At 40.7% G+C, this 55,926-nt stretch carries 60 protein-coding genes; 38 read left to right on the top strand and 22 right to left on the bottom strand.

The genetic code is table 11. From position 1 onward, the window contains the following. Positions 1–54: 54 nt before the first annotated feature. The 4 genes from AAEY57_RS07845 to AAEY57_RS07830 all read right to left on the bottom strand — a co-directional run bounded on the left by AAEY57_RS07845 (position 55) and on the right by AAEY57_RS07830 (position 3,626). Positions 55–966: a hypothetical protein gene (locus tag AAEY57_RS07845; protein ID WP_036957063.1), complete on the bottom strand. Its 912-nt coding sequence runs from the start codon at positions 964–966 to the stop codon at positions 55–57. A gap of 174 nt (positions 967–1,140) precedes the next feature. Next, on the bottom strand, positions 1,141–2,331 hold the full coding sequence (locus tag AAEY57_RS07840; protein WP_036957064.1) for a dipeptidase: 1,191 nt from the start codon (positions 2,329–2,331) through the stop codon (positions 1,141–1,143). A 60-nt stretch (positions 2,332–2,391) separates the two neighbouring features. Beyond that, positions 2,392–2,637 (bottom strand): YheU family protein, encoded by a 246-nt coding sequence (locus tag AAEY57_RS07835; protein WP_008114225.1) that lies wholly within the window; start codon positions 2,635–2,637, stop codon positions 2,392–2,394. Next, complete coding sequence (locus AAEY57_RS07830; RefSeq protein WP_036957066.1) at positions 2,634–3,626, bottom strand: hydrolase; 993 nt, start codon at positions 3,624–3,626, stop codon at positions 2,634–2,636. Before AAEY57_RS07830 ends, AAEY57_RS07835 begins: the two co-directional genes overlap by 4 nt. 588 nt (positions 3,627–4,214) lie before the next feature. Between AAEY57_RS07830 and AAEY57_RS07825 the strand changes: the two genes are divergently transcribed. After that, positions 4,215–4,715 (top strand): hypothetical protein, encoded by a 501-nt coding sequence (locus tag AAEY57_RS07825; RefSeq protein WP_013466172.1) that lies wholly within the window; start codon positions 4,215–4,217, stop codon positions 4,713–4,715. Beyond that, positions 4,708–4,941: a helix-turn-helix transcriptional regulator gene (locus tag AAEY57_RS07820; RefSeq protein ID WP_013466171.1), complete on the top strand. Its 234-nt coding sequence runs from the start codon at positions 4,708–4,710 to the stop codon at positions 4,939–4,941. The genes AAEY57_RS07825 and AAEY57_RS07820 overlap by 8 nt, the downstream gene beginning before the upstream one ends. A 77-nt stretch (positions 4,942–5,018) precedes the next feature. Here the strand turns inward: AAEY57_RS07820 and AAEY57_RS07815 are convergent, their stop codons facing one another. Further along, entirely contained in the window at positions 5,019–5,435 is a 417-nt protein-coding gene (locus tag AAEY57_RS07815) for a TIGR02444 family protein (RefSeq protein ID WP_013466170.1), read from the bottom strand. Then, positions 5,422–7,341, bottom strand: coding sequence for an ATP-binding cassette domain-containing protein (locus AAEY57_RS07810; RefSeq protein ID WP_013466169.1), 1,920 nt, complete (start codon positions 7,339–7,341; stop codon positions 5,422–5,424). Before AAEY57_RS07810 ends, AAEY57_RS07815 begins: the two co-directional genes overlap by 14 nt. Positions 7,342–7,473: 132 nt before the next feature. On the opposite strand from AAEY57_RS07810, the gene AAEY57_RS07805 reads away from it, so the two are divergent. Further along, a complete protein-coding gene (locus tag AAEY57_RS07805; protein WP_008114218.1) occupies positions 7,474–7,677 on the top strand; it encodes a YheV family putative zinc ribbon protein in 204 nt (67 codons plus the stop codon). Between the two features lie 11 nt (positions 7,678–7,688). On the opposite strand, the gene AAEY57_RS07800 is transcribed toward AAEY57_RS07805, so the two are convergent. After that, positions 7,689–7,904 (bottom strand): SlyX family protein, encoded by a 216-nt coding sequence (locus tag AAEY57_RS07800; protein WP_013466167.1) that lies wholly within the window; start codon positions 7,902–7,904, stop codon positions 7,689–7,691. Beyond that, complete coding sequence (locus AAEY57_RS07795) at positions 7,891–8,889, bottom strand: WD40 repeat domain-containing protein (RefSeq protein ID WP_013466166.1); 999 nt, start codon at positions 8,887–8,889, stop codon at positions 7,891–7,893. The genes AAEY57_RS07800 and AAEY57_RS07795 overlap by 14 nt, the downstream gene beginning before the upstream one ends. A gap of 195 nt (positions 8,890–9,084) precedes the next feature. On the opposite strand from AAEY57_RS07795, the gene fkpA reads away from it, so the two are divergent. Beyond that, positions 9,085–9,837, top strand: coding sequence for an FKBP-type peptidyl-prolyl cis-trans isomerase (fkpA, locus tag AAEY57_RS07790; protein ID WP_013466165.1), 753 nt, complete (start codon positions 9,085–9,087; stop codon positions 9,835–9,837). 59 nt (positions 9,838–9,896) lie between these two features. Here the strand turns inward: fkpA and AAEY57_RS07785 are convergent, their stop codons facing one another. Further along, positions 9,897–10,367 carry an Rsd/AlgQ family anti-sigma factor gene (locus tag AAEY57_RS07785; RefSeq protein ID WP_013466164.1) on the bottom strand — a complete coding sequence of 157 codons (471 nt, stop codon included), beginning with the start codon at positions 10,365–10,367 and terminating at the stop codon, positions 9,897–9,899. Positions 10,368–10,874: 507 nt separating this feature from the next. Between AAEY57_RS07785 and hemE the strand changes: the two genes are divergently transcribed. Beyond that, a complete protein-coding gene (gene hemE, locus AAEY57_RS07780) occupies positions 10,875–11,939 on the top strand; it encodes a uroporphyrinogen decarboxylase (RefSeq protein ID WP_013466162.1) in 1,065 nt (354 codons plus the stop codon). Between the two features lie 73 nt (positions 11,940–12,012). Here hemE and sthA read toward each other — a convergent pair whose 3' ends face one another. Then, positions 12,013–13,443 (bottom strand): Si-specific NAD(P)(+) transhydrogenase, encoded by a 1,431-nt coding sequence (gene sthA, locus AAEY57_RS07775; RefSeq protein ID WP_016900074.1) that lies wholly within the window; start codon positions 13,441–13,443, stop codon positions 12,013–12,015. Between the two features lie 13 nt (positions 13,444–13,456). Continuing rightward, entirely contained in the window at positions 13,457–14,590 is a 1,134-nt protein-coding gene (locus AAEY57_RS07770) for an acyl-CoA desaturase (RefSeq protein WP_013466160.1), read from the bottom strand. 130 nt (positions 14,591–14,720) lie between these two features. Here AAEY57_RS07770 and fabR point away from each other — a divergent pair, with 130 nt between their 5' ends. The 5 genes from fabR (at position 14,721) to leuD (ending at position 20,416) form a co-directional block, all read left to right on the top strand. After that, positions 14,721–15,338, top strand: a complete 618-nt coding sequence (fabR, locus tag AAEY57_RS07765) for an HTH-type transcriptional repressor FabR (protein WP_013466159.1) — start codon at positions 14,721–14,723, stop codon at positions 15,336–15,338. A 395-nt stretch (positions 15,339–15,733) separates the two neighbouring features. Next, positions 15,734–17,287 (top strand): 2-isopropylmalate synthase, encoded by a 1,554-nt coding sequence (gene leuA / locus AAEY57_RS07760; RefSeq protein WP_036957067.1) that lies wholly within the window; start codon positions 15,734–15,736, stop codon positions 17,285–17,287. After that, a complete protein-coding gene (gene leuB, locus AAEY57_RS07755) occupies positions 17,284–18,360 on the top strand; it encodes a 3-isopropylmalate dehydrogenase (RefSeq protein WP_013466156.1) in 1,077 nt (358 codons plus the stop codon). Before leuA ends, leuB begins: the two co-directional genes overlap by 4 nt. 56 nt (positions 18,361–18,416) lie before the next feature. Then, positions 18,417–19,817 carry a 3-isopropylmalate dehydratase large subunit gene (leuC, locus tag AAEY57_RS07750; protein ID WP_008465616.1) on the top strand — a complete coding sequence of 467 codons (1,401 nt, stop codon included), beginning with the start codon at positions 18,417–18,419 and terminating at the stop codon, positions 19,815–19,817. Beyond that, the gene (leuD, locus tag AAEY57_RS07745; protein ID WP_028834822.1) at positions 19,817–20,416 is read left to right on the top strand and encodes a 3-isopropylmalate dehydratase small subunit; all 600 of its coding nucleotides are present in this window, start codon (positions 19,817–19,819) and stop codon (positions 20,414–20,416) included. Before leuC ends, leuD begins: the two co-directional genes overlap by 1 nt. Positions 20,417–20,467: 51 nt before the next feature. Here leuD and AAEY57_RS07740 read toward each other — a convergent pair whose 3' ends face one another. Then, a complete protein-coding gene (locus AAEY57_RS07740) occupies positions 20,468–20,761 on the bottom strand; it encodes a hypothetical protein (protein ID WP_036957068.1) in 294 nt (97 codons plus the stop codon). 385 nt (positions 20,762–21,146) lie between these two features. Here AAEY57_RS07740 and AAEY57_RS07735 point away from each other — a divergent pair, with 385 nt between their 5' ends. After that, on the top strand, positions 21,147–21,743 hold the full coding sequence (locus AAEY57_RS07735; RefSeq protein ID WP_028834823.1) for a hypothetical protein: 597 nt from the start codon (positions 21,147–21,149) through the stop codon (positions 21,741–21,743). A 74-nt stretch (positions 21,744–21,817) separates the two neighbouring features. Here the strand turns inward: AAEY57_RS07735 and AAEY57_RS07730 are convergent, their stop codons facing one another. Continuing rightward, on the bottom strand, positions 21,818–22,198 hold the full coding sequence (locus AAEY57_RS07730; protein ID WP_013466152.1) for a hypothetical protein: 381 nt from the start codon (positions 22,196–22,198) through the stop codon (positions 21,818–21,820). Positions 22,199–22,293: 95 nt separating this feature from the next. Here AAEY57_RS07730 and AAEY57_RS07725 point away from each other — a divergent pair, with 95 nt between their 5' ends. Continuing rightward, positions 22,294–22,737, top strand: coding sequence for a tellurite resistance TerB family protein (locus AAEY57_RS07725; protein WP_013466151.1), 444 nt, complete (start codon positions 22,294–22,296; stop codon positions 22,735–22,737). Between the two features lie 7 nt (positions 22,738–22,744). Here AAEY57_RS07725 and AAEY57_RS07720 read toward each other — a convergent pair whose 3' ends face one another. Next, a complete protein-coding gene (locus AAEY57_RS07720; protein WP_013466150.1) occupies positions 22,745–23,311 on the bottom strand; it encodes an NADPH-dependent FMN reductase in 567 nt (188 codons plus the stop codon). 116 nt (positions 23,312–23,427) lie between these two features. Between AAEY57_RS07720 and AAEY57_RS07715 the strand changes: the two genes are divergently transcribed. After that, positions 23,428–24,324: a LysR family transcriptional regulator gene (locus AAEY57_RS07715; protein WP_028834824.1), complete on the top strand. Its 897-nt coding sequence runs from the start codon at positions 23,428–23,430 to the stop codon at positions 24,322–24,324. A gap of 5 nt (positions 24,325–24,329) precedes the next feature. On the opposite strand, the gene norR is transcribed toward AAEY57_RS07715, so the two are convergent. Further along, on the bottom strand, positions 24,330–25,895 hold the full coding sequence (gene norR, locus AAEY57_RS07710; protein ID WP_028834825.1) for a nitric oxide reductase transcriptional regulator NorR: 1,566 nt from the start codon (positions 25,893–25,895) through the stop codon (positions 24,330–24,332). Between the two features lie 165 nt (positions 25,896–26,060). Here norR and hmpA point away from each other — a divergent pair, with 165 nt between their 5' ends. Beyond that, a complete protein-coding gene (hmpA, locus tag AAEY57_RS07705) occupies positions 26,061–27,242 on the top strand; it encodes an NO-inducible flavohemoprotein (RefSeq protein ID WP_028834826.1) in 1,182 nt (393 codons plus the stop codon). Between the two features lie 39 nt (positions 27,243–27,281). On the opposite strand, the gene AAEY57_RS07700 is transcribed toward hmpA, so the two are convergent. Next, positions 27,282–27,935, bottom strand: coding sequence for an endonuclease (locus AAEY57_RS07700; RefSeq protein ID WP_028834827.1), 654 nt, complete (start codon positions 27,933–27,935; stop codon positions 27,282–27,284). 252 nt (positions 27,936–28,187) lie between these two features. On the opposite strand from AAEY57_RS07700, the gene AAEY57_RS07695 reads away from it, so the two are divergent. Continuing rightward, a complete protein-coding gene (locus AAEY57_RS07695; protein ID WP_013466145.1) occupies positions 28,188–28,568 on the top strand; it encodes a hypothetical protein in 381 nt (126 codons plus the stop codon). Positions 28,569–28,597: 29 nt separating this feature from the next. Here the strand turns inward: AAEY57_RS07695 and AAEY57_RS07690 are convergent, their stop codons facing one another. Next, positions 28,598–29,041: a PaaI family thioesterase gene (locus AAEY57_RS07690; RefSeq protein ID WP_013466144.1), complete on the bottom strand. Its 444-nt coding sequence runs from the start codon at positions 29,039–29,041 to the stop codon at positions 28,598–28,600. 198 nt (positions 29,042–29,239) lie between these two features. Here AAEY57_RS07690 and lexA point away from each other — a divergent pair, with 198 nt between their 5' ends. The 5 genes from lexA (at position 29,240) to AAEY57_RS07665 (ending at position 34,526) form a co-directional block, all read left to right on the top strand. Further along, a complete protein-coding gene (gene lexA, locus AAEY57_RS07685) occupies positions 29,240–29,857 on the top strand; it encodes a transcriptional repressor LexA (RefSeq protein WP_008114166.1) in 618 nt (205 codons plus the stop codon). Between the two features lie 493 nt (positions 29,858–30,350). After that, complete coding sequence (gene coxB, locus AAEY57_RS07680; protein ID WP_013466140.1) at positions 30,351–31,493, top strand: cytochrome c oxidase subunit II; 1,143 nt, start codon at positions 30,351–30,353, stop codon at positions 31,491–31,493. Continuing rightward, the gene (gene ctaD / locus AAEY57_RS07675) at positions 31,493–33,085 is read left to right on the top strand and encodes a cytochrome c oxidase subunit I (protein ID WP_028834828.1); all 1,593 of its coding nucleotides are present in this window, start codon (positions 31,493–31,495) and stop codon (positions 33,083–33,085) included. Before coxB ends, ctaD begins: the two co-directional genes overlap by 1 nt. Further along, positions 33,085–33,615, top strand: a complete 531-nt coding sequence (locus AAEY57_RS07670; RefSeq protein WP_013466139.1) for a cytochrome c oxidase assembly protein — start codon at positions 33,085–33,087, stop codon at positions 33,613–33,615. Before ctaD ends, AAEY57_RS07670 begins: the two co-directional genes overlap by 1 nt. Positions 33,616–33,650: 35 nt before the next feature. Continuing rightward, entirely contained in the window at positions 33,651–34,526 is an 876-nt protein-coding gene (locus AAEY57_RS07665) for a cytochrome c oxidase subunit 3 (protein ID WP_028834829.1), read from the top strand. On the opposite strand, the gene AAEY57_RS07660 is transcribed toward AAEY57_RS07665, so the two are convergent. Next, on the bottom strand, positions 34,429–34,737 hold the full coding sequence (locus AAEY57_RS07660) for a DUF2909 family protein (protein WP_081745118.1): 309 nt from the start codon (positions 34,735–34,737) through the stop codon (positions 34,429–34,431). The two genes, AAEY57_RS07665 and AAEY57_RS07660, sit on opposite strands and share 98 nt — an antisense overlap. A gap of 14 nt (positions 34,738–34,751) precedes the next feature. Between AAEY57_RS07660 and AAEY57_RS07655 the strand changes: the two genes are divergently transcribed. The 13 genes from AAEY57_RS07655 (at position 34,752) to AAEY57_RS07595 (ending at position 47,187) form a co-directional block, all read left to right on the top strand. After that, positions 34,752–35,492, top strand: a complete 741-nt coding sequence (locus tag AAEY57_RS07655) for an SURF1 family protein (protein WP_013466137.1) — start codon at positions 34,752–34,754, stop codon at positions 35,490–35,492. Beyond that, positions 35,482–35,976 (top strand): hypothetical protein, encoded by a 495-nt coding sequence (locus AAEY57_RS07650; RefSeq protein ID WP_013466136.1) that lies wholly within the window; start codon positions 35,482–35,484, stop codon positions 35,974–35,976. The genes AAEY57_RS07655 and AAEY57_RS07650 overlap by 11 nt, the downstream gene beginning before the upstream one ends. A 12-nt stretch (positions 35,977–35,988) precedes the next feature. Then, positions 35,989–36,978 (top strand): COX15/CtaA family protein, encoded by a 990-nt coding sequence (locus AAEY57_RS07645; RefSeq protein WP_024602181.1) that lies wholly within the window; start codon positions 35,989–35,991, stop codon positions 36,976–36,978. A gap of 12 nt (positions 36,979–36,990) precedes the next feature. Continuing rightward, complete coding sequence (cyoE, locus tag AAEY57_RS07640) at positions 36,991–37,920, top strand: heme o synthase (RefSeq protein WP_013466134.1); 930 nt, start codon at positions 36,991–36,993, stop codon at positions 37,918–37,920. Further along, entirely contained in the window at positions 37,917–38,534 is a 618-nt protein-coding gene (locus AAEY57_RS07635; RefSeq protein WP_028834830.1) for an SCO family protein, read from the top strand. The genes cyoE and AAEY57_RS07635 overlap by 4 nt, the downstream gene beginning before the upstream one ends. 163 nt (positions 38,535–38,697) lie before the next feature. Further along, positions 38,698–38,970: an STAS domain-containing protein gene (locus AAEY57_RS07630; protein WP_024602184.1), complete on the top strand. Its 273-nt coding sequence runs from the start codon at positions 38,698–38,700 to the stop codon at positions 38,968–38,970. An 8-nt stretch (positions 38,971–38,978) separates the two neighbouring features. After that, on the top strand, positions 38,979–39,341 hold the full coding sequence (locus AAEY57_RS07625; protein ID WP_013466131.1) for a response regulator: 363 nt from the start codon (positions 38,979–38,981) through the stop codon (positions 39,339–39,341). Between the two features lie 14 nt (positions 39,342–39,355). Continuing rightward, positions 39,356–41,431 (top strand): chemotaxis protein CheA, encoded by a 2,076-nt coding sequence (locus AAEY57_RS07620; RefSeq protein ID WP_013466130.1) that lies wholly within the window; start codon positions 39,356–39,358, stop codon positions 41,429–41,431. Beyond that, on the top strand, positions 41,413–41,898 hold the full coding sequence (locus AAEY57_RS07615; protein WP_013466129.1) for a chemotaxis protein CheW: 486 nt from the start codon (positions 41,413–41,415) through the stop codon (positions 41,896–41,898). Before AAEY57_RS07620 ends, AAEY57_RS07615 begins: the two co-directional genes overlap by 19 nt. Positions 41,899–41,946: 48 nt before the next feature. After that, entirely contained in the window at positions 41,947–44,646 is a 2,700-nt protein-coding gene (locus tag AAEY57_RS07610; protein ID WP_350607278.1) for a methyl-accepting chemotaxis protein, read from the top strand. A 69-nt stretch (positions 44,647–44,715) separates the two neighbouring features. Beyond that, entirely contained in the window at positions 44,716–45,546 is an 831-nt protein-coding gene (locus AAEY57_RS07605) for a CheR family methyltransferase (protein ID WP_138764173.1), read from the top strand. Beyond that, positions 45,530–46,147 carry a chemoreceptor glutamine deamidase CheD gene (gene cheD / locus AAEY57_RS07600; RefSeq protein ID WP_138764172.1) on the top strand — a complete coding sequence of 206 codons (618 nt, stop codon included), beginning with the start codon at positions 45,530–45,532 and terminating at the stop codon, positions 46,145–46,147. Before AAEY57_RS07605 ends, cheD begins: the two co-directional genes overlap by 17 nt. An 8-nt stretch (positions 46,148–46,155) precedes the next feature. Continuing rightward, on the top strand, positions 46,156–47,187 hold the full coding sequence (locus AAEY57_RS07595) for a protein-glutamate methylesterase/protein-glutamine glutaminase (protein WP_350607274.1): 1,032 nt from the start codon (positions 46,156–46,158) through the stop codon (positions 47,185–47,187). A gap of 3 nt (positions 47,188–47,190) precedes the next feature. Here the strand turns inward: AAEY57_RS07595 and AAEY57_RS07590 are convergent, their stop codons facing one another. Then, complete coding sequence (locus AAEY57_RS07590; RefSeq protein WP_350607272.1) at positions 47,191–48,216, bottom strand: polysaccharide deacetylase family protein; 1,026 nt, start codon at positions 48,214–48,216, stop codon at positions 47,191–47,193. Between AAEY57_RS07590 and dinF the strand changes: the two genes are divergently transcribed. Next, positions 48,196–49,530 carry an MATE family efflux transporter DinF gene (gene dinF, locus AAEY57_RS07585; RefSeq protein ID WP_076916068.1) on the top strand — a complete coding sequence of 445 codons (1,335 nt, stop codon included), beginning with the start codon at positions 48,196–48,198 and terminating at the stop codon, positions 49,528–49,530. The two genes, AAEY57_RS07590 and dinF, sit on opposite strands and share 21 nt — an antisense overlap. Before the next feature lie 4 nt (positions 49,531–49,534). On the opposite strand, the gene AAEY57_RS07580 is transcribed toward dinF, so the two are convergent. After that, positions 49,535–49,804 carry a hypothetical protein gene (locus AAEY57_RS07580; RefSeq protein ID WP_350607270.1) on the bottom strand — a complete coding sequence of 90 codons (270 nt, stop codon included), beginning with the start codon at positions 49,802–49,804 and terminating at the stop codon, positions 49,535–49,537. Positions 49,805–49,817: 13 nt separating this feature from the next. Next, positions 49,818–50,393 (bottom strand): Fe-S biogenesis protein NfuA, encoded by a 576-nt coding sequence (nfuA, locus tag AAEY57_RS07575; RefSeq protein WP_013466120.1) that lies wholly within the window; start codon positions 50,391–50,393, stop codon positions 49,818–49,820. A 146-nt stretch (positions 50,394–50,539) separates the two neighbouring features. On the opposite strand from nfuA, the gene AAEY57_RS07570 reads away from it, so the two are divergent. After that, positions 50,540–53,089: a M14 metallopeptidase family protein gene (locus AAEY57_RS07570; protein WP_350607268.1), complete on the top strand. Its 2,550-nt coding sequence runs from the start codon at positions 50,540–50,542 to the stop codon at positions 53,087–53,089. Positions 53,090–53,091: 2 nt separating this feature from the next. Here the strand turns inward: AAEY57_RS07570 and AAEY57_RS07565 are convergent, their stop codons facing one another. After that, positions 53,092–53,769, bottom strand: a complete 678-nt coding sequence (locus AAEY57_RS07565) for a ComF family protein (protein ID WP_350607266.1) — start codon at positions 53,767–53,769, stop codon at positions 53,092–53,094. Positions 53,770–53,843: 74 nt separating this feature from the next. Between AAEY57_RS07565 and bioH the strand changes: the two genes are divergently transcribed. From bioH to AAEY57_RS07550, 3 genes are all read left to right on the top strand, one after another. After that, on the top strand, positions 53,844–54,581 hold the full coding sequence (gene bioH / locus AAEY57_RS07560; protein WP_350607264.1) for a pimeloyl-ACP methyl ester esterase BioH: 738 nt from the start codon (positions 53,844–53,846) through the stop codon (positions 54,579–54,581). Between the two features lie 92 nt (positions 54,582–54,673). Then, the gene (locus AAEY57_RS07555; RefSeq protein ID WP_350607262.1) at positions 54,674–54,982 is read left to right on the top strand and encodes a hypothetical protein; all 309 of its coding nucleotides are present in this window, start codon (positions 54,674–54,676) and stop codon (positions 54,980–54,982) included. Between the two features lie 6 nt (positions 54,983–54,988). Further along, a complete protein-coding gene (locus tag AAEY57_RS07550; protein ID WP_350607260.1) occupies positions 54,989–55,846 on the top strand; it encodes a putative metalloprotease CJM1_0395 family protein in 858 nt (285 codons plus the stop codon). Positions 55,847–55,926 lie beyond the last annotated feature (80 nt).

Genomic DNA, 55,926 nt, shown 5'->3' with positions numbered 1-55,926 from the left:
AATGTAATTATTAATGTTATCGCTGTAACAAAGTAGGAGTATGGACTTAATTAGTTAGTAACCAGCATTCTTACGTAATTCATCAAGCATATCTTGGTTACCCATCATTTCGTCAAGCGTTGCCCTGACTGCATTGTCAGAGGTATTGTCATAAACTGAAAGTAGATGTTGCGCCATTTGCTTCGTATAACCACCTTGTTTATTTTGAGCTTGGTAGTATTGCGCCATCAACCCTTGTGCAGCTAAGCGACGGATATAATCATTCGAGTCTTGCTCTAACAAGTTTGTAAACTGCTCTGCAAGGCGGTAATCAAGTACCGGTGTTTGAGTTGATAACTCAACAGCTTGAATTTTAAACTTTTCGTCACTACTGTTGTTCGCTAAATTTAAAATGTTACCCACTACTTCATAGTCATACTCAGGCATAGTAGATTTATTTAGAATATACATATTCATTTGCAGTTGGCTCAGTGCAGCTAACCTATTTAAATCAGAGATGCTTGGATCTAAAGTTTGCTCTCTTAATTGAGAGTTTATTTGTTTAGCATAATCAGGTTCTGATTTGATCCTTAAATCATAGTCTTCTGGTAAATCTGCATAAAAGCTATAAAGAGGATTTTGCTCACGTCGTTTTTCATCTTCTTGCTGCTGTTTTTCCTCTAGTACGTCAAGAACAAGCTCCTTAAATTCGTCGGTATCTTGTTCTTGATAAGAGTCATTAGCGTGCAGTTTTAAGTTTGCTATTTTGCGTTGTAGCGAACTTACTTTCTTGCTTAGTTCGTCAATTAGGGCTTCATTTGATTGCTGGTATTCTGCAGGAGTACTAATAGAAACTGTGGAGCTTAGCTGTTGCTGGTTGGGTTTATTAAGCGAACTGGCCTGATCTTTAAAAAATGTTCCGTAGCATGAAATTACCAAGGCAAGTGTTGCTATAGCAATCGCAATAGTTCCTTTGTTTATAGTCATAAAATAATCAGCCTCTAAAATGGGTAATTTATCTGTTTTCGAAATATAAGTCTGTTAAAAAGTGTGTTAAATGAGGGTTAAATATACGGGTTAATTAAGAATGCGGGGCGTGAGTGGCGAAATACGGTGTTTAAAGTGGCTATAAGCGCTAGACCTAAGCCTAGCGCGTAAAGCTTAATGAGATTTTGCGTATTGCTCAGCTTGCTTCCACACTCTTAGCGTATTGCCGCTTAAAATCTTTTTAATATCGCTATCGCTGTAGTCTCTGTCCATTAAACCTTGAACTAGATTGGGGTAGCTAGACACATCTTTTAAACCGATAGGCAGTGAGTCACCTACGCCGTCGTAATCAGAGCCAATACCAACATGCTCTATACCAATTAACTTCACAACGTGATCAATATGATCAAGCACTTGCTCTAAGCTTGCAAATGGGTAAGGGTTTTTAGCGCGGTACATCGCATCAAAATCTTTACTTAACTTAGTACCATCTTTTTTTACCGCTTCTTTTTTACTTTTTAACTGTTTGCCCCACGTACCTGCTTTAGCAGTAACAAAGCTTGAACCAAAGTTAATTTGAATCACACCACCGTTCTTTTTAAGAGCTAATAACATGTCGTCATTCATATTACGCTCAAAACCTGGTGTGTATTTACGTAGTGATGAGTGTGATGCAATCACAGGGGTGTTAGACAGTTCCATCACTTGATAAAACGCATCGTCCGAGATATGAGACACATCAATCAGCATGCCGATGTTATTCATCTCTTTTACTAGTTCTTTACCAAATGGGCTTAGGCCTTTCCACTTGCGACGAATATCGTATGATGAGTCAGAAATATGGTTGCTTTGCGAGTGTGCAAGGGTGATATAGCGCACACCACGGTCAAAAAAATGCTGTAGGTTGTTTAAATCGCCTTCAATGGGTGAGCCGTTTTCCATGCCCATAGCAATCGACATTTTACCTTGCTTAAATTGTGCTTCGATATCGCTTGTTGAGCTGGCAATGGCAAACTTGTCAGGTGCACGTTGTGCTATTGCTTCCATACCATCAATAAGTTGATTCGCTAATTGAAAGCTTTTGCCTTTGCCTTCAAACTCTAAATGAGCAGGAATATAAATCGACATAAATGGCGCGTTTAAACCGCCTTTTACTGCACGAGGGTAATCAAAATCGCCGCCATCAGTAGCTTTAGTTACATCAGCCCATTTTGCGTGAATACGGTAAGGTACATCAATGTGGGTATCGATTAAAATGGTATCGTGTGCAAGCTTAATTGCTTTATCCGAGGGAGTAATTTCTGCGTGTACTGCACCTGTTAATGCAATCGACATTGCAATAACTATTGAGCTTAGTTTTATCATTTATAATGGCTCTTTAAGTTAAAAAAGCCATTGTCTATTTTTACGCCGTGTCTGACAAGTTTACTCGTCGAATTGCGCTTCACTCTGTAGTGCTTTGAATTCACTTTTAGAAATTATGGTGACCGACTCATGTAGCTCAGAGAAAAATACCATAGCTTCGCCGCTTTTTAATTGCTGATTTACTTGCGCTACTTTACTTTCAATACTGAACTCTTGTTCGCCATAGTCAGTGCCTTCGCGCAAAACGTAGCTTTCAATTAGGTTGTACAGTGTGTCTTTATCAAGTTGTTCAAAAGGAATAATCATAGCCACTCTTTATCGGTGTTATTAAATACACATTGCTTAAAATAATCAGGCACCACTTGCTCTAACCAAAACACGGGTTTAAATGGGTTGTTACCGCTAATAAAACCTACGTGGCCGCCCCTCTCTGAGATGCGCAGCGTAACATGCTTACTTACATCCTGACTACTTGGAACTGCTTTAATCGACAGCATAGGGTCGTCTTTGGCATGAATAATTAGTGTGGGTGTCGCAATATCTTTTAAATACGGCATAGCACTGGCTTTTTTGTAGTAGTCGTGCGCATTTTCAAAGCCATGTAGCGGTGCTGTAAGCTGGTTATCGAACTCTAATAAATCGTCAATTTCCATTAACTGATCGGTGGTGATCGGTATCTGCTGTTTAATTTGTGGGAGTTTGCGTTGCATCGACTTTTTCATCCGATCGAGCAAATATTTTTGATAAACTTTACCTAAGCTTTTACGAATAACATCACTGGATGATGACAAATCATAGGGCGCAGATATCACAGCGGCTGCACTAAGCGGGCAGTGAATGTGTTCTTCCCCTAAATATTTAGCCAGCACATTACCACCCAATGAAAAGCCGACAGCCACAATCGGGCGCTTTGGAAATTGCTGTTTTAAATGGTTTATAAAAAAGGCTAAATCGGCAGTGTCGCCACTATGGTAGGCTCTTGGCAAGCGATTGACTTCGGTTGAGCAGTTTCTAAAGTGCATTAGCACCACTGCAAACCCTTGCTTTTTTAATGCTTTCATCATGCCTTTGGCATAAAAACTATTTATGTTGCCTTCAAGTCCATGAAGTACCACTGCGAGCGGCGCCGTTTCGTTATGCGGGAGTGACCAAGCAAGCTCAATAAAGTCACCATCGGGTGTATCAAGTTGCGCAAGTTCGTAGCGAGTATGGTGAAAAGGGCGAAAAAAACGCGGCATTATGGTTTGAACGTGTCGGTTGGTCATCCACCATGCGGGTTTGAACTTAGGGATCATGTCTGTACTACGCACTTTGCAATAAACGAAGCGCTAGTGTAGCAAATTTTTTATATTTAAAAATAAAAAGCGCCTAATCAGTAAACTAATAAGGCGCTTTGTGCGTCGTGCTTAATGCTGTTCTTTAATATCTGCATCGTGTACTTTTTTCATGAAAAAATACACAAAGAAGAGGCATAAACTAATAACGACGCCTAAAAATCCAAATGATAAAAATAGTACTGGGTCGCTAAAAAAATCTCTAAAGAATACGTCCATAATGGCCTCCTGATGTCTATGGGTTAATCATAGGCTGGCTTGGCAGGGCTTGATATGATCCAGATCAAGCTATTTAAAAGATTATAAAATGGGCAATGCAGATGTTGATTTTGATCAATAAAGTTAAGTCGATTTTGCACTTTTTAGTAAATTATCTGCGATTTTTTAATCACTTTTATAATAAAGATGGTCAGCAAAGTTCAGCTTTGAATAACCGTTGCTTTGTTTTAGGTTAAATAAAATAAACCTAGTGTTAAATATATTTGACATGGCTAAGGAGTGAACTTATAGTTTTAAAGTCAAAAATATTTTACTTGGGGTTAGCTTTATATGACTCGTTCAGAGCACTTTAAAGAATTTTTACAAAGCATAAGTTTTAGAGAACTGACGCTGAGTATCGATTTACTAGTAAGCGTGTACATATCTTACTTTTATGTAAACAGCCTAATGAATGCGAGTACGCAGCAGCTTAGTTCTGTTTCTTGGTTATCTGGTTTATTGCTACAGGTGTTAATTTATTCTGTGATACTTATAGTATTGAGCTATTTATTACTTTCATTTATCAGTGATAATGAATTAAATCAGCCACCTGATGTGAGAGAAAAGCAAATAAATTTAGTGGGTTATAAATATAAGGCCATAATATTACAGACGGGAATTTGTGTTGCTATTGTTCAGTATCAAATTGAAGCTAATAACTGGGGCCCAGCCATTGAATATAATATTCCATACTTACCAATGCACGTCATGGTAGGTGCTTTTTTGATTGCCGAAATAGTCAACTATATAGCGCAGCTTTATAAAGGTAGAACGGGTAATATTTATGAGTGAGTATGTAATAACTAACTCTATTCGAACATTACGCTTTTTACGCGATGAAATGACGCAAAAGCAATTAGCAGATGCTATTGGTGTAACTCGGCAAACGGTAATGGCAATTGAGGCAAATAAATATTCACCCTCTCTAGAAGTGGCTTTTAAAATTTCTATAGTTTTTAACTTGCCATTAGAAGAGGTGTTTCAATACAAAGCCAAAGATATGCAGCTTGGTTTATAAAACAAACCAAAGTAACCACGTATATTACGAGCTAATATTCATAATATAAGTGATATGATGAAAATAATGGTGAAAAATCATGCCAAATATTTATCGCTGTTATTGGGCGTTGAACAGGCTGTTAAATCCATACTATTAACTACATCAATCAATATTATTTGTTGCTGCTTTTCTAACTTCAACTCGGCGCCGAGAAGTGCTTTTCGAATTGCGGCGTAATCGGTAATCTCGGTTTGAATTGTTTTTAAATAGGCGCGGGTAGTACGTAGAGGCTTTAATACCTGCTGCTCAAATTCACTAATAGATTGTTCAAGCTTGCTCAGCTGTGTTTGGTTAATAGCTAGATTGAGAGAATCTAAGTAATACAGCAACAAGCATAGGTTGACGTTTTTACCTTGCAGGTTTTGGTAATCTAACAGGCGCGCTTGCATGCCATCTTCGCTATAAAGCTGACATGCAAACTGCCAAAAATCGTTGCTGTTAAGCAAGTTCATCGGCGAATGCCTGTTCTTTTTGTTCCATCTCTTCAAGGGCCATTAATAACTCTTCTTCAACATTATTAAGCTTAGGCGTAAGTGTGGCTTGCTTGGTAATTAGCTCTTTGAGCTTAGCTTTATTTTCATCGTTATAAAGTGTGTTATCGCCGAGCGCCTCTTCAACGTCAGCTAATTCTGCAGCAAATTTATCCAATTGTTTTTCAAGCTTTTCAATTTGCTTTTTAAGCGGTTGAATCGCTTTTCTAAACTCGGCCTCTAAGCGCTTTTGCTCTTTTCGGTTTACTTGTGAGTGGGCTTTTGGCTCGTCATCGGTGTCGCTTTTAGCGGCTTCTTTATTAGCATTAAGCAGCCACTGATAATACGCGTCTAGGTCGTAACCAAACTGAGTAACTTCGCCGTTATCAACTAAGTAAAATTCATCAGCGGTGTTTTTAAGCATGTGGCGATCATGCGATACCGTGACCATAGCGCCTTCAAAGCCTTGTAATGCCATAACCAATGCGTGGCGCATTTCTAAATCAAGGTGGTTGGTTGGCTCATCGAGTAACAGTAAGTTTGGCTTTTGATAGACTAACATAGCTAGCACTAAGCGCGCTTTTTCGCCGCCTGAAAAAGGGGCAACAGGGTCGAGTGCTTTATCGCCTACAAAGGCAAAGCCGCCTAAAAAGTCACGCAGTGATTGTTCGCTGGCTTTAGGGTTTAAACGTTGCAGATGAGTGACGGCACTGGCTTTTAAATCAAGTGATTCCAATTGATGCTGCGCAAAGTAGCCAATGTTTAACCCCTGATGCTGAAACACTTCACCTGCTTGAGGTTGTAAGTCACCAGAGAGCAGCTTAATAAGTGTTGATTTACCTGCGCCATTTCTACCAAGCAGCGCGATACGGCTACCTGGCACTAAGTTCAGCTTAATACTGTTTAAAATGGTCACATCACCATAACCGGCTTTAGCTTTGTCGAGTGTCATTAGCGGGTTAGGCAGAGCGGTTGGCTCGGCAAATTCAAAATCAAATGGCGAGTCAGCATGTGCAGGGGCAAGTTTTTCCATGCGTTCTAGCGCTTTAACGCGGCTTTGTGCCTGTTTGGCTTTACTGGCTTTAGCTTTAAAACGAGTAATAAATTGCTCTAAGTGGGCAATTTGATCTTGTTGTTTTTCAAACATGGCTTGTTGCTGTAATAAACGCTCAGCTTTTTGGCGTTCAAACTGCGAGTAATTGCCTTTATATACATTGATAAGTTGTTTATCTATATGCCAAATTTGATCAACCACCGCATCTAAAAACTCTCGGTCATGAGATATCAGTACCAATGTACCAGTGTAGGCACGTAAAAAACGCTCAAGCCAATACACAGCATCTAAATCAAGGTGGTTTGTAGGCTCATCCAGTAACAGCAAGTCGGCATCGCGAATAAGCGCTTGGGCTAAGTTTAAACGCATACGCCAACCACCCGAAAATGCACTTACTGGGTTTTCTATTTGGTTATTAGCAAACCCTAAGCCATGTAATAGCTCTCCTGCCTTGGCTTCTATGCTATAGCCTTTAATATTTTCAAGCTGAATATGCACTTTAGCTTGAGTGTCGCCATCATTGGTTTGCTCAGCTTCACGCAAAGCAATTCGTAGCGCATAATATTCAGGGTGGCCTTGCAGTACGTAATCTATAGCGCTTATTTCAAGGGCGGGGGTTTCTTGTTTTACTGAGGCCAGTGACCAATCTTTAGGAATACTGCAATTACCGCCATCCAACGAAAGCTCAGACTTTAATAAACTAAATAGCGTTGACTTACCACAGCCATTAGCACCAACAAGGCCTACTTTGTGCTCTGGAAATAATGTAGCCGATGCATTTTTTAATAAAGCTTTGCCACCGCGAAGCAGTTCTATTTCTGAGATTTGGATCATAAATACGTTACTTTACTGTGCCTTGATTGAATTGCGGCCATTATAACACGGATCTTATTAGCTATATCAATCGTATCAAGTAGGCAAATATTGCGATAAAATAACGTCAGTCAAAATGGTAGGAAAAACGAAGTGAAACATAAAAAACGATTTATTGCTGGAGCAACGTGTCCTGAGTGTAAAACCATGGATATGTTAATGCTCTACAAAGAGCATGACGTAGAAAAAGTTGAATGTATGCAGTGTGGTCACAAAATGGCTCAACCAGAGCAGGCTGTGCAGGCATCAACACGCCAATTTGAACAGATCATTGGCGTGTTTAATCCAGGCGACTAAACCTAAACAGTTTAGTAATGCGGTGGCGGAGGCTCCGGCATATTCGACATCATAGGTTGCGATGCTTGCGACTCTTTAAGTTTTTCAGCCAGCAATTCGGTTTGGCGCTTTATTTTTGCCAACTGTTGCTGGTGAACTTTTATTTCATCATTCAAAATTTCAATTGTTTCGTCTTGAAAAGCCACTTTAGCCTCAAGTTCCATTAGCCGATGTTCAATTGTGTTCATTTGGTTCTCGTATAATAAAGCGCTCAGCGATTCCGCTCGAGCTTTCAGTTAACAATGATTTACCGTTATCTGTAAATGCCACATCAAGTACCACTGCCGATTTGGGCTTACTGCCTTCTCGCGGAGTGACTTGCCATGTTTGAATTTTTTCACCGCTGGTTAGCTGCCATAAATCAACCCGTTTATTGGGTGAACCGGTTGCTAATAAAGTGCCTTGATCGTTAAAGCGCACTGCGGTAAAAATTTTCTGACGCGCAATATACTTTAGTTTACTAACAAGGTCACCTGTAGTCAGCTTCCATACATTTGCTTGTGCCATACTGTCGGCGGTAAAAGCATAGCGCCCTTGAGGATCTAAAGCGACCTGCGTTACTCGGGTTGGGTGATTAAAGCGATGAACTACTTGCCCACTTTGAGTATCCCATAAGTAGGCAACATAATCGTTAGAGCCGCTTAGTGCATAGCGCCCGTTGGGTGATAGGTCAACGGTATTTACTTTTTCTTGATGGCCTAAAAATTCAATGCGCCTACCTGTGTTAAGGTTTATAAATACCACAACGCCATCGCTGCGCCCGTAAACAACACTTTGGCCTTGGTTGCTAATGGCAATATCGCGAATGCTGGCTTTTTGTATTTTATAAAAGCCTTTATTTTTGCCGGTGGCAATATCCCAGACCGCAAAGGTGGTTTTTTCGGCGGTAACAGCCACGCTATTATCAAAAGCAATGGCTACGGCATAAACTAAGCTATCTTCAGCCTGCTGTTGAAACCATTGGTATTTAAGCGCTTGCTGTTGATTATCCCAAAGGGCGACCCCATGATGGATAGAAGACACTAAGCTGTATTGACCATCGTGCGATAACGCAGATGAAAAGGCGCCCTGTGCAGTGTGCTCAAAACTGGCCACTGCTTGTTGTTTTTCATCACTACATGCAATTGTTAATAAACAGCAAGTGGCGACTAAAAAAGTACGAAATAACGACATATTACAGGTATTTCCTCTTAACTCTTAGTGACTGAGAGGTTAGACTAGGTCTCGTTAAACGCCTAGGTTGTTTGTCTAATCACTGGATATGTTTTTAGTTTAGCTATTAAACAAGCAGCCTACCATGTAGGCCGTTAATCTTTAACTAGTAATATTACAATAAATGGCAACTGCAAAGTGTGTCGGAGATTTAAAATGAGAAAGACGATTAAATTGTCATTGATTGCAGCGTCAGTTTTAGCGCTTACAGCTTGTAATCAAGAAGCAAAAAAAGAGCAAGCAGACGTTAAGCTAGATACTGTAGCACAGCAACAAGCGTACGGTATTGGTGCATCTGTGGGTAACTTTTTAAATAAAGACCTAGCGGATAAAAAAGAAATTGGTATTGAATTAGACCAAGCTTTATTAATGCGAGGCTTTGAAGATGCACTTGCGGGTAATGCAAAAATTGACGAAGAGAAAATTCGTGAAGTACTAACAGCATTAGACGAATCAGTGCGTACTAAACAAGAAGAAAAAGCAAAAGTAGAGTCTGAAAAAAGCAAAGCTGAAGGTGAAAAATACCTAGCTGATAACGCTAAAAAAGAAGGCGTGATGGTTACTGAGTCTGGTTTACAGTACGAAGTAATGAGCGAAGGCGAAGGCGCAAAACCAGTAGCAACTGATGTGGTTAAAGTACATTATAAAGGCACATTGTTAGACGGTACTGAGTTCGATAGCTCTTACTCACGTAACGAGCCGACAACGTTCCCACTAAACCGTGTAATTCCTGGTTGGACTGAAGGTTTACAACTTATGCCTGTAGGGTCTAAGTACAAATTTACTATTCCTTCAGACCTTGCTTACGGCGATCGTGACTTAGGTAAAATTCCTGCTAATTCAACACTCATTTTTGAAGTTGAATTATTAGAAATTCAAAATGATGCAGCAGCTGCCGCTGCAGAATAAGCGTTATAGATAATAAAAAAGGGACCTTAGGTCCCTTTTTTATTACGTTGAATAACTAATTAGTCAGTGTGATTAGAAAATAAGTTATCAATCAGCTCATCTTCAAGTGCAAAGCGCGCTTCGAGTGCTTCACCCATTACTGAAAGATCGTTATCAAAGCCTTCTAGTAAATCTTCAGCGTCTACCTCAGCGTACTTATCGTTGAAATCCAGAGCGATGTCAGTGGTATCTGAAATACGTGGGTATATCGTATTAGCGAGTTGCTGGCTTTCTAGGCCTTTCTTTTCGCAGGCTTTAGCAATATCGTCGTACACTTCAAAGTGGCCGGCAGATAAATAATCCATTAAAATTTGGCAAAATGCCTGAATTTGTGATGGTTCAGGCAAAGACTGATCTTTTTTCTCATAAGGTGAAAAGCCTGCAATTTTACAGTAAAGCACAATCAACTCTTGGCGTTCGTTTAACCAATTATCGATGACCGTATGGCTACCCCCCCACTTTTGTTGAGCTTTTTCTACACGCTTCAGCATAATTCTTCTCCTAAGCTGGGTTGGATTTTTTAAATTAAAAATAAAACTTATGTTATCCAAGATATATTTAATTGGCGTGTATATCAACAAGTAAAATAGATGTAATACCAGAGGGAATTTTGTTTAAGGGTATAAGTTGTAAGTAATTTATTCCAGGCAAGAAAAAACCACCTATTACGGTGGTTTAATTTCTTTATTAGACTTGTTTAAACAAGCATTCTTATTTTTATTAGAGATTTTTATTATTTTTATATTAACAATTTTTGTTATTGTTTTGTTAACGCGGGAGATACAATATCAAGCTTTTTTAGATGTTGCAAATAGTTTAATGAAAAGTTTTTATTATTAACGTTTGTTTGGTTGTTTTATGTACAAAGTAACATGAAAATTAAAAATTACTTGATCTAGCGCTACTCTGTAGCGATTTAATCGCTTAGCGATAGAGGGGGCGTGAATATGGTGGTACAATCTTGCACAATTTCTAAAAGCCCTAGGACTCTATACGCTATGAGCGAATTAAAAAACGACCGTTATTTACGTGCCCTTGCCAAGCAACCTGTTGATGTCACGCCGGTATGGATGATGCGTCAAGCAGGACGTTATTTACCTGAATACCGTGCTACACGTGCACAAGCGGGCGATTTTATGAGCCTGTGTAGAAATGCTGAGTTAGCCTGTGAAGTAACATTACAGCCTTTGCGCCGTTACCCATTAGATGCAGCTATTTTGTTTAGTGATATTTTAACTATTCCCGATGCAATGGGATTAGGCTTGTACTTCGAAACAGGCGAAGGCCCTAAGTTTGAACGCCCAATTTCGTCACTAGCTGATGTTAAAAAAATTCCTAAACTTGATCCTACCGATGAGCTTGGCTATGTAATGAACGCAGTGAGCACTATTCGTCGTGAACTTAAAGGCGAAGTGCCATTAATTGGTTTTTCTGGTTCGCCTTGGACACTTGCAACTTACATGGTTGAAGGTGGTAGCAGTAAAGTATTTGGTAAAATCAAAAAAATGGCGTTTGCTGAGCCGCAAACACTGCATTTATTACTCGATAAACTAGCTGATTCGGTGATAGATTACTTAAACGCGCAAGTTAAAGCGGGTGCGCAATCGCTAATGGTATTTGACTCATGGGGCGGTGTACTAAGCCCGCGTGATTACAATGAGTTTTCATTGCAATACATGCATAAAATTGTTGATGGCTTAATTCGTGAATACGATGGCCGTAAAGTACCGGTTACTTTATTTACCAAAAATGGTGGTCAGTGGATTGAAGCGATTGCCGCAACGGGCTGTGACGCAGTAGGTTTAGATTGGACTATTAACATTGGTGATGCTAAACGTCGTGTTGGCGATAAAGTTGCACTGCAAGGTAATATGGACCCATCAATGCTTCATGGTACGCCTGATCGTATTCGCCAAGAGGTTGGTACTATTTTAGAAGACTTTGGTACTGGCAATGGCCATGTATTTAATTTAGGCCACGGTATTACACCAGATGTTGACCCAGAAAATGCCGGTGTATTCATTAACGCCGTGCATGAATTAAGTGCGCAATATCATAAATAGTTTCTAAATAACGATGAGTTATTAAAAAAGCCCGCTTGATTCAAGCGGGCTTTTTGTTACCTAGTGCTTAATATTACTTAAACAAGCGATTTAAACCATTTAACGCCGCAACTCGGTAGGCTTCTGCCATCGTTGGGTAGTTAAACGTGGTATTTACAAAGTAGTCGATGGTGTTGCCACCATTTTTTTGTTCCATAATAGCTTGGCCAATATGCACAATTTCAGAGGCACGCTCACCAAAGCAGTGCACGCCGAGTACTTCTTTGGTTTCTGTATGAAATAATATTTTTAAACTGCCCACATCGGTGCCTGCAATTTGCGCGCGGGCTAAATGTTTAAATTGCGCACGTCCCACTTCATACGGTACTTTTGCAGCAGTTAATTGCTGCTCTGTTTTACCGACAGAACTCATTTCAGGAATAGTATAAATACCGGCTGGAATATCAATAATCAGCTTTTCATCACAATTACCACACGCGATGGCATCTGCGGCAATTCGACCTTGATCAAAGGCAGCACTCGCAAGGCTTGGATAGCCAATAACATCACCTACCGCGTATACATTGTCTACTTCTGTTTGGTAGGTTTCGTTTACTTTTATCTGTCCGCGGCTATCTGCTTTTAAGCCAATGGCTTCTAAATTAAGGGTATCAGTGTTACCTGTTCGGCCATTGGCAAATAAAATACAGTCAGCTTTAACACGTTTGCCCGATTTTAAATGCATAACAACGCAGTCATCACGGGTTTCAATGCGATCAAACTCTTCGTTATGACGAATTACAATACCGCTATTCCAAAAGTGATAGCTTAATGCATCAGATATTTCAGCATCCATGAACGCCAATAAGCGATCGCGAGTATTCACTAAGTCGACTTTGGCACCTAGCCCTTTAAAGATAGACGCATATTCACAACCAATTACACCCGCGCCGTATATAAGTACGCGATGCGGGTCGTGTTCAAGGCCTAAAATAGTGTCACTTTCGTAAATTCGTGAGTGGGTGAAATCCACCCCTGGTGGGCGATAAGGTCGTGAGCCGGTAGCAATAACAATCGTTTGTGCAGTAAGGCGCTCAGTAGAACCGTCATTACGTCTAATTTCAATAGTGTGCTTATCAACAAAGCTAGCGTCGCCTTGAAACATATGAATGCGGTTACGATCGTAAAAACTGCTGCGTAAGTTTGACTGCTTTGAAATTACCGAACTGGCATGGCGTAAAATATCAGGAAAGGTAAGTCTTACCGGACGCTCGCCTACGTTAAATAAAGGATTTGCTTTGTATTCAATGTAGCGACTAACAGAATGACGAAGTGCCTTTGAAGGAATGGTACCCCAATGTACACAGCCACCACCCACGGCTGTTTGGCGTTCAATAACCGCTACTTTTTTGTTACTTTTAGAGAGGTTCATAGCGGTCCCTTCACCGCCAGGACCCGTGCCAATAATGATTGCATCATATTGGTATGTCACGGGTACTTTTTTCTTTTCTGGTTGTTTGGCCACAGCCACTCCTATTTTAACTAAAAGAGGCTTTTAATAACCTCGCATTAAGTGCTAGCCATGCCTGTTTTTGTGTTTCCCAGGCGGCCTCAAGCTCGTGATATTGTGCCATTAATGCCGACTTTTCACACTGCTTTGCCATATTATTTTTTTTAGCTTCCAACACTTGTTTTTGTAATGAGCAATAATTTTGCAGTTTTTTAAGCAACAAATCGTACTCTTGTTGTAATAATGTAAGCTTATCTTGCGCTAAAGGCAATTTTGCGAGGCGACCTTGTGTTTTGCTCATCAAGGTTTCTGCTTTAGCTTTTTCTATGCGCTCAACCGGTGTGCGCTTTAATTTACTCGCTAAACCAAGTGCAGCTAACGAGCGGATCATCCATTTAGTTGGGTCGTAATGAAACCACTTAATGCCGTTGCGGTAATCGCTAGCAAAAATATGATGAAAGTTATGATAACCCTCGCCATAAGTAAATAAGGCTAAAAAGCCGTTATCGCGTGCGGTATTTTTTTCTGTGTAAGGGCGAGAACCCCAAATGTGCGCAACAGAGTTAATAAAAAAGGTAAAATGCTGGCTCAGTACTAAACGAAGTAGTCCCGTTAGTAATAACATGCCCCACACATCACCTAACATTAAACCTAATACCAGTGGTAAACCAACATTCATGGCAACTACCAGCTTTAAGTAATGTTTATGTTGCCACATCACTATTTTATTGCGTTGTAGGTCGCGGCAATTGCTGTAATCACCGTAGCTATCGCCTTGGTAGTCGCGCAGCATCCAGCCTATGTGACTATACCAAAAGCCGTTGGTAGCGGCATAAGGGTCTTTTACAGGGTCATCAACTTGACCGTGGTGAATACGATGATCGCTGCTCCAATGCAGCGCACTGTTTTGCAAAGCAAACGCGCCGCCTAAGGCAAAAATAAATTCAACGACCGGGTGTGCGTTGTAGGTTTTGTGCGCCCATAAACGATGGTAACCCGCAGTGATCGATAATCCCGCGAAAAACATGCAAGCTACAAAAGCAGCCCATTGTGTGCCTGTAAAGCCATAGTTAAACCCATACCAAGGTACAAGTGTAACAGCAGCCAAAAACGTCAGGCTAAAGAAAAGGACGTTGGTCCATATAAGTGGTGGTTTTTTCATCTTTCTCATTTCTCAGCGTACAACTGTACGCTAAAATAATATTTCAATCTGCTGCCGTCAAGTATTAGACTGTACTATTAGCTATTTTTTTAATTAAAAATTTATTACAAATTCATTCAGGGAGCTGTTGATGTCGGGCGTTAGAGCACAACAGAAACAAAAAACACGACAAGCATTAATTGAAGCTGCTTTTAATCAGCTTAGTGCTGATCATAGCTTTTCAAATTTGAGCTTGCGTGAAGTAGCGCGCGAAGCCGGTATTGCGCCCACCTCTTTTTACCGTCACTTTAAAGATATGAACGAGCTAGGTTTAACCATGGTTGATGAAGCGGGTTTAACGCTGCGTCAGCTGATGCGTCAAGCTCGTAGGCGAATAGCCAGTGGCGGCAGTGTAATAAATACGTCTGTGGTTACTTTTATGGAGTTTATTGATAACTCTAGTAATCAATTTAGATTATTGCTGCGTGAACGCTCAGGTACCTCAAAAGCATTTAGAGCGGCAGTAGCACGTGAAGTGAAACACTTTATTTTAGAGCTTGCTCATTATTTAGAAAGTGAAACGCCCTGTGATGCGATTCATGCGTATATTCAGGCAGAGGCTATGGTTACGTTGGTATTTAATGCTGGCGCCGAAGCGCTAGATATTGAAGGTCAGCAACGCGATGAATTAATTGAGCGAGTTATTTGGCAGTTACGCTATATTACTCGTGGTGCGTCAAATTACGTACGCGCAGAAAAGAAAGAGTAAATATTAAAAAAAGTTAAAATAAGCACTGTACTTTACGGTGCTTGTTAATTTAAACGCCACGCCCTCCAAGGTTGAATTCTTTATCTCTTTTTTATCTATTTATTGAATTTAAAATCCCTTAAAAGTCTTGTGTAATTATTTTTATGGCATTTTTATGCTTGCACCTACTGCGCTGCAATGATAAAAATAAGCCTCATTGGACACACACACAAGAAAACAAATGCAAACTAATCGTTTAATTACACTAAAACTAAACCTCTTACTGCTGTGGCAAGTGAGCGGGGATTAGTGTGTTTGCATTGAGCTAAACAACAAAACCCCGCAATTGCGGGGTTTTTTTTATCTCGCTGCAGGGATAAATCGAAATTTGGGTAACACAGGAATGAGGGGCAGTTATGCAAGAGCAAGATAAAGTATGGATTTTTGATACCACCTTACGTGATGGCGAACAGGCACTTAAAGCAAGCCTGACTGAAGATGATAAAATTCAACTAGCGCATACCATTAGCCGCTTAAATGTGGATGTCATGGAAGTGGGCTTTCCGGTTTCGAGCCCCGCTGACTTTCGCTCAGTGCAGCGAATTGCCATTGAAGTAAAAGGCCCTATTATTTGTGGCTTAGCACGCTCGGTTGCCAAAGATATTGAAGCCTGTGGCGAGGCGCTTCGCAGTGCACAGCAAAGCCGTATTCATACTTTTATTGCAACCAGCCCTTTACACCTTGAGCATAAACTACGTATGAGCTTAGATGATGCAACCGCGATGGCGGTTAAATCAATCAAGCTTGCCCGTAATTACACTGATGATGTGGAATTTTCATGTGAAGACGCAGGACGTACACCACATTGGGATTTATGCAAAATAGTTGAGCAAGCTATTAATGCCGGTGCATCCACGATTAACTTGCCAGATACCGTCGGTTTTGTAACGCCAGATGAATACGCAGCAATGATCCGTCATTTAATGAACAACGTGCCAAATATTGATAAAGCCCGTTTAAGTGTGCATTGCCATAACGACTTAGGCTTAGCCGTTGCTAACTCTGTTGCTGCCGTTCAAGCCGGTGCGCGCCAAATCGAATGCACCATTAATGGTATAGGGGAGCGCGCGGGTAATTGTTCACTTGAAGAAGTGGCGATGATCATGAAAATGCGCAAAGACCATTTAAACGTATATACCGATATAAAAAGCGAAGAAATTTACCGCGCCTCTCGCCAAGTAGCCAAAATTTGTAATATGCCGGTACAGCCAAATAAAGCGATTGTTGGCGAAAATGCGTTTGCCCACAGTTCAGGTATTCACCAAGATGGTGTATTAAAAGCGCAAAATACCTATGAAATTATGTCACCTGAAAGTGTGGGTGTGCCAAGTAATCAATTAAATATGACCTCGCGTTCAGGGCGTCATGTTATAGAGCATCGCTTAGAAGAGTTAGGTTATCAAAAATCTGATTACGACATGGATAGCTTATACCAAAGTTTCGTTGCGTTAGCTGACCAAAAAGGCACAGTATATGACTACGACCTAGAAGCAATGATTTACTTTAATCAAATCAGTGACAAAGATGAAAAATATCAATTAGAGTTTGTTCACTCTACGTCGAACTCTCAATCGGTAGCCAGCTCAACGATAGGTTTGTTGATTGATGGCGAAGCAAAACAAGAAGCGGCCACAGGTAACGGCCCGGTAGAAGCCTCATTTGCAGCCATTGAGCGCTTAACTGGTATGAGCGTTGAAATGATTGAATACAATTTAGAGGCCACCGGCCAAGGTGCAAGCTCATTAGGACAAGTGAATATTATTGCTAAATATGATGGCCGTCCTTATCACGGTGCCGGTATTGCGGCCGATGTGGTCGAAGCCTCAGTACGCGCTATGGTTCGGGTTTATAACTTAATTTATCGAGCACAAAAAGTGTCTGATTTAAAACAACAAAGGAAAGCAGGATGAGTAAAACACATTACAGCGTTGCCGTATTAGCGGGCGACGGTATTGGCCCAGAAGTTATGGCAGCTGCAGAGCAAGTGCTTGATGCAGTAAGTGATAAGTTTGGCTTTACTCTGAACCGTGAACACCATGCTATTGGTGGCGCTGCCATTGATGAATTTGGCAAAGCACTTCCTGATACGACCTTAAAAGCGTGTGAAAACGCCGATGCTATTTTATTTGGCTCCGTGGGTGGCCCTAAGTGGGAACATTTACCACCGAATGACCAACCGGAGCGCGCGTCATTGTTACCACTGCGCAAGCACTTTGGTTTGTTTTGTAACTTACGCCCTGCTCAGTTGTTACCCGCATTAAGCGCTGCATCACCACTACGTGCTGATATTAGCGAAAAAGGGTTTGATATTTTATGTGTGCGCGAGCTAACGGGTGGTATTTATTTTGGTGAGAAAGGCCGCAGTGGCGAAGGGGCAGAAGAAACTGCATTTGATACGCAAACTTATTCACGTAAAGAGATAGAGCGCATTGCACGTTTTGCTTTTGAGGCCGCTAAGTTGCGCAGCAATCATGTGACCTCGGTTGATAAAGCCAATGTTTTAGCATCAAGCGTTTTATGGCGCGAAGTGGTAACCGAAGTGAGTAAAGACTTTCCAGAAGTGAGCTTAGATTACATTTATGTAGATAACGCAGCGATGCAACTGGTTAAGCAACCTAGCCAGTTTGATGTATTACTTTGCGATAATTTATTTGGTGATATTTTATCGGACGAGTGCGCCATGATCACCGGTTCGATGGGGTTATTACCGTCGGCAAGTTTGAATCAATCAGGCTTTGGCTTGTATGAACCCGCGGGTGGTTCAGCGCCTGATATCGCCGGGAAAGGGGTGGCAAACCCAATCGCACAAATTTTAAGTGCCGCATTAATGCTACGTTACTCATTAGGCCAAGACGAAGCGGCTCGTACGATTGAAAAAGCAGTCGCAGAGGCGGTTGAAGCCGGTGTGGGAACGCCAGATATTTATCCGCAGGGCGGCTATACCACCACCGATGTAGCAGCGGCCATCGTTTCACGCATTTAATTATTAAAGCCACAGCACCGTCAGGCTGTGGCTCAATCAGATCAGGGAGTTAGCAAGTGGCCCAAACCTTATACAATAAAATTTGGCAAGCACATACCGTTGCCAGTATTAATGAGCAAACCGATTTACTTTATATTGACCGTCATTTAGTACACGAAGTGACGTCACCACAAGCATTTGCAGGCTTACGTGAAAAAAATCGTAAAGTGCGTTGTCCAGAAAAAACCATTGCCACCATGGATCATAATGTTTCAACTAAAAGTCGTTCACTGGATGCAGCCAGCGAAGTCTCTAAAAATCAATTAATGGCACTGGATGCAAACTGTAAAGAATTTGGCATTTTGCTGTACGACTTAAATTCAGTAAACCAAGGCATAGTGCATGTTATTGGCCCTGAGCAGGGGATTACTTTACCAGGTACCACTATAGTCTGCGGCGATAGTCATACTTCAACGCATGGTGCGTTTGGTGCCTTGGCACATGGTATTGGTACCTCAGAGGTTGAGCATGTATTAGCTACGCAAACGCTACAGCAAAAAAAGGCGAAGTCGTTAAAAATTCAAATTAACGGTGTATTACGCCCTACAGTAACAGCTAAAGATTTAATTATGGCGGTTATTGGTAAGCTAGGCACTGCTGGTGGCACTGGCTATGTGGCGGAATTTTGTGGTGAAGGCATAGAAGCTCTATCAATGGAAGCCCGTATGACATTGTGTAACATGAGCATTGAAATGGGTGCCAAGGCAGGTTTAATTGCCCCAGATAAAATCACTTACGAGTACTTAAAAGGGCGCCCGTTTGCACCTAAAGGTGCTGATTTTGATGCCGCTGTTGCCTACTGGGAAACTTTAAAAACGGATGATGGTGCTCATTTTGATTTAGAAGTAGAGTTAGATGCAGGCAGTATTCAACCGCAAGTTACTTGGGGGACTAATCCAGAGCAAGTGATTGGCGTTGATGAATGTATTCCAGATCCAGATAAAGAAACCGATTTAATTAAAGCCGATGCAATTCGCAGTGCGCTTAAATACATGGGCTTAAAAGCGGGCGATAAACTATCAAGCGCCAAAGTAGACACGGTATTTATTGGCTCATGCACCAACAGCCGCATTGAAGATTTACGCGCTGCAGCAAAAATTGTTGAAGGTAAACAGGTTTTAGCTGGTATTGAAGCGCTGATTGTTCCAGGCTCAGGCTTAGTTAAGCAGCAAGCTGAAGATGAAGGCTTAGCCGATATTTTTAAAGCTGCAGGGTTTGAGTGGCGCGAGCCGGGTTGTTCGATGTGTTTAGCTATGAACGATGACCGTTTAGGAGCTGGTAAACGCTGTGCTTCCACCTCGAATCGTAATTTTGAAGGTCGCCAAGGGCGCGGCGGGCGTACACACTTAGTGAGCCCTGCAATGGCGGCAGCAGCTGCAATACATGGTCACTTTGTTGATATTAGAGGAGAAGCTTAATGAGCATCTATTTTAGCGGCTTAATGGCCCCACTTGATAAAAACAACGTCGATACCGACCAAATTATTCCTAAGCAGTTTTTAACTTCAACCAGCCGTGATGGTTTTGATGCAGCACTGTTTTACGATTGGCGTTATTTAGATAATGGCGAGCCAAACCCTGAATTTATTTTAAATCGTCCTTGTTACCAAGGTGCGCAAATATTATTAACCCGCGATAATTTTGGCTGTGGCTCATCACGCGAGCACGCACCATGGGCATTAAAGCAATATGGGTTTGAAGTGATTTTAGCTGAAAGCTTTGCTGATATTTTCTTTAATAACTGTGGTAACAATCAAATGCTTGCTATTACATTGCCAGCGCAAACGCTGGAAGAGTTATTTGTGTTAAGTGAGCAGCACGACGATATTCACATTGATGTGGATCTTGAAAACCAGTTACTTACCAGCAATAAGTTTGCGCCAATTCGCTTTGATATTCGCAAAGACGTGAAAGAGCGTTTATTAAGTGGCTTAGACTTTATTGGTGTAACCGAAACCCTCAATCCGCAAATTGATGCGTTTGAAAAGCAGTTAGCCGCAGAGAGACCGTGGCAGTAACCTTTTACATATGAAACTGGAGCGCAACTTAGGTTGCGCTTTTTTAATCGCTTATATTAAAAAACCACGCAATAAGCTTGCTAATGTAATCATTGCAATTAGTAATAAATTGAGAGTTTTAAATTTCTGGTAGCGGACTACCTTTGGGTCGTTGATAGTCGAAAAAAAACCATCTTTAAATGACTCAGCAAGATTGGCATAGGGTGTCCCATCTAATGAATTTTGTGATAATTTTTTCCATTGTTCTGGGTGCTGCTCAGCAAGGTGTTGATATATGTGCAGAGTGTAGCGATTTTGAATAATTAATAGTAATACGATGATTATTAAGCCGATATATTTTTCCATTTAAATATGTGCTCCGCGCTAAAACTGGCTTTACGTTTATACCAATCCGCAATAATACTCAATCATTTTGCGGGGCTAAACGTGTTGCTATCTGTGTTAAAAAATTCTAATTTCGAACAACTAAATAGCGAATTTTTTGCCTAGCTATCACCCCGTTTTTCCTGCCTCAAAATAGACCGCTTAATTAAGCGAATTGGTATTAGTTATTTCCCCTTTATCAAACAACAATATTTAATTTCTTATCTTCTTTCAAGCGATATTTTTTTACTAATTAATTAAAGTAAAACCCTATTGTTCTGTTAATTTTTATTGCTGTTCATCGTGATTATTTTCTTTGTGTTTGCTTAAACGCTAAGCTGATTTTTTACATGTTTAGGGACACATTATGAAATTATTAACAGCTGCAGCGTTTATGCTGGCATCCACTGCTGCATTAGCACGTCCAGCGCCTTTGGTATCAATTCCAAGTCATGATAGCTTTTTCAATAGTATTGCTGCTCACTGCGGTAAAGCTTTCGAGGGTAAAGTAACGGTTGATAATGCAACAGGGCCGAGTTCATTTGCCGATAAAAAGTTAATTATGCATGTGCGTAAGTGTAATGACCGTGAGTTACAGGTGCCGTTTCATGTCGGTGATGATGCTTCACGTACGTGGATCATTACTAAAACAGGTAGTGGTTTGAGCCTAAAGCACGATCATCGCCATAAAGATGGCAGCGATGATGTGTCTACTATGTATGGCGGTCATACTGTGGATGCGGGTTTTGCTAATATGCAGTCATTCCCTGCAGATCAGTATTCAAAAGAGTTATTTGTTAGCCAAGGCATACCGCAATCGGTAGGCAATACATGGCAAATGTATATTTACCCTGAACAGTTCACTTATCGACTTATTCGCCAAGGTCGCGAATTCCGTGTTGATTTTGATTTAACTAAACCTATCACACCACCGGCTGCGCCGTGGGGATATGGCGTTAACTAACTTAGTTCAGGTTAACTACAGTAAAACCACAGGCTATTTTAATACTCAGTGGTTTTACTGAAAATAACGAGGTGTTATTTTTTTGAGGTTTTTTCTGCAGGCATTTCACACTGCACAAATACACTGAGCGGTGGCTGATAAGCACGCGGTTTAGTTGGAAAGCGTTGGTACTCCTGCACGCCCTCAGTCACTTTTAACATAAAAGGATTATCGTGACATAAACGATTTGCGTGGCGCAACAAAAACACACTTTGGTTTCTAAAATGTGGGTAGTCGTCAGACTGTATTTCTAGGTGGTAATTGTTAGTGTCTATTTGAGTTTGCTTATAATGCACCTTTTCATCAAAATCATAAAGTCGCTGCATTTCACTTTGCTCTGCCGACACACTCAAACACCCCGTTAATAAACACCAGCTAATAATTCCATGTATGTAATGATTGGCTTTTATACTCATAAACCTTTAACTCCATCTTGATTTTGGGTAGTGTGATCAGCATATCTATTAAACCCGTTATGATATAAGTCTAACACCCAAAAAGGGGAAATGTGATGTTCAAGCAAATTAAACAGCTTTTTTCGAGTATTGATCAGCAAGATTATGATATTGAACAACATGATTTAAAAACAGCGGTTGCCGCATTATTAATTGAGGTAATGCGAGCGGATAACGATTTACAGGCTGATGAGCAACATACGCTAAGTCTAACATTAAAAAAATATTTTGATTTAACGGATGAAGCAGTAGATGAGTTAACCGAGCAAGCAAGTGCAAGCTTAGATGACGCCATTGATTATTTTCAATTTTCTAAGCAAATTAACAATCAATGTAGTGCACAGCAACGCATTGATATAGTTGAATTACTTTGGCGTTTAGCGTACTCCGATGGAGAACTTGATCCACAAGAAGAATACGTTATTCGTCGTGTTGCTAATTTATTGTATGTTACCCATGAAGACTTTATTGCTGCAAAGCTTGCAGCAACAAAGTTATAGTGGCTGCTTATTTAAGCTTACTTGCTACGCTAACTAACTGCTGTGCAAGACCAGCCACTTTTTCAGCGGTAGCGGGGTCGCTAATTCGACCGTTGTCATCTAATAAAGTATGAATAGCCGGTACTGCCAGTTGGTTCGCTAATACTAAGCTGCCAATGCCTGATAATATATCACGCACATGATTTAAGCCCCGTAAACCGCCCAACCCACCTGGTGAGGCTGCATATAACGCGGTTACTTTATTTGCAAATGCAGGCTCTGCGCCTTGTTCGGTGCGCGATGCCCAATCAATAGCATTTTTTAACACGGCGGTAATAGAGCCATTATATTCTGGGCTGGCCAGCAAAATGCCATCGGCTGCGCGAAGTTTGTCTTTAAGTTGTTGTACACCGGCTGGTGTGCCTTGTGCCTCGAGATCTTCATCAAACATAGGAATGGCTAAGTCTGCGAGTTTAATCACTTCTACTTCAGCGCCACTTTCTAAAGCAAAGCGTGCCGCTTCGTTAATGAGTTTTTGATGAAAGCTATCTTTACGTAAGCTACCTGCTAGGGCAATAATTTTTGGTGTTGTCATGAGCTGCTCCTGATAATGAGTTTGTATAATGTGACTTTAACAAATAATCACTTGCAGAAAAGCCAAATAAACGCAAAACTTGTGTGCGTATATGCACAGATTAAAGAGTAGTTATCATGGCAATTCAATTTAATGATTGGCAAGACCTGAAGGTTGCTTACGAGGTAGCGCGCTTAGGTACTTTAACTGCCGCGGCCGAAGTGTTAGATGTTCACCATAGTACGGTGCTCAGGCGAATAAATAACTTAGAAAAAAGCTTAAATGCGCGACTATTTCATCGCCATGCTCGCGGCTACAAAGTCACAGAAATTGGCGCTAAGTTATTTACCACAGCACAAGCGATTAATGGTGAACTAGAGCGCCTACATAATGACATTATTGCTGCAGATAGCACCTTGCAAGGTAGCTTGTTACTCACCACAGTTAGTGGCTTTATTGATGTATTAAGTGAGGTGTGTGAGCAGTTTCAAACCTTGCATCCGCAAGTGCAATTACAAGTGATTATGGATCAAAAACGCTTACGTTTAGATCATGGCCAAGCACATATCGCAGTAAGAGCTGGACCCAGACCGGATGAGGGTGATTATATTGCTCAGCATTTAGCGGCGCTCTCGTCAGGATTTTATGCATCAAAGCATTACATTAGCCGTTATGGGTTGCCACAAACATTAGCGCAACTATCGCTGCATAGCTTTGTGTCAGGTGTAGCAGGGTATAATGCCAAAGTGCCTTACTTTGCATGGGTTGATGAAAATATTCCCCCGTCGCAAGTTAAGCTAAGAGTGTCAGAAACCTCAGAAGCGACCCGCGCCATCGTTAAAGGACTCGGTATTGGCGGATTACAGCATGATGTTGCAGCGCAATACTCTGATTTAGTCCCTGTACTGCCTAATGAACTGAGTTGGCCAACCGATTTGTGGCTGGTTACGCATCATTTAGTGCATCGAACGGCAAAAGTTCAAGCGTTTAGTCAGCTATTAAAAAATTATTTTAAGCAGCGAAAGTTAAGTTAAAAAGGCTACAACGATTTTTTTATTGAAACACCTAAGCGCTTGGCTAGCCGCGTTAAGTTAGCGCGGTCGACCTGTAAACTACGCGCTGTGCTTGCCCAGTTATAATTATGTTGTTTAAGTTGCTGTATTATAAGTTGCTGAGTATAGGTATCTGTGGCTTGCTTTAACGAAATGTTGTTTGCTAAAGGTGGGATTACAAGCTGGTTTGAGTGTTCAAGAGCTAAGGTGTTAACATCGCTTAAATTTAGCTCACAATGCGCAGGTTCAATAGTAATAATTGGTTGCTGCCACTGATGTTGTTTAGCCTTTAATGCAGCCCGATTAATCACATGCTCAAGCTCCCTCACATTGCCTGGCCAGTCATATTTTTTAAGCAGCAGTTGCGTTTCAATACTGAGTTTTAGCTGTTTAATAGCGAGCTTGCGGGCTGTTTTTTCTGCAAAATAACCGGCTAATAAAATAACATCTTCATCACGGGCTTTCAATGGAGCGACTGTGAGTGGATAAACACTTAATCGATGGTACAAATCGGCGCGAAACCGTCCTTGTGTTACTTCGTGTTTTAGGTCGCGATTGGTTGCTGCAATCACTCTAACATCGACATATTTAAGTTCATCTTCGCCAACGGTTTGTACTTCGCCACTTTGCAGTACGCGTAATAATTTACTTTGCATAGCCAGAGGCAGCTCGCCGATTTCATCTAAAAATAAGGTGCCGCCATCGGCTAACTGAAATTTACCTTGGCGGGCATTTTGGGCGCCGGTAAAAGCGCCTTTTGCATGGCCAAAAAATTCACTTTCTGCGAGGTTTTCAGGCAGTGATGCACAATTTAAATGAATTAATGGCTGATCTTTACGTGCGGAGTGTAAGTGAATATTACGTGCCACCAACTCTTTGCCGACCCCAGTATCACCTAAAATAAGGACACTAAAGTTTGATGCCGCAACCAGTTTTATCTCATTTTTAAGCGTTTGTATTGCTGAGCTTTGGCCAATAATTTCACCACCATCACGTTTGAGCGCCTCACGGTTTAACGCTTGTACTAATTCACTAGAGTGCTGCGCATGTTGTTTGTAATGGGCAAGCTCTAGGGCTGTTTTAAAGTGCGCACTGCACAAGGTTTGTAAGGTGTTGAGTGTATCAGTGGTAATACCGTCAAACGCATTGGCGTTAAGGCTATCAAAGGTCAGAATGCCAAGTAGTGCGTTTTTATCATAAAGGGGTAACCCTAAGCAGGCATGCACTGGAATATCACCGGTTTTAGCCAGTAGTAGCCCGTCGTATGGATCAGGTAGTGGACAGTCATGTGCAAATTGCAGAGCCAAACGACTACTGCAGATGGCTTTAAGGCGAGGATGCTCCGCAATATCAAAACGTCGTCCTAGGCTATCGGGCATAAGCCCTTTAATGGCTAAGGGTTTTAATTGCTCACCTTGGCGAATTAATAATGCACTGGCATCGCTGGGAATAACACGTTCAACCGTGGCTAAAAGTTGCTCAAAACTGTGAGCATGTAACGTACTTTGCGCAAGTTCTAATGCAACTTGCGTCAGGTTGAATTGTTGGTTCATGTCAAAATGACCTTTTAGTGTATTTTTACAGGTTTTATAGTAGGTCATAAAGACCCATTTTGTAAAGCGAGTTAATTTAACCTTTTGAATATTATAGGTTTAATTGGTTGGCACACTCTGTGTAATGCTAAATGCAAGCAGTTAGTTATTACATAGGAAATAAACATGTTATCCGATAAAACCATACAAATAGTTAAAAGCACGGTGCCATTGCTTGCAGAGGCAGGTACGGTCGTAACCGATCATTTTTACAAGCGCATGTTTAGTCATAATCCCGAGCTTAAACATATTTTTAATATGACTAATCAAGAAACGGGTCGTCAGCAATTTGCATTATTTAATGCGTTGGCTGCGTACGCGCAAAATATTGATAATTTAGCCGTGTTAAAAGAGGCGCTAGCGCGAATTAATCATAAGCATACCAGCTTAAATATTTTACCTGAGCATTATCCTATTGTGGGCGCACATTTAATCGGTACGTTAAAAGAGCTTATTCCTGAGCAGTTTACTGCCGATGTTGAATATGCGTGGCGCGAAGCCTACGGTGTACTTGCTGATATTTGTATTACCGAAGAAGCGGCATTGTATGCGCACAGTAAAAACAACCATGGTGGCTGGGCAGGCACGCGCCAGTTTGAAATTACTGATAAACATATTGAATCTGAATTCGTAACTAGTTTTACGCTGACACCTGTGGATGGTAAAGCAGTTATTACCTACAAGCCAGGACAGTACATTGGCATTAAAGTTAAGCCTGAGGGCGCAGAATATGAAGAGATCCGCCAGTATTCTATTTCGCAAAAGAGCAATGCTAAAAACTATCGTATTAGCGTTAAAAAAGAGTGCCAACCAAAGCCTGGCGTGGTGTCTAATTATTTACACTCACTAGAGCAAGGCGCACGAGTAGAGTTATACCCGCCAGCGGGAGATTTCATTTTAAAAAATGAGGCAACTCCAGTGGTACTTATTTCAGCAGGCGTTGGCCAAACCCCGATGATGGCGATGCTGCAAACGCTACTTAGTGGTGATAAAAATCAAGCGATTAGTTATTTGCACGCGTGTGAAAACAGCCGCGAATTTTCATTTAAAGGGTATTTAGCGCAGCAAACGGCAATGCATCCACAGCTAAAAACATTTACTTGGTTTAATCAAGGTGGCGAGGAGTGTGATTTCACTGGGCTAATGGATTTATCGGTGCTTGAGGCATCATTACCTATTAGCGAAGGGGCATTTTATTTGTGTGGACCAGCATCATTTATGGCTTACGTAAAAGGCCAGCTACTTGATTTAGGTGTGCAAAGCTCAAACATTCACTACGAAATATTTGGACCACACCAAGCGTTATAGGTTAATTAAAAGCGTGTGTTACACGCTTTTAATTTAAACTTACAGCTTTTTACTATTTGTGTTAGCAGCATAAGCTTGTTGTTGCCAAGCATTAAATAGCTTTTGTTGTTTAGCTGAAATTTTTAAACCATACGTTTTTTGCATGTAAGCGTACGCATCGGCAATGCGTTTACGTGCATGAACAGGCGGTTCAACAACACGTTGTTTAAAATTAACTTTAACCTCACAGCGACCATATTGCGTCGCGTTTTGGGCTAACATGCCAAAGCGGTAGTTTGAGCGATCGGCGTTAATTTCACCAATTGCAGGGGCTAAATTGTTTATATCGGCTTCCATCAAGCGAAACTTAGCGCTAACTTTGCGGCAGTTTTTACGCCCACCATCTTGCCAACATTGTAACTGGTGACCAAATTCCCATGCAGGGACAATATGTTCCCATTCAATTCGCAGGGCACGTTGATTTACTTTGCCTGAGCGGGTTAGTGTGTTGCGAGGCACGTAGCCACAATGGGTAGGGTCGGGTACCAACTTTTTGCCTTGTTTTTTTATATCGCAACCACAATAAATACTTTTAGCGTTTTCGGGAAGGGTATTAATTAAGTGCTTTTTGGCACTCGAAAACCGCGTAAATTGTTCGCCCATTGCTGAAAAACAAGCACAGCAAGCCAACAAAGCTAAAATAAACCGAATCATATCCATCACATACGTGAACTACAGGAGCGGCTAGTTTAAGGCCTAGAATAAAAAAGTAAACTGCCGCCGGCATGCTTTAATTTTAATTTGCGTATTTTGTGTAGGGCGTTTTTTAGGAGTAAATAGTGGGCAATATTCAGAGGCTAACGCTAAAAACGCGTTAATGCAGTGATTCCTGCGTTGTTGATTTGGTATAACGGTAAAACTGCGTTAAAGTTTGCAATGAGATTAATAGAGGGTAAAAACGAGATAATGTCGGAAATTCAATTTTTAAATGTAGATCTAGAGCTTGAGTCAAAGCAAGATATTAGCGTATTAGTTGCTGATTTAAAAAAGGTCGCAACTATTTTACATTATGATAAAGACGAATACCGTCAACTTGCTCGCATTGAGGTTGCAGGTGAAATAACCACGCCAGATAAAGCGATTAATCACTTGTGTGAGTTAATCGAGTCGTGTTCACGCAATGCATTAAAGCAATGGTTGAGTTGTTCACGCAGAACTTTCGATATTGGGTTTGAGTCTGGCACTTCGCCAAAATGCTTTAACCAAGCCTTACATGCAGATACCTTGTTACGTATATCTGCAATTGGTGCAGGCGTAGAAATTACTATTTACCCTTTCGAAAAGTAATTTAATTTCAACCTTGGTTAATTGACTTACTAGCCTTTTCGCTCTACTACGGCTGCGGTCATACGTGATACGCAGCAAAGCTCATTGCGGCTATTGGTTATTTTAATATCCCAAACCGAGCTGCGCTTGCCGATATGATAAGCTCTCGCTGTGGCCGTTAATGTGCCATTGCGTGATGCCTTTAAATGACTTGCACTGATCTCTTGGCCAACACAATAAAACCGATTGAAATCAACCACAAAATTAGCGGCATAACTTGCTACTGTTTCAGCAAGCACCACATTTGCACCACCATGAACGATACCCATAGGGTTATGATGCTCTGGAATTGCCGGCATAGTTGCCACTAAGTAGTCATCACCAATTTCACTGATTTCTATTCCCATGGTTTTCATGAGTGTCCCTTGGCCTGTAATACCTTGATCTAATTGCTTACAAAACTCTAATGTAATCGGTTGATGCCAAATACTCATGCTAGCTCCTTGGATAAGTAATTGAGAATTAAAATTTATTAATATGATAATGCGTTGCTAATAATTACATTTATCACCCTGCTTTTAAAGTAGGTTATTGTTTGATGATAACGGCATATAAGGCATTAATTTATATTTGCGATTTTTAAATAACTGTATATACTCACAGTTAATTGTACTGTATGGAAAACCAGTTGTATGCGACCATTAACGAAACGCCAAGCGCAAATACTCGAACTCATTAAAGTGTTTATTAAAGACACTGGTATGCCTCCTACACGTGCCGAAATTGCACAAACACTGGGTTTTAAAAGTGCGAATGCTGCAGAAGAACACTTAAAAGCACTGGCCAAAAAAGGTGTGATTAAAATGAAGCCAGGCGCGAGTCGGGGCATTCAGCTTGTTGAAGAAGAGGAGCCAGAGCAGTTAGGCTTACCTTTAATTGGCAGGGTGGCTGCCGGTGAGCCTATATTGGCGCAACAGCATGTAGAAAGCCACTGTAAAATTGACCCTTTAATGTTTAAACCTGCGGCCGATTTTTTATTGCGTGTTAACGGTATGAGTATGAAAGACATTGGTATTATGGATGGTGATTTACTTGCTGTGCATAAAACCCAAGTTGCCGAAAATGGACAAGTTATTGTTGCCCGTGTTGACGACGATGTAACCGTGAAGCGTTTAGAAAAAGCGGGCAGAAAAGTACTCTTACATGCTGAAAATGATGAGTTTTCAGCTATTGAGGTCGATTTAGAAAATGAGTCGTTCAATATTGAAGGCTTAGCGGTAGGTGTTATTCGTAACGCTGACTGGATGTAGTATTAAAGCATAATTTAGCGCTTAATAGTGATTAGGCGCTGGGTTTGTTAGCAGCACAATGTCTAACTTATCAAATGTATGACTATATGTTGTTAAGTGCTTCTCCTATCATAAATAAAATCACTAAATACTTTATAAATAAACAAATTTACTCTGCTTTTTTAAGTTAACAATTTTTTATATTTCTATCCTGTAATTTCAATACACCCCTTACTAAACCTGACTCTTAGATTAATTGCCTGACTAGTTGCTATTTTTTTAGCTGCGCATTTTAAAAAATACACCTTGTTTATTTTTCATACTCACCTTGCTTATTGTTTATTTTTTAACTAGTTATTAAAGAGCTGGAATAAAAATAACTCACAGCTTAGTCGTTTTGAGAACACACATTTACTAAATCCAGCACCCTTATAAAAAATAAAAATAACGAATAGGCGTTTAAGCCGTATGCCTCTTCGCTTTGCGTCAGCAATAGCATCAAAGGAGCCGTCACATGGGTAAGCTGAGTTCTTCCTTGTGGCTTATATTGTTTGTTTTTTCGCAGAATGTGCTTGCTAATAGCCAATATAATATGCGTAAAGGCGTAACCGATATAAGTAATAATGTATACCAACTGCACATGACTATTTTTTTAATATGTTGTGTGATTGGGGTGATCGTGTTTGCCATTATGTTTTGGGCACTCATTCATCATCGCAAATCTAAAGGGGCTGTCCCTGCCCAATTCCATGAAAGCACCAAAGTAGAAATACTGTGGACTGCGATCCCTTTTGTCATATTAATTGTTATGGCCATTCCTGCGACTAAAACCTTAATTGCCATGGAGGATGCCAGCAAAGCTGATCTCACCATTAAAATTACAGGCTCACAGTGGAAGTGGCATTACGAGTATATGGGGGAGGACGTTGAGTTTTATTCCATGCTAGCTACACCTCAAAATGAAATAACCAACCTTGCTGATAAAAACCCGAATTATTTACTCGAGGTCGATAAACCGCTGGTACTACCAATTAATCAAAAAGTACGTTTTTTAATGACTTCAGATGATGTTATTCACTCATGGTGGGTGCCTGACTTTGCCGTTAAAAAAGATGCAAACCCTGGGTTTATTAATGAAACATGGACCAATATTAATGAGGTTGGTACTTACCGTGGGCAGTGTGCAGAGCTTTGCGGTAAAGATCATGGTTTTATGCCTGTTGTGGTAGAAGCTAAAACAGAAGAAGACTTCAAAACGTGGTTAGCAGAGGCTAAACAAGCCAAGCAAAAAGCAGCTGCAGCAGACGCTGCGTTATTAGACCAAGTTGTACCAAAAGAAGAGCTGATGGCGCTTGGTGAGCAGGTTTATATGGCGAGCTGCGCGGCGTGCCATCAGCCAACAGGATTAGGCTTGCCGGGTGTTTTTCCGGCTCTTAAAGGCAGCCCAATAGTCATAGGTGATATCAAAGGGCATATAGATATTTTGCTCCACGGTAAACCAGGTACGGCTATGCAGTCTTTCGCAAAGCAATTATCAATCAAGCAAATAGCAGCTGTTATTACCTATAAACGCAACGCGTGGGGTAATGACACTGGTGATGTAATTCAACCGAGCGAGATACAAGCGGCACTGGATGCTGATGGGGAGGCTAAATAATGAGTAGCATTGCAGAACAACCTAATACCAATGAGGCTCATCATGCCCATCAACCTGCCACAGGCTTTAAGCGCTGGTTATTTACAACCAACCATAAAGATATAGGTAGCTTATATTTAATTTTTTCACTCACCATGTTTTTAATTGGTGGGGCAATGGCGATGGTTATTCGAGCTGAGTTATTTCAGCCGGGCCTACAACTGGTTGATCCTCACTTTTTTAATCAAATGACCACAGTGCATGGTTTAATAATGGTGTTTGGTGCGGTTATGCCAGCCTTTACCGGCTTGGCAAACTGGATGATCCCGCTAATGATTGGTGCGCCAGATATGGCCTTACCGAGAATGAATAACTGGAGCTTTTGGATTTTACCGTTTGCGTTTTTAATCCTATTAGCTTCATTATTTATGCCTGGTGGTGGCCCTGCATTTGGTTGGACCTTTTACGCGCCGCTTTCCACCACTTATAGTAACGACAACACAGCAATGTTTGTATTTGCTGTGCATATTATGGGTATTAGTTCGATTATGGGGGCCATTAATGTGGTGGTCACCATAGTAAATATGCGTGCTCCGGGTATGACGTGGATGAAGCTGCCGTTATTTGTGTGGACATGGTTGATCACGGCGTTTTTACTTATTGCAGTTATGCCGGTACTTGCTGGTGCAGTTACTATGGTGCTCACCGATAAATACTTCGCGACCAGTTTCTTTGATGCCGCTGGTGGTGGCGATCCGGTGATGTTCCAACATATTTTTTGGTTTTTTGGTCACCCTGAAGTTTATATTATGATTTTGCCTGCCTTTGGCATTATTTCTACGATTGTTCCCACCTTTTCACGTAAAAAACTATTTGGTTATGCCTCTATGGTGTATGCCACCTCCTCCATTGCCTTGTTGAGCTTTATTGTGTGGGCGCATCATATGTTTACCACTGGTATGCCCGTGGCGGGTGAGTTGTTTTTTATGTACGCGACTATGCTGATATCGGTACCTACCGGCGTAAAAGTATTTAACTGGGTAGCGACTATGTGGCGCGGGTCTATTAGCTTTGAAGTGCCAATGCTGTTTAGTATCGCATTTATTGTGTTGTTTACTTTAGGTGGTTTTTCGGGGTTGATGCTAGCGATTACACCTGCCGATTTCCAATATCATGATACCTATTTTGTGGTTGCACACTTTCATTATGTACTCGTAACGGGCGCGGTGTTTTCTATTATGGCGGGGGCTTATTATTGGCTGCCAAAATGGACCGGAAACATGTTCAATATTACCTTAGCAAAATGGCATTTTTGGTTGTCGTTAATAAGTGTAAATGTGCTGTTTTTCCCAATGCATTTTGTGGGGTTAGCCGGTATGCCACGCCGTATTCCAGATTATGCGCTACAGTTTGCTGATTTTAACGCCATTATTAGTATAGGTGGGTTTGCCTTTGGTTTATCGCAATTATTATTTGTGGTGGTTGTGTATAAATGTGCAAAAGGGGGCGACAAAGTGCCTGCAAAAGTTTGGGATGGAGCTGAGGGGCTTGAATGGGAAGTTGATTCACCTGCGCCTTATCATACGTTCTCAACGCCGCCGGACATTAAATAATGACTCACTTGCCGTTATTAAAAAAGCTGGTGGTGATTTGCATTGCAATGTTTGCATTTGCATTTGCCATGGTCCCTTTGTATGACGTGTTTTGCGATATAACGGGGCTTAATGGTAAGCCCTCGTTAGAGCAGGCACAGCAAAGTACCTTGGTCACTGAAAATAGAGAAGTCAGCGTTAGTTTCACTACGCATGCGCAAAGTGGTGCGCCTTTTGAAGTTAAATCTAAAGAGTACAGTGTAGATGTAAAGCCTGGGGCTATGCGTGAAGTTAAGTTTAGCGCTAAAAATAACAGTAATGAAGATAAAGTAATGCAGGCTATACCGTCGGTAGCACCAGGAAAAGCGGCCAAGTATTTACACAAAATAGCGTGTTTTTGCTTTGATCAGCAACCGTTAAAGGCAGGTGAAGAGCTGGAGTTTACATTATTGTTTTATGTAGATACTGAATTACCCAGTGATGTAGAAGAGTTAACCCTGTCTTATACCGTATTTGATATTAGCGAGCGGCTAGTAGCCAGTAATAACTAGCTTATAAAACTAGTGAAAAACTAGGAGCAAATAAAATGAATCAAAAATATGAACATTATTATGTACCAGAGCAAAGTCCATGGCCAATAGTTGGGGCAGTTGCGTTATTTTTTATTGCGGTAGGCGCAGCCTTAACCGTAATGGATATGGGCAAAGAGGGTGGTAATGGCGTTTACTTGTTATACGTAGGTATAGCTGTACTCCTTTACATGCTGTTTAGCTGGTTTAAAAATGTCATACACGAGTCTGATCAAGGGCTTTATTCTGCACAAATGGACCGTTCTTTTAGGCAAGGTATGAGCTGGTTTATTTTTTCAGAAGTGATGTTCTTCATGGCATTTTTTGGGGCGCTTTTTTATGCTCGCATGTTTTCTGTGCCTTGGCTTGGAGGTGCGGATAACAACGCCATGACAAATGAAGTATTGTGGCCGACGTTTGAAGCCATGTGGCCATTGCTAAATACCCCAGGAGGCACTTCGACCCAAGCGATGGGCTGGCAAGGGTTGCCGCTTATCAACACCCTTATTTTGCTGGCCTCGTCGGTAACTTTACATTTTGCCCATGTGGCGATGGAAAATAATAAACGTACCCCACTCAAAGTATGCTTGGGAGCGACCATTTTACTCGGAGTGTGCTTTTTAGGGCTGCAGGTAGAAGAGTATATATATGCTTATAACGATCTTAACTTAACCCTTGATGCGGGCATTTATGGCAATACCTTCTTTTTGTTAACCGGCTTTCACGGCATGCACGTCACCTTAGGAACAATTATTTTATTGGTGGTGTTTTTACGCATTATGAAAGGACATTTCACTAAAGATAAGCACTTTGCCTTTCAAGCTGCAGCTTGGTACTGGCATTTTGTTGATGTTGTTTGGCTGTGTTTGTTTGTATTTGTGTATGTGCTTTAGTGATTAAGGGAGACTGATTTGCCTTAATAAAACCAAGTTTTAGTGCGGCAATCACCATCACTAATACCACAACAGAAAATAACACCCGACGCCCTAAAAAGTGAGACATAGGGCGTCCATTGGTTTTCCCTGACACCATAATTAATAAAGCACGAAATAAATTAAATAATATAAATAATAACAGTAGAACAATAATAATTTTAATAATCACTGGATTATACCCTTATGCAGTTAGTTGTATTTAACAAACAAAAGCTTAGCTCAATAATAACAATTTGCTTGGTTGTTATTGTGGTATTGGTTTGTGTGCGACTAGGGTTTTGGCAATTACAGCGAGCAGAACAAAAGCAACAGCAGCTTAGTGCCATTGAAAATATACAACAACATGGCGTAATGAGCTGGGCAGAGTTACAACAGCTGCCAAAAGAGTGGAACAAAACCGGTGTATTGGTTTCGTTAAATGGTTATTTTGACACTAATAATTATTGGTTGCTTGATAATCAAATCTATAATGGTCAGGTTGGTTACGACTTACTGGCATTATTAAAACTGTCTGATGAATCACGCTTTTTGTTAGTGAACTTAGGCTGGGTAAAAGCAGAACGTTCAAGAGAAATCCTACCAAACGTAACAATACCTAGTGGTAAATTTACGTTAACGGCACAAATTAAAGAAGATAATTTAAGTGGCTTTACCTTAGCCAATAACAATACTCAGTCGGATTTAGCCAAACGAATTCAAATCATTGATTTACAAGCATTGAGTAGCCAATCTAATCGCCCTTTAGTGAATTTTATGGCTTACCGCCAAGGTCAAGCTGATGAAATTGCTGCCCCTCATTATGAAGCCGTTGTTATGAGTCCAGAAAAACATTATGCCTACTCAGTACAGTGGTTTTTAATTGCGGTTGCCTGTGTGGTGGTCGCTATTTTTGCAAGCAGGAAGAGGATAGATAATGAAAAATAAACCCCTGTTACTCTTTGCTGTGTGCTGCGCTATTCCCTTAGTGCTGGCTTACAGCGCGTTAAAACTTGATTGGCTACCTACAGCAATTACTAACCATGGTGAATTTTTAGAGCGTGAAATTAAGCTAGACAATTGGGCGCAGCATAATCCTAAGCAATGGACCATCGCTTTAAATTATTCAGCACAATGCAAAGCGTCTTGCACAGAGCAATTAGCCGCTTTAGACAATTTATATGTTGCCCTTGGCAAAAACCAACACAAAGTTGATATGGCTATTATGGGACAGCCTGAGCTAGTTACAACGCGTTGGCATGTTATTGATGAGCAACAGCAGTTAAAACCTGCCAGTTTGTATTTAATCGATCATATGGGGCTAATTGTACTGGAGTATCCATTTAGTTCTCAACCACAAGAAAACCGTTTGATCCAAAAAGGGTTATTAAAAGATCTAAAAAAATTACTCAATTACTCTCGTTCGAGCTAAGTAGAGGATGCTATGTATAAAAACTATAAAAATTTGGTATTAGCAACGAGTTTATTCGCATTAATTGTGGTGGCTCTGGGCGCATACACGCGTTTAAGTGACGCAGGGCTTGGTTGTCCCGATTGGCCTGGTTGTTATGGCTTTTTAACCGTGCCTAAACACGAAGCAGAGATTGCACAAGCGATTCAAAGTTATCCCGATATGATATTTGAAAAAGCAAAAGCATGGAAAGAAATGATCCATCGCTACTTTGCAGGCACGCTTGGGGTATTAATTTTAGTGTTGTTTATTTTAGCTTTTCTAAAGCGTCAGTACCCAACCACGCCTGTAAGGTTGCCTATGATATTGCTGCTGCTTGTTATTTTTCAGGCCGCATTAGGTATGTGGACGGTTACTATGAACCTACAGCCGCTTATAGTTATGGGGCATTTGCTCGGAGGATTTAGTATTTTAGCGTTATTAACGCTATTGTATTTGCGTCTGACCAGCCAACCTATTACGGGTGGTGATGCGGGCGCAAAACCTCACTTTAAATTAAGCCTCGTGGCATTAACGGTACTGATTTTACAAATCGCCCTTGGTGGTTGGTTAGCGGCTAATTATGCGGCTCCACATTGTAATGGCTTACCGCTGTGTAGTTACGCTCAGCCTTTTTCATTCAGTAGTGTCTTTCAGCTCCCCCTTGAGCACAGTAATTATGAATTTGGTGTGTTGTCGCAACAGGCGCGTATGTCTATTCATTTACTGCATCGAATATGGGCCTTAGTTACTTGCATTGTTTTAGCCTTGGTGATGTGGCGTATATACAGTCATGCCTATTCGCAAAAAATTAAAAGCTGTACGGTGAGTGTGTTAGTGGCGTTATTCTGCCAGATAGCTTTAGGGTTAGCCGTGGTGCATTTTCATTTTCCGTTAGGCGTGGCACTGGCGCATAACTTAATGGCTGCCATACTGTTATTAACTATGGTTAGGTTATGTTATTACCTAAAAGTACGTACTTAGAGGGGAATGATTATGGCACTTACAATTAATAAAAAAGCAATGCAGCCCGTTTACAGCGCATCGTTATTGACTAAAAGTTACCACTTAATCCAAGATTATTTGGCAATAAGTAAATTTAAAGTAGTGGCTATGCTAGTGTTAACAGCATGGGTTGGCTTAGCGCTAGCCCCTGATGTTGGCAGAGGTGTTGGGGTTCAGTTCATCAGTTTATTAGGGATTGGATTACTCTCTGCGGCCGCCGCAGTCATCAATCATGTGGTTGATAGCGAAATTGATAGCAAAATGGCACGCACCCGCCATCGCCCTGTTGCTAAAGGGCGTTTAAGTAAATTACATGCACTGAGCTTTGCTGCTGTGATTGGCGTTGCGGGCTTTATTATGCTGATGTTGTGGGCAAATACGCTCACAGCCATACTGACCTTATTTGCACTTGTTGGTTATGCGTTTATTTATACGTCATTTTTAAAACGTGCCACACCACAAAATATAGTTATAGGGGGATTAGCCGGTGCAATGCCTCCATTACTCGGTTGGGTGTCTGAAACAAATCAAATGGCGGCAGCCCCTTGGTTGCTGGTGATGATTATATTTACCTGGACCCCACCTCATTTTTGGGCGCTCGCCATCGCGCGTAAAAGTGATTATGAGCGGGCTAAAATCCCCATGTTACCGGTCACCCATGGTATCGATTTTTGTAAAACATGCGTGCTTGCATATTCGGTATTACTCGCCATTGTATGTGTGTTTCCTTATTTGATTGGCATGTCAGGGCTTATTTATCTAAGCGGGGCATGTCTTCTCAATATTGTATTTATATACAAAGCAATTAACTTAAAGTTTGCCGCCAAAGAAGACACTGCGATGGATTTATTTCGTTTTTCGATTATTCATTTGATGATACTATTTATCATCTTATTTATAGATAAATGGCTAGTTATATGAAGCAGTTATGGTGTGGTTTAGTTGTTTTTTCAGTACTCTTTTTATCGGCCTGTAGTGATAAAAAAAATTTACAAGATCTTGATGCGTTAGTTTATGAAACCGCAAAACCGTTATCTGACTTTTCGTTGAGTGATCAACAAGGGAAGTTAGTAACCAAACAGCAGTTTTTAGGCCAGTGGAATTTAGTGTTTTTAGGTTACACAAGTTGCCCTGATATTTGCCCGATGACGCTAGCTAAGCTCAACAATGCCTATAAAAATTTGCAGGCTGAGTATCCACTACAAGTATGGTTTATATCTGTTGATCCTAAACGTGATATTGCTCAAAAACGTAAAGAGTACATAGATTACTTTAATCCAGATTTTTTAGCTGTATCAGGTGAACATAAAGACTTATTTCCATTTGTCCGCGAGCTTGGATTAATTTACGCAATTAGTGATAGTAATGAATCCGACTATGCGGTGGATCATAGTGCATCTGTTGCCCTTGTTGATGGCAGTGGCGCACTAAGAGCTATTTTTAAGCCTGAATTTAAACAAGGAGATGTGCCTTTGGTTAATACTACAAAATTAACCGCAGAATTTATTAAAATAGCCGAATACTACAAAAACTAGCTTTTAAAGGTTTTACGATTTTAAAGGGGCTTTATGCCCCTTTTCGCGTTTTTTATTAACGGTTTTTAATTAATTAGTTATTTTTTAGTCGTTTTTATGGCGTTTTCATTATCTCGGTCTAAGCTTTTGTTATGGATTGAGTTGATAAGGAAAAGCTTAAAAAATGCTTAAACTACCAAACGAACTTTCAATTGTTCATGTTGAAGTTTTACATCAAGATTTATTAAGCGAACTTAATAATAGCCGAGATATTTGCTTAGATATTAGCGATGTAATGTCTGCTGATACGGCCTCGGTTCAACTTTTATGTGCCCTACAAAAACATCTCCTTACTATTAATCAAAAAATTGCCTGGGTTGGCAGTAGTGATGCATTAACCAATGCCATTGATCAACTCGGTTTAAGTGAATACCTAGCACCAGAAAGTACTAATTAGAGGTCTATATGAAAAGAATATTAGCTGTAGATGATTCTGCATCAATGCGTCAAATGGTGAGTTTTACGTTAAAAACAGCAGGGTTTGATGTTACCGAAGCCAAAGACGGTAGTGAGGCATTAGCGATTGCCAAGCAGCAAGGTTTTGATGCAGTTATTTCTGATGTAAATATGCCTGTTATGGATGGGATCACGCTTATTAGAGAGTTAAGAGGGCTTCCGAATTACAAGTTTACACCGCTACTTATGTTAACCACAGAATCGGGTATGGATAAAAAGGTAGAAGGGAAAGCTGCTGGGGCAACAGGGTGGATTGTAAAGCCCTTCAATCCAGATCAACTATTAGCCGTGCTAAAAAAAGTAATCCGCTAACCTAGGAGTGCACTGTGAGTATTGATTTAAGCCAGTTTTTTGAAGTGTTCTTTGAAGAGAGTTTTGAAGGCCTCGATGTTATGGAGACTGAATTACTCAACTTAGTGCCGGGCGAAGAAGACTTAGAAACCATTAATACTATTTTTAGGGCTGCCCATTCTATTAAAGGAGGCAGTGCTACCTTTGGGTTTAATTCAATCGCAAACTTCACTCATGTTCTAGAAACATTACTGGATCAAATACGTGAAGGTCAGCGAAATATAAGCAGTGAACATATTAACTTATTACTTAAATCAGTAGATTGTTTAAGAGCCTTGTTGCATTCGCTTAAAGTACAGGAAGAGCCTGATTTAAGCCAAGCTGACTCATTACGAGAGCAGTTTGAAAGATTACTTGGCATGCCTGAAAGTGAAGCCGTAGTGGCAGAAGCCAGTGTTGAACAGGTCATTATTAATACTTATCAAATTGATTTTAAACCGCATTTTCATTTGTTTAAAACGGGTAACGAACCGCTGTTTATGATCAGTGAATTAGCTGAACTTGGTGAATTGGAAGTACAAGCGTTTACAGATGTCATACCTGATATTAAAGATTTAACGACCGATGAATGCTTTTTATATTGGCGATTTTTCTTAAACACTGACCGTGACGATCAAGCAATTAGAGAAATTTTTGAGTGGGTTGAGGACGATGCCGATATTAAAATTGAGCTTTGCGGTGGCTTATTTAATGATGGTAAAGCAGCAGAAGCTGCAGTGGTCAACGAACCTGTTATTGAAACACCAAAAACGGTTGTTGAACCCAAAACCAATAAACCAAAAGCACCAACCAGTGCAAAAGCAGCGCCTGAGTCAACTTCCATTCGTGTTGGCATTGATAAGGTCGACTCACTGATTAATATGGTTGGAGAGTTGGTCATTACCCAAGCGATGCTAAATCAGCTTAGCGAACAAGAAATGACGCCTACCACGGTGACCTCGCTTCAAGAGGGGCTTGCGCAATTAGCGCATAACACCCGCGACTTACAAGAAAACGTGATGCGTATTCGCATGCTGCCAATTAACTTTGTGTTCAGTCGTTTTCCACGTTTAGTACGTGATATTGCCCAAAAGCTTAATAAAGAGGTGGAGTTAAAGCTGATAGGAGAACAAACAGAATTAGATAAAACCGTTATGGAAAAAATATCCGATCCTATGGTGCATTTAGTAAGAAACTCATTGGATCATGGTATTGAAACGGTAGAAAAACGTATTGCAGCAGGAAAAGATCCTGTGGGTAAGGTTACATTAAATGCCTTTCATCAGGGCGGCAATATCGTCATTGAAATTATGGATGATGGCCAAGGTCTTAACACTCAAAAGATCAAAGAAAAAGCGATTACCAATGAAGTGATCGCCGCTGACAGTGAGCTAACAGATGATGAAATTAACGAACTCATTTTTATGCCAGGATTTTCTACCGCTGATGAGGTCAGTGACTTATCTGGCCGTGGTGTGGGTATGGATGTGGTTAAGCGTAATATTCAATCATTAAATGGCTCGGTAGAAGTGACATCTGCTGCTGGAATTGGTTCTACTTTTACTATTCGGCTACCGCTCACTTTAGCTATTTTAGATGGGCAATTAGTCAAAGTAGCCAAGCATACTTACATTATTCCACTGATCTCGATTGTAGAATCGTTGCAAATTGATATTGCAAAAGTAAGCCGTGTTGGTAAAGACCTAGATGTACTCAGATTACGTGATGAATACATTCCTATTTTACGTTTATACGACATTTTTAATCACCAAAATGCCATTGAATCGTTAGATAAAACCTTACTAGTTGTCGTGGAAAACGATAATCAAAAAGTAGGGTTACTTGTCGACGATTTACTTTCACAACAGCAGGTGGTTATAAAAAGCTTAGAGGCTAATTACCACAAAGTGGATGGTGTGTCGGGGGCAACGATTTTAGGTGATGGGCGTGTTTCGTTAATTTTAGATATTAGCGGCTTGATAAAGCTTTCAGGGTTAAAAAAGCCAGGTAGCCAAGCATTGAGTATTGAGCCATCGACCATCTTGGAGGATTCATGTTCTCTGAATCAATAGCATTAAATAGCAATATTGAACTACAGCGCAAAGAGGGCATTAAGCAGTTTCTCACCTTTATTATGGCTGAAGAAGAGTACGGAGTAGATATATTAACGGTGCAAGAAATTCGTAGCTGGGAAGATATAACCGCACTGCCAAATGCCCCTGAGTACGTAAAAGGCGTGATTAATTTACGCGGCACCATTGTGCCAATTATTGATTTACGATTGCGCTTTGGTTTACCCACCATTGAATATGGACCGTTAACGGTAGTCATTATTGTAAAAGTTGAGTTTGAGCAAGAAAGTAAAGTGATGGGGATCACGGTAGACGCCGTAGCGGATGTTTACAGTATTGCTGAGCAAGACGCTAAAGCAGTGCCGAGTTTAACCCAAACAAATGAAAGTGAATATGTCGCAGGACTAGTGAATGTGGGCGATAAAATGGTCGCGCTAATTAACTTGCAGGCAACCATGAATATTTAGCGGTAATAGTAACTAAATAAAGCAAATAACTTAAAGGTGGTGATAAGCATGGGATGGTTTAGTAATTCAAAACAGTCTAAATCAAGCAATGATTTGATCATAAATGCATTGCATAAATCATTAGCAATAATTGAATTTGAGCCTAATGGAAGAATTATTACTGCCAATGTTAATTTTCTTCGTGTAATGGACTATTCACTTGCTGAGATTCAAGGCCAGCACCATACTTTATTTGTTAGCCCTAGCGAAACGCAAAGTGATGAATATCGTCAATTTTGGCAGCGTTTGAACGCGGGTGAATTTATTTCAGATGAATTTAAGCGTATTGGAAAACATGGCAAAGAAGTCTGGATCCAAGCAACATACAATCCTGTTATAGACTCGCAAGGGCAAGTACTTAAAGTCGTTAAATTTGCAACAGACATTACTGAGCAAAAGTTAAAAGCGGTTGAAGCTGCAGGCCAAATTACCGCAATCAGTAAGTCACAAGCGGTTATTGAGTTTAATTTAGATGGAACCATTATTGGCGCTAATGATAATTTTTTAAAAACATTTGGTTATCAGGCAAATGAAATACAAGGGCAGCATCATAGATTGTTTGTTACTTCTGAATATGCAAATAGCCAAGAATATCAAGCGTTTTGGGATAAACTTGGGCGTGGCGAGTATGACAGTGGTGAGTATTTAAGAATAGGTAAACAAGGCGAGGAAATTTGGATATATGCCTCTTATAATCCTATTTACGATATGAATGGTAAGCCATTTAAAGTGATTAAGTACGCCACCGATATCACAGCGCAAAAAGAGCTAGAAAAAACCTCTAAAAAAGCGGCCGACTTGGCTAACGCATTAAAAGTATGCCAAGCAAGTGTGATGATTGCTGATAAAAATTTAAACATTATTTTTGTGAATGACTGCATCAAGCAAATGTTTAAAGCACGTGAAAAAGAGTTGCAAACTGTTTTACCTAGTTTTTCAGTCGCTGGGTTAATGGATATCCGTGTTGATGAGTTTCATCAGGAACTAGCTAATCAGCAAGAGCGACTAAAAAACTTAGATGCTCCTTATAAAACTACGTTGAATTTGGCTGGTCTTATTTTTGACATCATTGCTTCTCCTTGGACAAATCAAGATGGCAAGTGCTTAGGTACTATTGTTGAATGGCAAGATATTACTGATGAGGTGTCTAAAGCGGATGCTGAACGTGCTAGAGCGCAAGAAAACTTACGTGTTCGCCAAGCATTAGATACCGTGGCAACCAATACCATGATTGCTGATGCCTCGAATGTCATTGTGTATATGAATAGCGCAGTGAGAAATATGATGAGTGTTGCGCAAAATGATATACGCACTGACTTACCTAACTTTGATAGCAAAAACTTACTTAATCAAAGTATTGATATATTTCATAAAAATCCAGCCCATCAGCAAAATATGTTGGCTAAGTTAACGGATACCTACAGCACCGAAATTAAAGTGGGCGGCAGAACCTTTGGTTTAGTGGCAAACCCTATAATCACCACAGACAATGAGCGTATTGGGACGGTAGTTGAGTGGGAAGACAGAACCGCAGAAGTTGCTATTGAAAAAGAAATTGCTCAATTAGTCGGCGCAGCAAGCAAAGGTGATTTAAATGCACGAGTAGCTGAGCAAGGTAAAGATGGCTTTTTCTTACGTTTAGCTCAGGGTCTTAATAGTTTAGTTAAAGTGGTTGACGATGCGGTAACTGATACTGGCAATATGCTCGATGCCATGGCCACTGGTGATTTATCTAAACGGATTGAAAAAGAATACCAAGGCTCGTTTGAAAAACTGAAAACAGATGCAAATGCGACAGCAGATAAACTAACTGAGGTTATTAACCGAATTAATACATCAGCCACTTTGGTGGCCAGTGGGGCTGAAGAAATTTCACAAGGCAATGCTGATTTAAGCCAGCGCACAGAAGAGCAAGCGTCATCGTTAGAGGAAACAGCCTCTAGCATGGAAGAAATGACCAGTACGGTTCGCCAAAACGCCGATAATGCCAAAGTGGCAAATGACTTAGCTGAAGAAACCTGTGATAAGGCGATTCAGGGTGGAGAAGTGGTTAATAAAGCGGTAACCAGCATGTCTGCGATTAATGAATCGAGTAAGAAAATTGCCGACATCATTGGAGTGATAGACGAAATAGCATTCCAAACCAATTTGCTTGCACTTAATGCTGCCGTAGAGGCTGCTAGAGCCGGTGAGCAAGGCCGAGGTTTTGCGGTTGTTGCAGGTGAAGTACGTAACTTAGCGCAGCGCTCGGCAGGGGCAGCGAAAGAAATTAAAGAGCTAATTAGAGACAGTGTTGGCAAAGTTGCTGACGGTAGCGCGCTTGTGAATGAGTCAGGTGTGACGTTACAAGAGATTGTGGTATCGGTGAAACGCGTAACACAAATGATAGCCGATATTACCCAAGCCTCTGAAGAGCAAAGTGCAGGTATTGAGCAAGTAAATAAAGCTGTATCGCAAATGGATGAAATGACCCAGCAAAATGCGGCATTAGTTGAACAAGCATCGGCTGCAGGTGAATCAATGGCGGAACAAGCAAATGAAATGCGCCGTTTACTGCACTTTTTCTCATTAGGCCAGCAAGATATGGCAGTGGTATCGCCTGTTATTCGCACACCTGAAATATCTCATCAGCAACAAAATAGCTTCGTTAGTAATAAAAGCAAAGGTGAAAATTTTGTAGACTCGGCTGAAGAGTGGGAGGAGTTTTAAACTCACTTTAGTTAGGTTCACCTGCAATGTATGCGTGAACCTCGCTTTATTTTTAAATGAGAGCAAATAATGAAAGAGTTTTTATTAACGGATAGTGATTTTAAGGAAGTGGCTCATTTAGTTTATAACGCCTGCGGTATTGTACTAGGAGAGCATAAGCGAGAGATGGTCTACTCACGCTTGGCAAGACGAATTCGTGAGCGAAAATTAACAAACTTTTCAAGCTACCTCGATTACTTAAAAAATCATAAAGATCAGGAGTTTGATGCATTTATCAATGCCATTACCACTAATCTAACCTCTTTTTTTCGTGAAATGCATCATTTTGAGTTTATAAAAGATCAGTTAATACCAACCCTGTTAAAGACAAATAAACAGACTAAGCGCGTTCGAATTTGGTCTGCAGGCTGCTCTACCGGTGAAGAGCCCTATAGTTTAGCAATGACGCTGCAAGGAGCTTTTCCAAGTGATTGGGATGTGAAGATATTAGCCACTGATCTTGACTCTAATGTACTGGCGAAGGCGCAAAGTGGTATTTATACCGCAGCGAACGTAAATGGTCTTGATGATGCTTTACTAAAACGCTGGTTTTTAACCAGTAAAGATGGGCAAAGTTATAAGGTTAAACCTAAGCTGCAGCAATGTATTTCATTTAAGCGTTTAAACTTATTACAAGACTGGCCAATGAAAGGCCCGTTCGACTTGATTTTGTGCCGAAATGTAGTGATTTACTTTGATAAAGAGACAAAGGATCAGCTTTTTAACCATTATGCCGATATTCTTAATGACCAAGGTTATTTATTTTTAGGGCATTCAGAAACCATGGGTAAAGAGCATGTTTTATTTAAAAACTTAGGGAAAACCATGTATCAAAAAGTAGCCCATGCACATGCAATTTAAGCCAGTATTAGCGGGTTTTGAGCATATTAAACGCTATTGGGACGCCTCGCGAGATCGTGTGGTCGCTAAGGTATTACCAGGTGAGTTTTATGTTTCTAAAAATGATGAGCTAATCACCACCGTACTAGGATCGTGTATTGCTGCCTGTGTTTACGACGATAAGCTAGGCATAGGCGGGATTAACCACTTTATGCTACCAATTCAAAAAGGTGAGCGAATTGAGCAAGCGCATAGTTTAAGTTGTCGTTACGGTAATTGGGCTATGGAATATTTAATTAATGAAGTGCTTAAAAATGGCGCATCCCGGGCAAACTTAAAAGTAAAACTGTTTGGGGGAGGCAAAATAATTAGCGCCATGACAGATATTGGTATTGGCAATATCAGTTTTGCCAATGCATATATAGCAGAAGAAGCGCTAAATTTAGTGGCGCATGATATGGGCGGGCCTTGGCCACGAAAAATATTTTTTAATCCTCATAATGGAAAAGTACAAGTTAAAAAGCTACGTAACTTACACAATGATACGATTGAAAAACGTGAAGTGCGTTACTTACATAATCTTGAACAACAAACAAAAGCCACTGATATAGAGCTGTTTTAAGGATGGCTATGATTAAAGTATTAATAATTGATGACTCGGCACTGATCAGACAATTGCTGACAGAGATACTGCAACAGGCAAAAGATATTGTGGTAGTAGGGGGTGCACAAGACCCATACGAAGCCCGAGAGATGATCAAAAAATATAATCCGGATGTACTAACGTTGGATGTTGAAATGCCAAAAATGGACGGCATTATTTTTTTAAAAAACCTGATGCGCTTACGTCCTATGCCGGTTGTGATGATTTCTACACTCACACAAAAAGGTTCACCCATTACGCTTGAAGCGCTTGAGATTGGTGCAGTTGACTTTATTGCTAAGCCAACAGTTAACGTTAAGGAGCAAATGAGTCAATATGCTGATATTGTTCAGCAAAAAGTCAGAGTGGCAGCCAGTGCACGGGTTCGAGGCTATAAAAAAAATAGTGCTGTAGCAGAACCTATCCCCACTAATGCCGAATTTTTAGTAAATAAAGTGATTGCGATTGGTGCGTCAACCGGAGGCACGGAGGCGATAAAAGAAGTACTTATACGCATGCCAAAAAACTGCCCACCCATTGTAATAACGCAGCATATTCCTCCTGTATTTAGTACCTCATTTGCAGAGCGAATGCAGCGCACTTGTACCATTAACGTAAAAGAGGCACAACAAGGCGATAAGCTGGTAGCAGGATGCGCTTATATAGCTCCCGGCGGGCTACATTTACGCATTAGCAAACAAGGTAGTGCATTATATTGTCAGCTTGATGATGGTGAACCTGTAAATAGGCATAAGCCCGCAGTAGATGTACTGTTTAACTCATTACTTGAAATTGGTGCTAAGTATATTGTTGCCACACTATTAACCGGTATGGGAAGTGATGGCGCGAAAGGTTTACTGGCGTTAAAACAACAAGGGGCTTATACATTGGCACAAGATGAGTTTTCGTCTGTGGTATGGGGAATGCCCAAGGCTGCTATTGATATCGGGGCTGCAAATGAGGTCGTACCGCTGGATAAAATGACCCAGCGGTTATTAAATCAAGTGATTAAAAAATAGAATTTAATTGATCACCCAAGGCTGTGAAAACCAATAATAACTGCCTGCTTTTTTTATTGATGGGGCGGTGCAGTTAAAGCGAGAGCGGCCTTTATTAAGCTGCTTTGGCGAGGTCACCTCAACCGTATTATCGTTTAACCAATTTAAATTAGCTTGTCCAATGCTTGATACATAACAGGCAAATTGGCTTTTATGAAAGTCATCAGTCTCTAGATTTATAGTTAACGACGGTGGATTTTGTGTGGTTACACTATCTTTATAGGTTAGTTTATTAATAGTAAAAGCAGTTGAATTGAGCTTGGTAATTAAAGTATCTAATGTGCTATAAAAACCAGATGCGGGAAAACGTGGTAAACGGCTAAAATTAGAATGTTGATTAACTGCACCAGAGTGCTGACCAATGCCAATAAAGCCTAGTTCAGTAACGAGAGCTTGTAGCTGATTGTTAAACTCTCCGTATGGATAGGCAAGGTATTTATAATCATGGCCTATTTCTTCTTTAATACGCTGCTGTGAACTAAGAATGTCGTTTTTAGTGCGTTCACGCCATTGGCTTTGTGTTTCATTTTCGCGCTTTTTATGCAGATAGTTATGCTCGGCACTATGGTTGGCAATAAGGGCGCCTTTTTTTGCAAGCTCTCTGAGCTTATCCCATCCCATCACATAACCCGCTTGTTCATCAATGAATTTTGGGTTTACAAAAATAGTGTACGGATAGCCAAATTTCTCAAGAATAGGCGCAGCTTGTTCGTAGTTATTGTTGTATCCATCATCAAAAGTAATCGCGAGCGTTTTATCGTCTAAAGCCTTACCTTGTTTTAATGCGCTAATCAGCTCGTTTAATGGAATAACGTTAAAGTTATGCTCTTTTAAATAATTTAAGTGTTTAGTAAAAGTGTTGGCGCTTACACTGGTCACCGCGGGAAGGGTTTCACTGACGTGATGATACTGTAGAATAACAGCTGCTTGCGCACGTAAAGAACCACAAATCAGGAACAATAATACTAAATGAAACAATTTCTTATACATAATAAAGCACACCATAAAAGCTTGTTGTTGTTAGCCGGTCCAATGATATTATCAAATATTACTGTGCCGTTGTTAGGAATTGTTGATACGGCAGTGATTGGTCACCTGGGGAGTGCGCATTATTTAGCGGGAATTGCCTTAGGTTCTACCGTGATCTCCATTTTATTTTGGCTTGCTGGTTTTTTAAGAATGAGCACCACTGGGCTGGTGGCACAGGCTTACGGTAAAAATGATTTAACTCAGCTTGCAGCTTTACTTAAGCGCAGTTTGTTATTGGCCAGCAGCGTAGCTCTAATTCTGATTTTATTATCCCCCCTTATAAAACATGCCATTGCGTATTTATCTGCTGCCAATAGTGATGTGCTCAATGAGGCCTATCGGTATTTTAGTATTCGTATTTTTAGCGCCCCAGCAGCGCTATGTAACTTAGTATTATTAGGCTGGATGCTCGGCGTTCATTATGGGCGAGGGCCATTTTATTTATTGTTAGTCACTAATATTACCAATATTGTACTCGACATTTATTTTGTAGTTTATCTTGATTGGGCGGTTGCAGGGGCGGCTTGGGCATCATTAATAGCGGATTACACGGCTTTAATTTTTGCTTTGCTGTTAGTGGTTCAGCTAGCTAAAAAACAGGGCATAAGTTTAGCGGTTGCAAATTGGTTTAGCATAGAAAAAATGGCAGGATTATTAAGTTTAAATCGCGATATTTTTATTCGCTCTTTAGTATTGCAGTTATGTTTTAGCTTTATGACCTTTTATGCTGCACGTATAGGTGAAACTACATTGGCAGCCAATGCGGTACTACTCAACTTTTTAATGTTGGTCAGCTTTGCACTTGATGGAATTGCTTATGCGAGCGAGGCAAAAGTAGGCCAAGCGAAAGGTCAACAAAGTGTTGAAAAGATAAGGCTATGGGTAAAAATAAGCGTATTTTGGGGCATGTTGTTTGGCATTTTGTATAGTGTATTTTTTATATTATTTGGCAGCTCTATTATAAAGCTGTTGACTAATGTACCTGAGGTTATTGAAGAAGCTACTCATTACTTACCGTGGGTAATTGTGCTGCCAATTTTAGCGATGAGTTGTTTTTTGTTTGATGGTATATTCGTTGGTTTAACACGTGCTAAAGCAATGCGAAATAGTATGCTGTTATCGGCGACAATAGGTTTTTTTGGGGTGTTTTGGCTATTTAAGGAATGGCAAAATAATGGCTTATGGTTGGCAATGAGTTGCTTTATGCTAATGCGGGGTGTAACACTTATAATTAAATATCAGCAGCTAAAAACTAATAATCAATTACTTGATTAAACCGTTATTTCCACAGATCGGGGTCGTTATTTTTGGCAGGGATGTTTTTCAATACTTGCGAAAAACGATTGGCAAAAATACCCGCGTAGCCCCAGAATGCAAAAAACAATGCCGGCGCTAAAATTACTATGCCAATTACTTGTAAACTATAATGACTGTAATAACCCAAAGTGATAAACATCACGGCCAGCACAAACAGTGCTAGGCCGCGAAAAAAGCGCTTTAGACTCAACTTAGGGTCGCTCCCTAAGCGGTAAATGAGTGGCTTTAGCATAGTGGATTAATACTTAGTAATAAGAGTGCTCGCCAGCTTCGTGATCGGTTATGTCAGCCACACCGGTGATCTCATCAAACTTAGCAATCATTTCTTTTTCAATGCCTTCTTTTAGTGTGACATCAATCATAGAGCAACCATTACAACCACCACCAAATTGAAGTACAGCAATACCAGCAGCGGTGATCTCTACTAAGCTTACTTGGCCGCCATGATTTGCAAGTTGTGGGTTAACTTCTGTTTCTAACATGTGTTGAACGCGTTCATTTAGGCTTGCGTCTTCACCTAGCTTACGTGCTTTAGCATTAGGCGCTTTTAGAGTTAGCTGCGTGCCCATTTTGTCAGTAACAAAATCAATTTCAGCTTCGGCTAAAAAAGGCGCGCTTTCGGCATCAACAACAGCGTCAAAACCGTTAAAGTTTAGACGAATATCGCTCTCTTCTACCGCGTCTTCTGGACAATAAGAAACACCACATTCAGCTTGTGATGTACCAGGATTAACAACAAACACACGAATATTCGTTTGTTGAGATTGATCTGCTAATAGCTTAGCAAAATGCGCTTGCGCTGTTTCGGAAATTGAAATCATAAAACCGTCTATACTTGACTAAATTACTCGGATACTGCATATCATACTCCGCTCATCGTGTTGCGGCTAGTGTTGAACGTAAAAAGTTGGCATCTATTTTAAGCAATGGTAGCGTGCAATTAACAAACATTTTTAGAGTGATTTATATGCGGTTTATATTAACAGTAGTGGTGATACTAGCCAGTTTTTCAAGTGTGGCAAAGCCCCTGTCGTATTATTTTGAGCAACAGGTTGAATTTGATCCCAGCATTCCAACACCTGAAAAAGTACTTGGTTATCAAGTGGGTGAATGGCATGTAAGGCATGATCAGCTTGTACGCTATATGGAAATTTTGGCTCAAAAAAGCGATCGAATTAATTTTGAAGTAATAGGCCGTACCCACGAGCAGCGCCCACTAGTTATGCTCACTATTACCGCAGCTAACAAACTAAAAAATATAGAACAAACTCGCCAAGCACACTTAGCTCGCCTAAATAACTCAAACAATAAATTAGCAGAGCAGCCAAGCGTTGTGTGGATGGGTTATAGCGTTCATGGTAACGAATCGTCAGGGAGTAATGCTGCCTTGCTAGTGGCTTATTATTTAGCAGCCGCGCAAGGTGATGAAATAAATGAGCTACTTAACAACACTGTGATTTTACTCGACCCGTCGCTTAACCCAGACGGCTTAGCACGTTTTGCTAATTGGGCTAATAGTAATCGTGGAATGAACTTATCGTCAGATCCGCAAACGCGTGAGCATGTAGAGAGCTGGCCAAGTAGCCGTACCAATCATTACTGGTTTGATTTAAATCGTGATTGGCTTTTACTGCAGCACCCTGAGTCGCGAGCGCGTATAGCCAAGTTTCATTATTGGAAACCTAATATTTTAACTGACTTTCATGAAATGGGACCAAACAGTAGCTACTTTTTTCAACCAGGGATCCCAAGTCGTAAACACCCCATTACCCCTGAAGAAAATGTGAGCTTAACCAAAGCAATTGCAAATTATCATGCAAAAACTTTAGATGAAAACAACGCACTGTATTTTACAGAAGAAAGCTTTGATGACTTTTATTATGGCAAAGGTTCAACTTACCCTGATGTAAATGGTGGTGTCGGTATTTTATTTGAACAAGCAAGTTCTCGTGGCCATATTCAAGAAACGATCAATGGCCCGCTAACTTTTGCGTTTACGATTAAAAACCAACTTTTAACGAGCTTATCAACGTTTAAAGCGGCGATTGATAACCGCCAAGCTTTACTTGAGTATCAGGCTAACTTTTATAACAAAGCGGTTGAGCTTGCCAAAGATGAAGACTATCAAGGTTATATTGTTCAAGGTGGGGAAGACAAAACACGTACTAACGATTTTTTAAGCATACTTAAACAGCACCAAATTAATGCTTATCCAGTTAAAGAGGGACTAAAAGCTGAAGGTAAAAACTTTACCGCTAATAGCTATTTTGTGCCGCTTGCGCAACCACAATACCGATTAGTTAAAGCTATTTTTAGTGAACAGCAAAACTTTGCCGATAACACTTTTTACGATGTATCAGGTTGGACATTAGCGCATGCGTTTAATTTACCATTTGCTAAAGTAAACAGCCGCTGGGGATTAGAGGTTGATACTACGGCTTGGCAAAAAGCAAAACAGCCTGTTTTAACGCCGCTAACTAAAAACTATGCCTACGGATTTGCTTGGGACGACATGCTTGCCCCAAAAATGCTCAATAGTCTGTTACAGCAAGGTATTAAAGCACGTGTTGCATTAAAACCATTAACCGCAACATCAACGAGTAATGAGATAAATTTTGATGCTGGCAGTATTATTATCCCTGCAGGACTGCAAACAGAGACTGATTGGGTGGCAAAGCTAAATCAAGCACAAAGCCAATTTGATATTGAAATTAAGCCAATTACCACAGGCTTAACCAGTAAAGGTGCCGACTTAGGCTCGCGCTCTATGGCGGTTGTTTCTGCGCCTAAGGTGTTATTGGTTGGCGGTAAAGGGGTTAGCCAATATGAAGCAGGTGAAGTGTGGTATTACCTAGATCGCTTTGTAGGCGTAGCGCCTACCATTGTTGAAATGAACCGTTTAGCGTCTTTAGAGCTCAGTAATTACAGCCATATTGTTTTGGCGCATGGCGATTATTCGACGTTATCTGATACCGACAAAGTGGCAATTAAAAGCTGGGTGAGAAAAGGCGGCGTTATTTGGGGTCATAAAGGCGGGGCAAAGTTCTTAGCTGATCAGCAGTTATTAAAAGCAAACTACTTATCACGTAAAGATGTTGCCTGCGCATTTGATACTCAAGGTTTAAAATATGCAGACAAAGACCATCTAGCGGGTCGCCAGCGTATTGCAGGCGCTATATTTAATACTGATGTAGATACTACGCACCCACTGACGTTTTCATTTAAGCGTGACACTCTGCCAGTATTTAAAAACAGTACTTGGTTACTTGAAGCCTCGCAAGCGCCGTTTGTAAATATACTCACCTATACACAACAGCCGTTACTTGCTGGTTTTACTGATGCAGTTAATGTAGAGCAAGTGGCCGGCGGTGCTGCGCTAATGGCTCACTCTTATGGTCGAGGTAGTGTGATTGCGATGACAGACAACCCTGTATTTAGAGGTTACTGGTATGGTACCAGCCGATTATTAAGTAACGCTTTATTTTTCGGTCATACCTTTCGCGTCAGTGGTAACTAAATCTAAAGTGGCGTTAAACAGGTCGTAAATGCCCAGACTTGTTTAGCGCCCGCTTCTTTTAGCGACAAGGTGGCTGCATTGAGTGTTGCACCTGTGGTCATAATATCATCAATAATGACCACCGTTTTACCCTCTAAATTGGTAGTACATGAAAAAGCCTGCTGTAAATTTTTTATCCGCTTTGTTTTGCTCAGTTGTGACTGTGCCGAGGTGTTTTTATTGCGTATTAAAACATTATTCAAGACCTTAAAGGATGACAAACAAGGCTGCCATACTTGGGTAACCTGATTAAATCCTCGACTAAAAAAACGCGACTTGTGCAAAGGTAAAATAATAAATACAGCAGCAGCTAAATGCTGTTTATTAGTAAAAATAGTAAGTTGTTTTTTGATGACTTGCTGTAGTGCTTTTTTATAATGGATTTGATTATTAAATTTAAGCTGCTTTAACCATAAATCAAAAGGGGGCTGGTAAAAAGCACAGGCAAACAGCTTTTCAAAGTTGCAGTTAGGAAACATTTCTACAATATCAGGGCGGTAAAATAAATTGTTATGCTCGGCCAAATCTAGCAATGGCAAGTCATCTAAACAAAACTGACATAGTCCCAGTGAGCTGTGTATCTGATTCTGACACAACACGCAATACGAGGGAAACAGCCAATCAGTTAGGCTAAGTTTCATTCGCTGATTCTCCTCATTACAAACTCCCCCTAAAACGCTATCATAGATTTAAGTTTGGTTAAGGTTAGGCAAATATGCAAAATGAATGTGTGTTGTTACATGGTTGGGGAATGAGCCGAGGTGTGTGGCAGTTAATAAAACCAGAATTAGAGTTTTTATATTCAGGTAAAGTGCGTTGTTTGGATTTACCCGGTTATGGTGATCATGATGTCTCTTTGGAACCGTATACTTTACATGATGCAGCTCAGCTGGTGAGTCAGCAATTAAAACCACAATCTGTTTTGATGGGATGGTCTTTAGGCGGTTTGTTTGCCATTTATATTGCCAAACATTGGCCAGAAAAAGTGTCAAAAGTTATTTTAGTTGCCTCCACTCCTTTTTTTGTAGAGCAATTGCCCTGGGAAGGTATTAAACCTAAAGTGCTCACACAGTTTAAAGAACAGCTATTGCAAGAGCGTTCAAAAACGATAGATCGCTTTTTGGCGATTCAAGCGATGGGCAGTGAGTCGGCGCGAGATGATGTAAAACAGCTAAAACAACTATTGAGTCAGTCACCGCCGCCGAGTAACCAAGCATTAAGTGCGGGGTTAGATATACTGCAAAGTGAAGACTTACGTGAATTATTTTCTCACTGTCCCGTCGCGATTAGTGGAATTTTTGGGCGTTTAGACTCTCTCGTTCCTTATCGAGCAATTGAAAAAATGGTCGCACTTAATTCTGGCTTTGAGTACGAAGTGATAGACAAAGCATCCCATGCGCCATTTATTTCTCATAAAAACGAATTTTTATCTGCCGTTAAATCAATGCTTTGAAGCAAAGCCATGAATACAGCGGTTTAAAGCTTTATTTTGCGTGATTTTTGAGCGATAATTAAACAATATTTATTTGGTGGAGGTTTATTATTATGCCGATTGGATCTGTATTTAATAGCGGTGTTGAAGGGTTTAATAGAGCCAGCCAAGGTATTGAAAAGGCCAGCGCTGAGATTAACCGTGCCAGCATAGAGCAGCAAGATGATTCTCAATTAGCGCAGCAACGTCAATTAACGGCTGCTCGCCCTGAAGAAGCCGTAACCGCGCCGGTATCTCAACCTGCACGAATTGATGATGTATTAGTAAACTTAAAAGTTGAAGAGTTTAATGCCAAGGCTAACACGCAATCAATTCAAACTGCAGATGATGTACTAGGCACTTTAGTTGATATTAAAGTGTAATTCCTCATGAATATCGTCACGCCGTTTCCGTCTATCAATATAAACACTGCAAATGTTTATACGGAGACTGCTCGGCGTGACAATCAGTTACGTGAAGTCATTCCCCCAGCCGCTGCAAACACCGCCGGTAGTACTGAAAACAAAGCTCAAAGTGATGCAGAAAAAGCCAAACTACCTGGTAACAGCGATAGTTCAACTTATACTGCAAGCGGCAAAATTGCAGACAACAAAACTATTGAACAACGCGAAGGCAATGCTGATAGTGATCAAGATGATGCCGAGCAAGAAAAACAGCAAGCTGCCGAAGAAGTTAGTGAGCAAGAAGAGCTTCAACTTGAGCAAGAACAGCAACAAATTAAAGAGCTAAAAGCTCGCGATACCGAAGTTCGAACCCACGAGCAAGCGCATGCCGCTGTTGGTGGACAATATGCCGGTTCACCCAGTTACGAATACCAAAGAGGCCCCGATGGCACTAATTATGCCGTAGGTGGTGAAGTACCGATTGATGTTGGGGTTATCAATGGCGATCCGCAAGCAACCATCGATAAAATGCAAACGGTACGTGCTGCTGCACTAGCGCCAGCAGAACCCTCAGGTGCCGACAGAGCGATTGCGGCAGACGCCACACAGAAAATGGCTGCCGCACAAGCTGAGTTAGCTTCAGCTGATGACGAAGACAGCAGCGAAGATAAAAGCAGAATCAGTGCCTCGTTTTCTAATAGTGAAAGTTCAGAAGTAAAAACCGCTAAAAACGAAGAACAATCGCGTGATATTGAAGTTGAAGCGCGTGCAGGACGCATTGCTAGCTTTTATCAACTGGCCACATCCCCCGCGATTCAGAGCGAATTTTCAGCGCAAATTTAGCTGATTAACCTGAGCTTCGGATAAGAAATTACTAATTTAAAGGAACTAAATGCTCGTTCCATGATCCGATCATTCGACCA

This window comes from Pseudoalteromonas sp. MER144-MNA-CIBAN-0113, assembly GCF_040308965.1.
GTDB classification, from domain to species: Bacteria; Pseudomonadota; Gammaproteobacteria; order Enterobacterales; family Alteromonadaceae; genus Pseudoalteromonas; species Pseudoalteromonas tetraodonis.
Note: the sequence above shows the minus strand (reverse complement) of the source record. Positions and strands in the feature narration are given on the sequence as shown.

What these genes read in the sequence shown, in the direction of transcription:
- AAEY57_RS07795 (WP_013466166.1), bottom strand. Translation starts at nt 8,889, where the DNA reads ATGTCGTTATTTCGTACTTTTTTAGTCGCCACTTGCTGTTTATTAACA.
- fabR (WP_013466159.1), top strand. Translation starts at nt 14,721, where the DNA reads ATGTCGGGCGTTAGAGCACAACAGAAACAAAAAACACGACAAGCATTA.
- AAEY57_RS07770 (WP_013466160.1), bottom strand. Translation starts at nt 14,590, where the DNA reads ATGAAAAAACCACCACTTATATGGACCAACGTCCTTTTCTTTAGCCTG.
- AAEY57_RS07820 (WP_013466171.1), top strand. Translation starts at nt 4,708, where the DNA reads ATGAGTGAGTATGTAATAACTAACTCTATTCGAACATTACGCTTTTTA.
- AAEY57_RS07815 (WP_013466170.1), bottom strand. Translation starts at nt 5,435, where the DNA reads ATGAACTTGCTTAACAGCAACGATTTTTGGCAGTTTGCATGTCAGCTT.
- AAEY57_RS07580 (WP_350607270.1), bottom strand. Translation starts at nt 49,804, where the DNA reads ATGCTAAAGCCACTCATTTACCGCTTAGGGAGCGACCCTAAGTTGAGT.
- hmpA (WP_028834826.1), top strand. Translation starts at nt 26,061, where the DNA reads ATGTTATCCGATAAAACCATACAAATAGTTAAAAGCACGGTGCCATTG.
- AAEY57_RS07650 (WP_013466136.1), top strand. Translation starts at nt 35,482, where the DNA reads ATGAAAAATAAACCCCTGTTACTCTTTGCTGTGTGCTGCGCTATTCCC.
- AAEY57_RS07725 (WP_013466151.1), top strand. Translation starts at nt 22,294, where the DNA reads ATGTTCAAGCAAATTAAACAGCTTTTTTCGAGTATTGATCAGCAAGAT.
- AAEY57_RS07740 (WP_036957068.1), bottom strand. Translation starts at nt 20,761, where the DNA reads ATGGAAAAATATATCGGCTTAATAATCATCGTATTACTATTAATTATT.
- leuB (WP_013466156.1), top strand. Translation starts at nt 17,284, where the DNA reads ATGAGTAAAACACATTACAGCGTTGCCGTATTAGCGGGCGACGGTATT.
- AAEY57_RS07590 (WP_350607272.1), bottom strand. Translation starts at nt 48,216, where the DNA reads ATGTATAAGAAATTGTTTCATTTAGTATTATTGTTCCTGATTTGTGGT.
- AAEY57_RS07730 (WP_013466152.1), bottom strand. Translation starts at nt 22,198, where the DNA reads ATGAGTATAAAAGCCAATCATTACATACATGGAATTATTAGCTGGTGT.
- nfuA (WP_013466120.1), bottom strand. Translation starts at nt 50,393, where the DNA reads ATGATTTCAATTTCCGAAACAGCGCAAGCGCATTTTGCTAAGCTATTA.
- AAEY57_RS07830 (WP_036957066.1), bottom strand. Translation starts at nt 3,626, where the DNA reads ATGATCCCTAAGTTCAAACCCGCATGGTGGATGACCAACCGACACGTT.
- hemE (WP_013466162.1), top strand. Translation starts at nt 10,875, where the DNA reads ATGAGCGAATTAAAAAACGACCGTTATTTACGTGCCCTTGCCAAGCAA.
- AAEY57_RS07715 (WP_028834824.1), top strand. Translation starts at nt 23,428, where the DNA reads ATGGCAATTCAATTTAATGATTGGCAAGACCTGAAGGTTGCTTACGAG.
- AAEY57_RS07550 (WP_350607260.1), top strand. Translation starts at nt 54,989, where the DNA reads ATGAATATCGTCACGCCGTTTCCGTCTATCAATATAAACACTGCAAAT.
- AAEY57_RS07605 (WP_138764173.1), top strand. Translation starts at nt 44,716, where the DNA reads ATGAAAGAGTTTTTATTAACGGATAGTGATTTTAAGGAAGTGGCTCAT.
- AAEY57_RS07625 (WP_013466131.1), top strand. Translation starts at nt 38,979, where the DNA reads ATGAAAAGAATATTAGCTGTAGATGATTCTGCATCAATGCGTCAAATG.
- AAEY57_RS07785 (WP_013466164.1), bottom strand. Translation starts at nt 10,367, where the DNA reads ATGCTGAAGCGTGTAGAAAAAGCTCAACAAAAGTGGGGGGGTAGCCAT.
- AAEY57_RS07670 (WP_013466139.1), top strand. Translation starts at nt 33,085, where the DNA reads ATGACTCACTTGCCGTTATTAAAAAAGCTGGTGGTGATTTGCATTGCA.
- cheD (WP_138764172.1), top strand. Translation starts at nt 45,530, where the DNA reads ATGCACATGCAATTTAAGCCAGTATTAGCGGGTTTTGAGCATATTAAA.
- AAEY57_RS07645 (WP_024602181.1), top strand. Translation starts at nt 35,989, where the DNA reads ATGTATAAAAACTATAAAAATTTGGTATTAGCAACGAGTTTATTCGCA.
- AAEY57_RS07825 (WP_013466172.1), top strand. Translation starts at nt 4,215, where the DNA reads ATGACTCGTTCAGAGCACTTTAAAGAATTTTTACAAAGCATAAGTTTT.
- AAEY57_RS07665 (WP_028834829.1), top strand. Translation starts at nt 33,651, where the DNA reads ATGAATCAAAAATATGAACATTATTATGTACCAGAGCAAAGTCCATGG.
- ctaD (WP_028834828.1), top strand. Translation starts at nt 31,493, where the DNA reads ATGAGTAGCATTGCAGAACAACCTAATACCAATGAGGCTCATCATGCC.
- AAEY57_RS07700 (WP_028834827.1), bottom strand. Translation starts at nt 27,935, where the DNA reads ATGATTCGGTTTATTTTAGCTTTGTTGGCTTGCTGTGCTTGTTTTTCA.
- AAEY57_RS07810 (WP_013466169.1), bottom strand. Translation starts at nt 7,341, where the DNA reads ATGATCCAAATCTCAGAAATAGAACTGCTTCGCGGTGGCAAAGCTTTA.
- bioH (WP_350607264.1), top strand. Translation starts at nt 53,844, where the DNA reads ATGCAAAATGAATGTGTGTTGTTACATGGTTGGGGAATGAGCCGAGGT.
- fkpA (WP_013466165.1), top strand. Translation starts at nt 9,085, where the DNA reads ATGAGAAAGACGATTAAATTGTCATTGATTGCAGCGTCAGTTTTAGCG.
- leuA (WP_036957067.1), top strand. Translation starts at nt 15,734, where the DNA reads ATGCAAGAGCAAGATAAAGTATGGATTTTTGATACCACCTTACGTGAT.
- AAEY57_RS07840 (WP_036957064.1), bottom strand. Translation starts at nt 2,331, where the DNA reads ATGATAAAACTAAGCTCAATAGTTATTGCAATGTCGATTGCATTAACA.
- AAEY57_RS07720 (WP_013466150.1), bottom strand. Translation starts at nt 23,311, where the DNA reads ATGACAACACCAAAAATTATTGCCCTAGCAGGTAGCTTACGTAAAGAT.
- AAEY57_RS07635 (WP_028834830.1), top strand. Translation starts at nt 37,917, where the DNA reads ATGAAGCAGTTATGGTGTGGTTTAGTTGTTTTTTCAGTACTCTTTTTA.
- coxB (WP_013466140.1), top strand. Translation starts at nt 30,351, where the DNA reads ATGGGTAAGCTGAGTTCTTCCTTGTGGCTTATATTGTTTGTTTTTTCG.
- leuD (WP_028834822.1), top strand. Translation starts at nt 19,817, where the DNA reads ATGAGCATCTATTTTAGCGGCTTAATGGCCCCACTTGATAAAAACAAC.
- norR (WP_028834825.1), bottom strand. Translation starts at nt 25,895, where the DNA reads ATGAACCAACAATTCAACCTGACGCAAGTTGCATTAGAACTTGCGCAA.
- AAEY57_RS07690 (WP_013466144.1), bottom strand. Translation starts at nt 29,041, where the DNA reads ATGAGTATTTGGCATCAACCGATTACATTAGAGTTTTGTAAGCAATTA.
- AAEY57_RS07735 (WP_028834823.1), top strand. Translation starts at nt 21,147, where the DNA reads ATGAAATTATTAACAGCTGCAGCGTTTATGCTGGCATCCACTGCTGCA.
- AAEY57_RS07630 (WP_024602184.1), top strand. Translation starts at nt 38,698, where the DNA reads ATGCTTAAACTACCAAACGAACTTTCAATTGTTCATGTTGAAGTTTTA.
- AAEY57_RS07570 (WP_350607268.1), top strand. Translation starts at nt 50,540, where the DNA reads ATGCGGTTTATATTAACAGTAGTGGTGATACTAGCCAGTTTTTCAAGT.
- dinF (WP_076916068.1), top strand. Translation starts at nt 48,196, where the DNA reads ATGAAACAATTTCTTATACATAATAAAGCACACCATAAAAGCTTGTTG.
- lexA (WP_008114166.1), top strand. Translation starts at nt 29,240, where the DNA reads ATGCGACCATTAACGAAACGCCAAGCGCAAATACTCGAACTCATTAAA.
- AAEY57_RS07595 (WP_350607274.1), top strand. Translation starts at nt 46,156, where the DNA reads ATGATTAAAGTATTAATAATTGATGACTCGGCACTGATCAGACAATTG.
- AAEY57_RS07695 (WP_013466145.1), top strand. Translation starts at nt 28,188, where the DNA reads ATGTCGGAAATTCAATTTTTAAATGTAGATCTAGAGCTTGAGTCAAAG.
- AAEY57_RS07610 (WP_350607278.1), top strand. Translation starts at nt 41,947, where the DNA reads ATGGGATGGTTTAGTAATTCAAAACAGTCTAAATCAAGCAATGATTTG.
- AAEY57_RS07565 (WP_350607266.1), bottom strand. Translation starts at nt 53,769, where the DNA reads ATGAAACTTAGCCTAACTGATTGGCTGTTTCCCTCGTATTGCGTGTTG.
- AAEY57_RS07655 (WP_013466137.1), top strand. Translation starts at nt 34,752, where the DNA reads ATGCAGTTAGTTGTATTTAACAAACAAAAGCTTAGCTCAATAATAACA.
- AAEY57_RS07800 (WP_013466167.1), bottom strand. Translation starts at nt 7,904, where the DNA reads ATGAACACAATTGAACATCGGCTAATGGAACTTGAGGCTAAAGTGGCT.
- AAEY57_RS07845 (WP_036957063.1), bottom strand. Translation starts at nt 966, where the DNA reads ATGACTATAAACAAAGGAACTATTGCGATTGCTATAGCAACACTTGCC.
- cyoE (WP_013466134.1), top strand. Translation starts at nt 36,991, where the DNA reads ATGGCACTTACAATTAATAAAAAAGCAATGCAGCCCGTTTACAGCGCA.
- AAEY57_RS07555 (WP_350607262.1), top strand. Translation starts at nt 54,674, where the DNA reads ATGCCGATTGGATCTGTATTTAATAGCGGTGTTGAAGGGTTTAATAGA.
- AAEY57_RS07615 (WP_013466129.1), top strand. Translation starts at nt 41,413, where the DNA reads ATGTTCTCTGAATCAATAGCATTAAATAGCAATATTGAACTACAGCGC.
- AAEY57_RS07835 (WP_008114225.1), bottom strand. Translation starts at nt 2,637, where the DNA reads ATGATTATTCCTTTTGAACAACTTGATAAAGACACACTGTACAACCTA.